This is a genomic window from Microbacterium sp. AK031 (genome assembly GCF_024807145.1).
Classification (GTDB): Bacteria; Actinomycetota; Actinomycetes; order Actinomycetales; family Microbacteriaceae; genus Microbacterium.
Genome location: NZ_JANUCA010000006.1, coordinates 112898 through 167980 on the forward strand (window position 1 = coordinate 112898; position 55083 = coordinate 167980).

The following is a 55083-nucleotide window of genomic DNA, read 5'->3' on the forward strand; positions in this document are numbered from 1 at the left end:
ATGCCGCGTACGCAGGCAGCGCGACGGCGGCGACCAGTGCGCCGACGGCGCCGAAGATGGTGATCGACCGCATCGGCTTGATCATCTTGCGCGCGACGTCACGAGGTGCAGCGGCACGACTTCGCTTCAGAGACTTTTCAGATGTGTTCGCGGTCGGTTCGATATCTGCGGCCAAAAGGGAATCCTCCAGTGCCTCGGCGCTCGGGTGCGCTGGTTCGTCTTCACTCTGCTACTCGTGCCACCAGTTCGGTGACTTTCTGTGCGGATTGTCCGCGGAGAGGACGAACCGGTGAGGCGATCTTCGCGGGGTATGCCGTCAGCGGGCTTCTTCACTGACGACCTGACCGAGGTTACCGGAAGATAACGATTCTGTCACCCTGAGACACTGGCAATCCCCCGAAAGGCCCGAATCAGGCCGCGCGGCGGGACTGGGCGTCAGGCCGGCTCACCCACCAGGAAGATGTGCGAAGCGAGTTCGACAGGAAGCTCCAGGCCTTCGTCGATGCCGTCCATCTGGATCAGCACATACCCCTCGTTGAAGCGGTAGTTGCCTCGCGCTCCTGGCACGACACCTGCGTCGCGCAGCTGCTCGAGCAGTTCAGGGTCGACCTGCGCTGGCTCGGCCAGGCGGCGAACCGTCCCCTCGACCGGCTCGTTGGCCGCATTGAGCTTCTTCACGAGACCGATCACGCCCTCATCGAACGTACGGGCGGGAATGTCACCCAGCTGGTCGAGCCCGGGAATCGGGTTACCGTAGGGCGACTCCGTGGGGTGCCCGAGCAGCTCGACGAGCCGGCGCTCCACCTGCTCGCTCATCACGTGCTCCCAGCGGCAGGCCTCTTCATGCACGAACGCCCAGTCGAGCCCGATCACATCCGAGAGCAGCCGCTCCGCCAGACGGTGCTTGCGCATCACGTCGACGGCCTTGCGGCGCCCGGCATCCGTGAGCTCGAGCGTGCGATCCTCAGAGACGACGACGAGGCCGTCGCGCTCCATCCGCCCGACGGTCTGCGAGACCGTGGGGCCGGAGTGCCCGAGCCGCTCGGAGATGCGCGCGCGCAGCGGAACGATGTTCTCCTCCTCGAGTTCGAGGATGGTGCGGAGATACATCTCCGTTGTGTCGATCAAGTCCGTCATTAGGCCCTCCGGGTCTTCTTAGGCAAGCCTACATTCTCGCGCGGACCTCGGAGCGGGTCACACGGAGAAATCACCACACGCATGCGGCCCTAGAATCGACGCATGGCGATCGAGATTCCCCGTGACCTCCTGCCCGTCGACGGCCGTTTCGGCTGCGGACCCTCGAAGGTGCGCGCAGCGCAGCTCGAGTCGCTGGTCACCTCCGGTGCGAGCATCCTCGGAACCTCGCACCGTCAGGCGCCGGTGAAGAATCTCGTCGGCAGCGTCCGCGAGCAGTTCGCGAACCTGTTCCGCATCCCCGACGGGTACGAGATCGTGCTCGGCAACGGCGGCTCGACCGCCTTCTGGGATGCCGCGGCCTTCGGCCTCATCGAACATCGCAGCCAGAACCTCACGTTCGGCGAGTTCGGCGGGAAGTTCGCCAAGGCCGCCGCGGCGCCGTGGCTGGAAGCGCCTGACGTTCGAGCGGCGGAGCCTGGATCGCTCGTGGCCCCCGAAGCTGTCGAGGGCGTCGACGTCTACGCGTGGCCGCACAACGAGACCTCGACGGGTGTCGCGGCTCCCGTCCAACGTGTCAATGCGGACGGCGCTCTCACCGTGATCGATGCGACCAGCGCCGCCGGCGGCATCGACATCGATGTGAGCCAGGCCGATGTGTACTACTTCGCACCGCAGAAGAACCTTGGCTCGGACGGCGGACTCTGGTTCGCCGCGGTGTCGCCTGCTGCCATCGAGCGGATCGAGAAGATCGCAGCATCCGATCGCTACATCCCCGAGTTCCTGAGCCTGAAGAACGCCGTCGACAACTCCCGTCTGAACCAGACGCTGAACACGCCCGCCATCGCGACCCTGCACCTGCTCGACAGCCAGCTGAAGTGGATCAACGAGAGCGGCGGCCTCGCTTGGGCAGGCGCGCGCACCGCGGAGTCATCGCAGGCGCTCTACGACTGGGCGGACGCGTCGGCTGTCGCGACGCCGTTCGTCGTCGACCCTGCGCATCGCTCCCCCGTCGTCGTCACGATCGACTTCGACGAGAGCATCGACGCGGCAGGCATCGCGAAGACGCTGCGCGCCAACGGGATCGTCGACACCGAGCCCTACCGCAAGCTGGGACGCAACCAGCTTCGTGTGGCGACCTTCGTGTCGATCGAGCCCGAAGACGTGCGTCAGCTCATCCGCTCGATCGACTACGTGCTGGCGAACACCGGGGCATAGCATCCTCCCGGTGCCGCCTGCGGGCGGCACCGGGAGGATCACTCCTCTTCGCCGGCGCCCTCGTCGGACTCTTCGTCGTCGGAGTCGTCATCGTCGGACTCTTCGTCGTCATCACCCGCGGAGTCGTCGAGTTCATCGATGTCGACGCCGTCGAGGTCACCGGCGTGCAGCGTTCGCGGTTCGTCGTCGTCTTCGTCCAGGTCGTCGTCGACGTCCTCATCGAAATCGTCGTCATTTTCAGCATCGTCGCCATCGTCATCAGAGGCCGCGCCGGCATCTGGCGAGTCTCCAGCGTCTGCCGCGTCGGCCGCGGCCTGCTCGGCGCGTTCGATCTGGTGTGCGCGGTACTCGGCCAGACGCTCAGCCCACGGCACCCATTCCGGCGCGAGAAGCGCACTGTCCGTCGGCATCAGATCTGCTTCGAGAACGGTCGGCTCGGCGTCATCGACCCGAGCGACCGTGACCGTCCAGTACCACCCGGGGTATCCCGGGAGTCGGTTCTCGAAGCGCAACGACACCGACCCGTCGTCCTCGACGAAGTAGCCCGCCGCGGGACCGACCGTCGAGGCAGGGGTGATCTCGTGCAGCGCCGCGAGCGCGAGATCATGCGCGCCGATCAGGCGTGCGTCGGCATCAGGCATCGAGGTCCTCTGCGACCTTGCGCAGCATGGCAGCGATCTTGCGCCCGTGGCTGGAAGACGGGTAACGACCGCGGCGGAGATCTCCGCCGATGCTGTCAAGGAGCTTAACCAGATCTTCGACGATGATCGCCATGTCGTCTGCGGGCTTCCGCTTCGCCTTCGCGAGGCTGACGGGAGCTTCGAGCACCCGCACTGACAGCGCCTGCAGACCGCGCTTGCCGTCTGCGACGCCGAATTCGACGCGGGCGCCCTGTTTGACCGTCGCGCCCGAGGGCAGAGCGGAGGCATGGAGGAAGACATCCTGGCCGTCATCGCTGGCGATGAAGCCGAAGCCCTTCTCGTCGTCGTAGAACCTGACCTTGCCGGTGGGCATGGAGAACCTCGCTGTGTGATGGTGCTGGAAAGGAGGCGCGCATACGCCTCCACCCCAAGCCTACCGGTGTTCAAGGGACTAGGCTGAGACCGATGAGCACGCAGAATTCCGGACCGGACGTTCCCGTCCGCCGACTGGATCGCATCCTCGCCTTCACGGCGCTGACGCTCGCCGCACTCTCCGTCATCTGCTTCTTCGCGATCATCATCGGCAGCGCGGTCGGAATGACGCAGGATTCCTTCTCGGACGGGATCTGGCCGCTCGTCGTCGCGATCCCCCCGTACGGCCTGCCGGTCGCTTTCGCGATGATCATCGCACTGCTCGTGATGAGCTTCGTGAGAAAGGGACGGGCCGCAGGGCGCGCCTGACCATGAGCACGCATGCCCGCCCGCTCGCTGTGTGGTTGGCTGCTGCGACCGATTCGCAGCTGTCCGCCCTTTTCGAAGCGCGCGGAGTGCGACCCGACTCGTCGTGGTCCGATTTCTTCGACGCCGCGGAACATCTCCTCGACCCGGCATCCATCGAACGGATGCTGCCGCGTCTGACCCTGCAGGAGGCGACGGCGCTGCGTCTTGCAGTCGACCGCACGGCCACGAGCGCCGCCGATGGCGACGAGGACCTCGTCATCGACGAGGGCGACCGCGCCGACACGACCGCGGCGCTCGTCGCGGTCGCGCTGCTCCGCCCTGACGGCACTGCGTATCCCCCGATCGTCGACGCCGTGATGGCGCGAGATCTGCCTCCGACACCCCACCCCGACCCCACGACCTCCTCATCTGAGATCGCCGAGGCCCACGCGGCCGAGCGCGCCTTCACTAGTGTCGCGGCGCTCGCGGATCTGTTGATGCTGGCTCGGGAGGCCCCGCTCGCTCTCCTGACCAGCGGAACCCTTGCCGCCGGTGAGAAGCGACGGCTGGGTGACGCGGGTCTCCCGGTCGACATCATGGATGCCCTCGTGATGCTGGCTGAGGACGCCGCCCTCGTCACCACGACTCATCGGCAGCTCCGTCTCACCTCGACCGGAGAGAACTGGCTGCGGCTCGCGGCGCTGGAGAGGTGGACGCGACTCAGCGAGGCCTTCCGCGTGGCTCTTCCCGATGGCCTGCGCACCTCCGCCGGTGGATGGCTGCCTGTGCCGCTGTGGGAGCACCAGCATCCGTGGGATCCGTCCTGGCATGAGCGGTGCGCCGCGCTTCGCAGCCGAGCACGCCTTCTCGGTCTCATCGCAGACGACGACAGCGAGCCGACCTGGGCTGTGCCGATCCGCGAGGGGCGCCGTGTCGAGGTCGCAGCCCTGCAGCGACTGCTTCCGGACGAAGTCGATCGGATCTTCCTGCAGAACGATCTCTCGGCGATCGCGCCCGGCCCGCTCGCGCCGGCACTGGATGTGCGTCTGCGCGGCATAGCGAGCCGTGAGTCCGCAGCGCAGGCCTCGTCGTACCGGTTCACCGCCGAATCGATCTCACACGCCATCGCTTCCGGAGAGACGGCATCCTCGATCCTCGATTTCCTCGGGCAGCTCTCACTGACCGGCATTCCGCAACCGCTCGAGTACCTCGTCATGCAGACCGCTCAGCGGCACGGCCTCGTGCGCGTCTTCGCCGATCCCGAGACGGAACGTACGCGCGTCACGAGCCAGGACTCCACGCTGCTCGATGCGATGGGCGTCGATCAGGCGCTGCGTCCGCTCGGATTGTCGCGGGATGCTTCCGGGCTGACGTCACGGGTCGCGCGCGACACCGTCTACTGGGCGCTGACCGACGCACGATACCCCGCCACGATCGTCGGCGCCGACGGGCAGCCGCAGATCATCGACCGGAACCCTGCGCCGTCGACCGGGGACACGACCCCGCAGTCGTACGACGCGCTCATCGCACGACTGCGCGCCCACCAGGGACCGGACGCGGATGCCGCGTGGCTCGACCGCGAACTGGAAGCGGCCGTGCGCACCAAGGCCGTGCTGCTCGTCGCCGTGGGCATGCCTGACGGATCGACACGCGAGCTGCTGCTCGAAGCGACCGGCCTGGGCGGCGGCCGGCTGCGCGGTCGCGATCGCGCAGCCGATGTCGAGCGCACGCTGCCGGTCAGGAGCATCCTCTCCGCACGTGTGTTCGACCCGTCCCCGACCCCACCGACGACGTCGAGCCCGTGACACCGCAGAACGGTAGACTGGACAGCTATGTCTGATGGCCCACTGATCGTCCAGAGCGACCGCACCGTCCTGCTCGAAGTCGCACATGCGGATGCGGAGAGCGCCCGGCACGAACTGGCGATCTTCGCCGAGCTGGAGCGCGCGCCGGAGCACATCCACACCTACCGGATCACTCGGCTGGGACTGTGGAACGCCCGCGCAGCTGGACACACCGCCGATGACATGCTCGAGACCCTCGATCGCTGGTCGCGCTTCCCCGTTCCTCCGTCTGTGTCCGTGGATCTGCGCGAGACGGTGAACCGCTACGGCCGTCTGGTGATCGAACGCGACGACGAAGGTGTGCTGATCCTGAGTTCGAGCGACCCGGCGGTGCTCACCCAGGTGGCGAACAACAAGCGCATCCAGCCGCTGCTGATCGGGCGCCCGGCACCGGACCGCTACGCCGTCGATGCCTGGGCGCGCGGTCAGATCAAGCAGGAGCTGCTGAAGATCGGCTGGCCGGCAGAGGATCGCGCCGGGTACACGCCCGGGACGCCGTACGACATCGATCTTGCCGAGGACGGCTGGCATGTGCGTCCGTACCAGCAGGATGCCGTCAACGCGTTCTCCAAGGACGGCTCCGGGGTTGTGGTGCTGCCCTGTGGCGCTGGCAAGACGATCGTCGGCGCCGGCGCAATGGCCGCGACGAAGACGACGACCTTGATCCTGGTCACCAACACGGTCTCTGCCAGGCAGTGGCGCGACGAGCTGCTCAAGCGCACCAGCCTGACGGCGGAGGAGATCGGCGAGTACTCCGGCCAGGTCAAGGAGGTCAAGCCGGTCACGATCGCGACCTACCAGATCCTGACCGCCAAGCGGAAGGGCGAGTATGCGCATCTGGCGCTGCTGGATGCTCTGGACTGGGGCCTCATCGTCTATGACGAGGTGCATCTGCTGCCGGCGCCGGTCTTCAAGCTGACCGCAGACCTGCAGGCGCGCCGCCGCATCGGTCTCACTGCGACGCTCGTGCGCGAAGACGGCCGCGAAGGCGACGTGTTCAGCCTGATCGGCCCCAAGCGGTTCGACGCGCCCTGGAAGCAGATCGAAGCGCAGGGCTTCATCTCCCCTGCCGCCTGCTACGAGGTGCGGGTCGATCTGCCTGCATATGACCGCCTCGAGTACGCAGCAGCGACGGATGACGATCGGTATCGGCTCGCGGCATCCGCGCCGGCGAAGATCGACGCCGTCCGTGAACTGATCGCGAAGCATCCGGGCGAGCGCATTCTCGTGATCGGCCAGTATCTCGATCAGCTCGAGACGCTGTCGGAGTCTCTGAACGCACCATCGATCACGGGCGCCACGCCGATCGACGAACGCGAGGAGCTGTACCGCCAGTTCCGCGAGGGAGAGATCGAACTGCTCGTGGTGTCGAAGGTCGCGAACTTCTCGATCGATCTGCCGGAGGCATCCGTCGCCATTCAGGTGTCCGGCTCGTTCGGCTCCCGCCAGGAAGAGGCCCAGCGCCTCGGCCGACTGCTGCGCCCGAAGGAGTCCGGCCACACGGCCAGCTTCTACACGCTCATCGCCCGTGACACGGTCGACCAGGACTACGCGCAGAACCGTCAGCGCTTCCTCGCAGAGCAGGGTTACAGCTACACGATCCTTGATGCGGATGCGCTCACTGCGGCCTGAGCCTCAGTGTCTCTGAGCGCCGCTCCGGCAAATGATCAGCCACTGCATCGACATAGTCACCATAATGGGGACATGACTGACGCGCGCATACTGGTCGTCGACGACGAGCCGAACATCCGCGACCTGCTCTCCACAGGTCTCAGCTTCGCCGGATTTCAGGTGAAGACGGTCGCCAACGGCGCCGCCACGATCTCCGCCGTGCTCGAGGAGGAACCCGACCTCATCATCCTCGATGTGATGCTGCCCGACATGAACGGGTTCAGCGTGACCAAGCGCCTGCGCGGCGCAGGCTTCACCGCTCCTATCCTCTTCCTCACGGCGAAGGACGACACGCAGGACAAGATCGAGGGGCTCAACGCCGGTGGCGACGACTACGTCACCAAGCCGTTCGCGCTCGATGAGATCGTCGCGCGCGCCCAGGCGATCCTCCGCCGCACCATGCAGGCAGACGAGGAGTCGATCATCCGCGCCGGCGAGCTGTCGATGGATCAGGACACTCACGACGTGTACGTCGGCAAGGAGCCGATCGAGCTCAGCCCCACCGAGTTCAAGCTGCTGCGCTACCTCATGCTCAATCCGAACCGTGTGCTGTCGAAGGCGCAGATCCTCGATCACGTGTGGGAGTACGACTTCAACGGCGATGCGGGCATCGTCGAGAGCTACATCTCGTACCTGCGTCGCAAGATCGACCCGCACACGGAAGAGTCCGTCATCCAGACCAAGCGCGGCTTCGGCTACATGCTGAAGGTGGGGAAGTAACCCTCGAAAGGGAGCCGCATGGGGCAAAAGCCTGACGCGGTCACCGGCTGGTGGCGGCAGATCAGCCTCCGCGCAAAGGTCACCGGCGTCACGGTCGCAGTGCTCGCACTGGGCCTTGTCGTCGCCGGGATCGGCACGGTTCCGTTGCTGCGCAATTCCCTGATCACGAACATCGACGCGCAGCTTCCGTCTCTCGTCACGAGCGATCTGGCCAGTCGCTGGTTCGACGTGGAGCTGATCGACGGCGCCCTCGCTCTGTCGCCGTCGGAGAACGCCCCTCGTTCATCGGACTACTTCTTCACGATCTACGCGGCTGACGGCGCGAGGCTCGCAGAGGCCGGCGGCACCGCCGATTCCGAACGGCCGGTGTTCCCCGAGACGCTGACGATCGCTCAGGCGCATGCCCAGGAGGAGGTGACCGCGATCCCGCTGCAAGGCGAGGACGGCGGCGCCTTCCACGGCTCGGTCGTGGTCAGCGACGGCCCCGGTGGCACGCTCTACGTGCAGTACGTCGCGCTTCCGCTGGAGGAGGCCGACAGCATCATCGCCACGTACTTCGGCGTGTACACGACCGTCGCCCTGGTGACGATCCTGATCGCCGCCCTGCTGATCCGGGGCCTGGTCACCCTGACGTTCCGCCGTCTCGGCCAGGTCGAGTCGACGGCCATGCTGATCGCGTCCGGCGATTTCAGCCAGCGCCTGACCGACCTCGAACCCAGCACCGAAGTCGGACGCCTCAACTTCGCGATCAACACCATGCTCGAGCGCATCGACCAGTCCATCGCTCAGCGCGATCGCACGGTTCAGCACATGCGGCGCTTCATCGGGGATGCGAGCCACGAGCTGCGCACCCCGCTCGTGAGCGTCCGCGGCTACGCGGAGCTCTACCGGATGGGTGCCATCCGAGGTGAGGAGGACACCGCGAGGGCCATGGAGCGCATCGAGAAGGAGGCGATCCGGATGGGCGTGCTCGTCGAGGATCTGCTCGCTCTCGCTCGCCTCGATGAGGAACGCGAACCGGAGATCGCGCCGCTCGATCTGCGGCCGGTCGCCAGAGACGCCGCACTCGACGTGCGTGCTGCCGCTCCCGGACGCACGATCACCGTCGTCGACAGAACAGCGGATGCCGTCTCCACCGCGCAGCGCCGCCCGCAGCCTCAGCAGCCGACGACGACGAGCACTCCGACGACCGGCCGCAATCGCACGGGAGCCCTCGCCCGCCTGCGTCGTCGGCCGCGCAACACCGAGTCCGACGATCATCCCGAGATCGACTTCACGGAGGCTCAGGACACGCCCGTGCGCACGCCGCCCATAGTTCTCGGCGAAGAGAACAAGGTGCGTCAGGTCGTCGCGAATCTGCTCGGCAACGCCCGTCGCTTCTCGGTCGAAGACAGCCCGATAGAGCTCGTCGTAGACTCCGATCGCTCTGCCGGCACCGGCAGCATCGCGATCGTCGACCATGGTGAGGGCATCCCGCCGCAGATCCGCGAGCAGATCTTCGAACGCTTCTGGCGTGCGGACACCTCTCGCGCGCGGGAGACCGGCGGATCAGGGCTGGGCCTGGCGATCGTCGCATCGATCGTGTCCGCTCTGCACGGCACGGTGCGCGTGGATGAGACCCCTGGCGGCGGAGCGACCTTCACCGTGACGCTCCCGCTGGCCCCCGCACACGCGACTCCGGAGCACCTGCTGGAAGACACCCAGCCGATCGAGCGCGTCGACCTCGACGAGCTCTGACTCCCCCTGCACACTGACTCCCCCTGCACACTCGGGAGATCCGGAAGATCCTCCACGGCTGCGGCTTACTCAGCATCCAGCGGCAGCGCCGCTCTCGTATGGTCAGAACTCCGATGAGAGGAGTTCCCATGTCCGTCTACACCGTCGACACCGAAGCGGTCTTCGCCGCCACCGGTGCCACCAGAGCCACCATGGAGAGGCTGCGCAGCGAATCACTCGCACTGAAGGCGCAGCTCACCCAGTTGCAGTCATCGTGGACCGGCACCGCGTCAGTCGCGTTCCAGGGTTGCAGCGACCAGTGGAGTGCCGCACAGCTGCACGTCGAACAGGTGCTGGAATCGATCAGCGCGGCCCTCGGCTCAGCGGCCACGCAGTACTCGGATGCCGATCAGTACTCTGCCAGCCTGTTCCGCTGACCCCGAGCCTGTTCCATGCCCCCATGGAACGCAGAAACGCCCCGGCCGAGGCCGGGGCGTTTCTGTCTGTGCGTGTGGACTCAGAAGTCCATGCCACCCGTGGGGTCGCCAGCCGGAGCTGCGGCCTTCTCGGGCTTGTCGGCGACGACGACCTCGGTGGTGAGGAAGAGGCCGGCGATCGAGGCTGCGTTCTGCAGCGCCGAACGCGTGACCTTGGCCGGGTCGATGATGCCTGCTGCGAACATCTCCACGTACTCACCGGTCGCGGCGTTGAGGCCGTGACCGCTGGTCAGCTCGGAGACCTTGTGAGCGACGACACCGGGCTCGAGACCGGCGTTGAGCGCGATCTGCTTGAGCGGAGCCGAGATGGCGACGCGGACGATGTTCGCACCGGTCGCCTCGTCACCCGTGAGCTCAAGAGCGTCGAGTGCCTTGGTGCCGGCCTGGATGAGCGCGACGCCACCACCGGGGACGATGCCCTCTTCGACAGCTGCCTTCGCGTTGCGGACGGCGTCCTCGATGCGGTGCTTGCGCTCCTTGAGCTCGACCTCGGTCGCTGCACCCGCCTTGATGACGGCAACGCCGCCGGCGAGCTTGGCGAGACGCTCCTGGAGCTTCTCGCGGTCGTAGTCGCTGTCGGTGTTCTCGATCTCGCGGCGGATCTGGGTCACGCGACCCTCGATCTGGTCGGTCTCGCCAGCACCCTCGACGATGGTCGTCTCGTCCTTGGTGATGATGACCTTGCGCGCACGACCGAGGAGGTCGAGCGTGGTGTTCTCGAGCTTGAGGCCGACCTCTTCGGTGATGACCTGACCACCGGTGAGGATCGCGATGTCCTGCAGCTGAGCCTTACGACGGTCGCCGAAGCCGGGAGCCTTCACGGCAGCCGACTTGAAGATGCCGCGGATCTTGTTCAGCACGAGAGTCGCAAGAGCCTCGCCCTCGACGTCCTCGGCGATGATGACTAGTTCCTTGCCGTCCTGGATCACCTTGTCGACGACGGGGAGAAGATCCTTGATGTTCGAGATCTTCGAGTTCGCGATGAGGATGTAGGGCTCCTCGAACACGGCCTCCTGGCGATCTGCATCCGTCACGAAGTACGGGTTCAGGTAGCCCTTGTCGAAGCGCATGCCCTCGGTGAGCTCGAGCTCGGTGCCGAAAGTCTGCGACTCCTCGACGGTGACGACGCCTTCCTTGCCGACCTTGTCGATCGCCTCGGCGATGAGCTCGCCGATCTCGGTGTCGGCGGCGGAGATGGACGCGGTGGCCGCGATCTGCTCCTTGGAGTCGATCTCCTTGGCGCTGGCGAGCAGCTCCGCGGTGATGGCCGCGACGGCCTTCTCGATGCCGCGCTTGAGCGAGATCGGGTCAGCGCCGGCTGCGACGTTGCGCAGGCCTTCGCGGACGAGTGCCTGAGCGAGGACGGTCGCGGTGGTGGTTCCGTCACCTGCGACGTCGTCGGTCTTCTTGGCGACCTCCTTGACGAGCTCCGCGCCGATCTTCTCGTACGGGTCGTCCAGCTCGATCTCCTTGGCGATCGACACTCCGTCGTTCGTGATCGTGGGTGCGCCCCACTTCTTCTCGAGCACGACGTTGCGACCGCGCGGGCCGAGGGTCACCTTGACAGCGTCGGCGAGGATGTTCAGGCCACGCTCGAGGCCGCGGCGGGCCTCCTCATCGAAAGCGATGATCTTTGCCATGAGTTTTGTCGTCCCTCCTGGACGTAGACGTTCTGATTAGCACTCAGGGTATGCGAGTGCTAACGCCCATTCTGGCACTCGACCCCATCGAGTGCAAGCCGCGGGAGCGGTCTATTCGACCGGAGCCTCTTCGGAGTCGGGTGCCTGCGTGGAACGATCGGTCCCGATCACGATCACGAGCTGCTTCTGGTCGGGATTACTCGGGTCGGCGTAGAAATCGCTCTGCGCGATCTCGGCCCCGCCGATGACGTCCGCGAGACCGAGCGCGGGCAGCTCATCCGCCTCGGAGACGTAGTAGACGGTCGTGTCCGCGAAATCCTGATCGCCTGCCGTGCCGTAGCTGACCGAGTCAGCGGCCCAGCCGCTGTTGATGAGAGTTTCGCGCAGCTGCACATCGAGGTTGTCCTCACCGCTCGCATTGAGCACGAGCACGGAGTACGTCGTGTCGACGACGCCGGTGACCTCCGGCGTCGGAGCGATCGTCGGCTCTGCTGCCGGGAACAGATTGATGCGCCCCATCAGCACCAGGGCGACGAATATTCCGGCCACGATCAGGACGAGCGCGGCGACGAACGACCACAGCAGCACGACCCAGCCGTTCATCCCCGGATCTTCAGCGCGATGCGCTCCCACACGTCCGGAGGCATGGGCAACATCATCGAATCGATCTCTGACGGACTTGGACACCCGACGATGCTATCTGCCCGTCGCCGAGAATCCGCGCACAGCAGGTGCGCGTCGATGCCTCAGCCGGCGAATCCACGCATTCTGGACACGCGCTGGTCGCTCCTGCTCTCACGGAGGCGGCGCAGGCGTCGCACCAGCAGCGGGTCGTGCTCGAGTGCCTGCTCGGTGTCGATGAGTCGGCCGAGCAGCTGGTAGTAGCGAGCAGGACTCATCCCGAGCGTACTGCGGATCGCCTCTTCCTTCGCGCCGCCGTGCCGCGGCAGGCGCGCTTCGAGCGCCAGGATCGCACGGTCGCGATCAGTGAGGTCTCCGAGCATGCGTCCAGGCTAAGCGCGAAGGTCGTCCGCAGCCGTGCGCCACTCCCACCATCGCCCCAATGGATCGGCGGCAGCGCGCACAGCTCCGTCGAGCGCCACGACGAAGCCGGGCCAGGTCTCGGCGTCCACCGGTGGATGCCACGCGTCGTGCAGCGACGGGGCGTCGATCGTGATCCATCTGGCGGGCAGCGCCTGCACCCGGGAGATGAGCGTCTGTCGCGCTGCCCACGGGATGTGTGCGAGAACTCCCGGCGTCGTGATCACGAGAGTCGCACCCTGGGGTGCGGATGCCGCCACCGAATCGAGCCGCTGGTCGGCATCGCCGCGCACGAGCACGGGAGGATGGGCGGCGGCGATGTCGAGAGCCGCCGTGATGCGTTCGGCGCGCCCTGCCTCGCCCGGCCACACGAGACCCTCCAGCCATGCGCGGTCGCGCGGATCCCGTGCATCGAGCGGATCGATGTCTATGCCTGCGCGCCACACGATCTGCGGCATCCTGACCTCCGGCATCTCGCCGCGGACCTCACTCACCAGCACGACTTCGGACGGCCCGTCATCCGGGTCGAGCGCCGTCCGTACTCCGCCGCCCGCGTCGACGAAACGATAGGAGTAGCGGTCGGGGTACAGGCAGAGACCGCCGGATGCTCCGATCTCCAGCAAGGCGATGGGTCCGTCGATCTCGGAGAGCACCGGTATCAGCGGAGCGAGCCGCAGAGGTTCATTGGTCTGGATTCGGCGCACAGTGCACTCGGCGACCACGTCGTCCGCGTGTGCGAGCAGGAAGTCGCGCCACCGCCCGAAGCCTGCGAGAGGCGCCCCCAGCATCCGTGTCACCGCGAACACGAGCGGCGGCTGCCTGTGCGTCGCGGGGATGCGTGCGAGAACCTCCTGCGCAGCCGGATCATCCTCGACGCCGAGGGCCCACTCCTCGTAGAGCGCCGATCGTCCCGGCGCCTCTTGCCTGGCGAAACGCCCGTAGCGTTCGCGCACAGCATCGCTCATATCCTCATTCTCGCGCGAGGTGGCGCCGGACTGCGACGCCACGACCCTCAGGGAGGGGCAGAATGGAAGAGACTCAGGAGGCTCCATGGACTACAGCGTGAAGAAGACCGAAGACGAGTGGCGCGCAGAACTCGGCGAAGAGCAGTATGCGGTGCTGCGTCAAGCCGCCACGGAGCGCGCGTGGACGGGTGAGCTTCTCGACGAGGAGCGCGCCGGTCTCTACACGTGCGGCGCGTGCGGCGTCGAGCTCTTCAAGAGCGGCACGAAGTTCGACTCCGGATGCGGATGGCCCAGCTTCTACGAGTCGATCCGCCCCGACGCGGTGCAGCTGATCGAGGACAACACCCTGGGCATGCAGCGCACGGAGGTGCGCTGCGCGAACTGCGGTTCGCACCTGGGCCATGTGTTCCCTGACGGGTTCGGGACTCCCACGGGCGACCGCTACTGCATGAATTCCCTCGCCCTGAACTTCACCCCTGGCGATACCGAGGCGTGAGCGCGCTCGATGCCGTGAGAGCGCGGCATTCCTGGTCGAGGGTCACCGACGTCGCTCCCACTCGTGAAGAACTGCTGACGCTGGTCGCCGCCGCCGGCCGCGTCGCCGATCACTCGTCGTTGCGCCCGTGGCGTCTGATCGAGTTGCGCGGCGAGGATCGCATGGCGCTCGGAAAGGCGATGGCCAAGGCTCAGGGCGACAAGGAGCCCTCGCCCAAGCCGTTGCGCGCTCCCCTGCTGATCGCCGTCGTGGCGAGCTTCCGCAAGAGCGACAAAGTGCCGCGCTGGGAACAGGAGGCCGTGGCTTCGGGCGTCGCACACACCTTGAGTCTGCTTCTCGACGAGGCCGGCTGGGGCGTCATCTGGCGTACCGGGCACTACACGCGTTCGAAGGCGGTCGCGAAGGCGCATGGACTGCAGAAGAACGAGGAGCTGCTGGGCTGGCTGTATGTCGGCGGCAAGCCTGTGGGTAAGAAGCCAGGACGTCGCAAGAGTGTCGATGCCAGCGCGATGCTGACGCGGATGCCGACGAAGGCGCAGAAGAAGACGAAGTAGTCAGCGGCGCCGCCGGCGCCAGGGCAGCGCCACCACGACCGATGCCACGGCTACCGCGATCATCACGGCGAGCTGCCAGTGCGCCGGTCCGGCCACCGGCGGCCACAGCAGATCGATGGCGACCGAGGTCGTCAACTGCCCGAGTACGGAGCCGAGTCCGAGCAGCAGCACACCGGTGTGCGCGACGATCGCCGCGCCGAGCAGGATGTATGCGAAGCCCAGCAGTCCTCCGAGATACAGCCACGGTTCGGTCGGCAGCGCATCCGGCATCCCGCGCAGCGCGACGCTGATCGACGCCGCGACGATGAGCAGCGCGGTTCCCGCGACGAAGCTCATCAGCGTCGCCGTCATGGGAGAGGCCACTCTCTGGGCGAGGCGGCCATTCGTCGCCGACTGCCACGCGATGCCGACGCCCGCCGCGAACGGCAGCAGCAGGAGCCACAGGGGCGCGCTCGCGATCACGTCCCCGCTGAGCGAGACTCCGACGGCGGCGAGCGCGAGTGCGCCGCCGAGCACCCGTCCGGGCGTCACCGCGACGACTCCCGATGGGCCGAAGCCGATCCTGTCGAGCACCAGCCCGTGCACGGTCTGCCCGGCGACGACGCCGACCGTGAACAGCGAGACGCCGAGCACGCCAGCTGTGACGCCCTGCGTGGACACAGTGAGTGCTCCGCAGGCGCCACCCAGCAGCATCCAGTTCGGGATGGTGCGAGAGCGGATGCCGCGCCAGAGGCGTCCGGCGCCGACGCGCGCCGACGGCAGCACGAGCGTGACGACGATGAGGACGATGAGTCCTGCTCCGAAGGAGACGAGGCCGGCGACGACGCCGTCGTCGATACGCACACCGAGCACCCCGTTTATGCGCGCCTGGATCGCCGTCATGGCGCCGATCGCGATGGCGCCGCCCAATGCCACCGGCGCGGGAAGGCTTCGGGTCGCGGTCACTCGAGCACACTACCCGAGCTGTCACCCGTGTTCGAAGTCGTCGGTCGGCGCTACTCTTGCGATATGTGCGCGAGCTACGGACTGGATCCCCGTTTCACCGATGCCGAGCTGCTCGCCGACGCGGACGCCGATGTCATCGAGGGGCTCCGGAACTGGGCCGAGCAGAACGCAGGCGAGACGTTGCGCCCCACGGGCAAGAATCTGCGCAATCTGAACCCGCTGGTCGTGTCGAACGGCGATGCCGTGTCACTTGAACCGGCGTGGTGGGGTTACCTGGTGAATGGTGAGCCGGCGAAGTTCCCCTCGATAAACACTCGCTCTGAGCGTCTGCAGGAGCGCCAAGGCGGCTTGAAGACCCGCGCGATCGTGCCTTCGACCGGGTGGTTCGAGATGCAGAAGCCCTCACGGGTCTGGCATGAGTTCGCCCTCGACAACCAGGCTCTGTTCGGCATGGCTGCTGTCACACAGCGCGGCCGCACGCCGGAGGGAGAGTGGATCACGTGCTACTCGATCGTGATGGCTCCCGCGTCGGAGCATCTGAAGGAGTTCCACGACCGGATGCCCGTGCTGATCCCGCCGGGGCTTAGCCAGCAGTGGTTGACCGTGCCGCCCGACCGAGAGCTGATCGACGAGGCGCTCCTCGCCTCGGGTCAGCTGGCCGAGCGGATCACCGTCTCGGCACGCCCCTAGGCACCGGGCATGCCGCACCTCGTCCTGATCGGGCTCGCCGCGATCCTGCTCTGGTCCCTGATCTCGCACCGTTTCCAGCGGTGGGGCGTCGCGGGGCCGATCGGTCTGTTGCTGCTCGGGGCCGTGACCGTCGTCTGGGACGTCGACGCGTTCAGCAGCGCGATCGACTCGCCGATCTCGGAGAAGATCGTCGAGATCATCCTCGCGGTCCTGCTCTTCGCCGATGCCACCGAGGTCAAGGGCGGCATCTTCGGTCGCGAAGGCAAGGTGATCGCGCGACTCGTGCTCATCGCACTGCCGCTGTCGATCGCACTGACCGTGACAGCGGGCGTATTCCTGATACCCGACGCCGGTCTGCTCGTGCTTCTCGCGATCGCATGCGTGATCCTGCCGACCGATTTCGCCGCGACCGCCTCACTCATTCGCAATCGGCACATTCCCGCGCGATTGCGTCAGATCCTGAATGTGGAGAGCGGATACAACGACGGACTGATCTCTCCGGTGTTCGGCATGTCACTGGCGTTGGCCGTCATCTGGTCTACGATAGAGCGCACACCGACAACCGATCTCACCGAGAATTCGCTCGATGGCCCGGTGACCGAGTTCCTGATGGCTTTCGTCAACGCTGTTCCGGCGACGGTCATCGCGATCGTGATCGGCATCATCCTGGGCGCCGGCATCGGGTATCTGGTCCGCATCGCGCGGGCGCGGGCGATCGCGGACGCCCTCGGGGCCCGCTACGTAATGCTGATCCTCCCGCTTATCGCCTATGGCGTGGCCAGCATCCCTGTCTTCAACGCGAACGGCTTCGTGGCGGCGTTCGTGGCCGGTATCGGGTACCGGCTGACACGCACGAGGGGTCATCGATCTGACGGCATCGATCACAGCGAACTGCTTCTCGTGGAGGAGGTGGGCGCACTGGCCGCGAACTTCGTATGGTTCGTGCTCGGCGGAGCGATGCTCATAGTCGTCACCTCGGGGGCCGACTGGTGGATGCTGTTGTTCGCCCTGCTCGGGCTGACTCTGCTGCGAATCATCCCGGTGTATCTGTCGCTCATGCGCAGCTCCGTCGGCAGAGGCGATCGTCTTCTCATCGGCGCGCTCGGTCCGCGTGGCACGGCGTCGATCGTGTTCGGGCTGCTCGCGTACAACGCGCTCCCGGAGGATGACGGCGTCATCGTGCTGACGGTCATGGTCGCCACTGTGGTCGGCAGCATCCTGCTGCACGGGTTGGCCGCGCCGTTGCTCCTCAGACGGCGACACCTCGAGGATGAGACAGCCTGACGCACGCGCCCGTCAAACGGAGCCGGGGATCAGTGCCTTTCGCAGCTGATCGCGTACGGCGTCGTCGACACCCGCCTTCTGAAGATAGGTCAGAGCTCCGCCATGCTCACGGTCGAGCCAGTCGAATGCGCCACTCAGCGCCACGACCGGAGATCCGGCCAGCACTTCCACCAGGTTGTCCGTGATCGGCACGCGGAAGCGCCGCACCTTGCGCAGCATCCGCTCTGTCCACTCCCCCGACAGGTTCGCCGCCGTCGCCGAGTAGTCGGCCAGGATGATCTCGCGATCGATGTCCAGCGCCGAGAGGATGAGTGCCACGACGAGGCCGGTGCGGTCCTTGCCGGCGGTGCAGTGCACGAGGACGGGGCCGTCCGCCCACGCGACCGTGCGGATGACGCGACCGAGGTCATCCTGATGACGGGTGAGTATCGTCTCGTACACCTCCTGCAGGGTGAGGGTGCGTGGATCGAACGAGCGCGGGGCACCATCGATCGGCACGGACAGCCGCCTCGCTCCTGTTCCGCGAAGTCGGTCGCGGCCGCCGATACGCCGGTCGAACGCCGAACGCAGGTCGATGACCTGTCTGATTCTGAGCTGATCCAGTTGCCTGCGCCCTTCACGGGTGAGCCTGTGAAGGGCATCGGAGCGATACAGCATGCCGGATGCCAGCACGCCAGGCGCGACCTCGCGGAAGTTGTGCGTGCCCGCCACATCGAGGCGGGTGACAGGCTCATCCATGCGGTCATGCTATCTGCGCAGGGGCGGGCGTCGGCTATCGTGAAACTTCATTCACGGAGGAGTTTCGATGGGACCTGAAGGGAGCGGCTCCCGGCCTCGCGCCCTGCGCGACGGAACGGCAGAGCCGCGCTTCGCCGCACGCTACGCGACGATCGACGAAGTCGCCGAGCTACTCGGCGTGACCCCGGTTTCACTTCGCCAGACGATGCGCCGTCGCGACTCCGGTGACGCGTCGTCCGCCAGCGACGCGTTCATCGATCCGATCGGAAACGTCTCCGGCTACCTCTGGGATCGCGACGACCTCACCTCCGAGGCGATCGCCGCATGGCACGATCGCCCGCGACGCGGGAGGAAGCCGAACAGCGCCCTGTAGCGCCTCGAGCGGTGCCGGCCTCTACCAGGCGTACGCCTCCGGCGCCTGTCCCCCAGGACCGGGGAAGATCTCGTCCAGGCCACGCAGATCGTCTGCGCTGAGCGTGATCTCCAGCGCTGCGACCGCAGACTCGAGTTGTGCGACCGTACGCGGGCCGATAATCGGGCCGGTGACGCCGGGCTGGTGCAACAACCAGGCGAGGCCCAGCGAAGAAGGTGCCCAACCGCGCTCTTTCGCGAAGAGCTCGTACGCATCGACCTGCTCCCGGTGCTCGGCGCGCATCGCAGCCGCCCGCCCCGTATTCGAGCGCGCATCGGGATCCGACGAGCCGCCGCTCAGCAGCCCACCCGACAGCGGCGACCAGGGCAGGATGCCGAGCCCGTAGTTCTGGGCAGCGGGGATGACTTCGAGTTCGATCGAGCGCTGGGCCAGGTTGTAGAGGGACTGCTCGCTCACGAGACCGAGGAAATGACGCTGCTGTGCGATCTCGTTCGCCTGTGCGATGTTCCACGCCGCGAAGTTCGAGCTGCCGGTGTAGACGACCTCGCCCCGAGCCACCAGCACCTCCATCGCCTGCCACATCTCCTGCCACGAGATGTGACGGTCGATGTGATGGAACTGGTACAGGTCGATCCGGTCTGTCTGCAGCCGACGCAGCGAGGAGGCTGCTTCGCGTCGAACCTGCCACGCGGACGCACCACGCGCATTGACGACATCACCGTCTGCAGTGGGGCTGACCATCGGCGAATGCACCTTCGTCGCCAGCACGATGTCATCGCGCACGCCAGGGCGCGCCGCGAACCACCGCCCGATGATCTCCTCGGTCGCGCCGCGACCGGCTGATCCGCCATAGGCGTTCGCCGTGTCGAAGAAATTGACACCCAGCTCGAGCGCGCGATCCATGATCGCGAACGAATCCTCTTCCGACGTGCGGTCCCCGAAGTTCATGGTGCCCAGCACGATCCGTGAAACCGACGTACCGGTGCGACCGAGATATGTGTAGTCCATGGCACCCATCCTCACACGCCGGCAAGGGCATGGGCGGGGACGTCGCGATGTTGTGGAGCCGACTACGGGATTCGAACCCGTGACATCCTGTTTACAAGACAGGTGCTCTACCAGCTGAGCTAAGTCGGCGAACGTGCCCAGTTTAGCGAGACCGGAGCACGTCTCCGAACCGGCCTACGCAGCCGGGGTCTCGGACGCCGTCGGTGTGGGCGTCGGGGACGCGGAATCCTCTGTATCGCTGGCCACGGTGAGCAGGAAGTTCGAAAACTCGACGGGGTCCTTGAGGGAGCCCACGTAGGCCTCCCCGTTGACGACGACCATCGGCGCGCTGGTCAGCACGAGGTCGTCGGAGCCGACAAGCGGGCCCTCAAGCGCACGTGACGTCGCCTCCTTCGCCCACGAGGCGAAGTCACCGTTCTCGATGCAGTCGCGAACGACCTTGACGTCGTCGACGCCGACCGCGATCGCCAGATCCGCGAGCTCGACGTCCGAACGGCCGTCGGTGTCCATCTCGGGCTGGTCGACGAGCAGCTCATGGTTGAAGGGATAGAACTGCGTCGGGGAGTGTGTCGCGACGCAGGCCGCCGCTGCTGCCGAACGCAGTGAGTACTTCGTGCCGTTGGAGCTGGCGGTGAGCATCGACACCGGGTGATAGGTGACGGTGACGACGCCCTCGTTTATCCACCCGGCGAGCTGACGAGCGTTCGCCCTCTCGAAGTCACCGGCACCCGGCGAGAGGTAGTCGACGTAGATGTGCACGTCGGCGGCAGTCTGCGATGCCGTGGGCTCCGGCGTCGGTTCGGCGGTCTCTTCTACGCCACTCTCGGTCTCTTCCGGAGCGGTCGTCTCGGGCACGTCCTCGGCGCCTACGCCTGGAGCAGTGTTCACGACGACGCCATCGGCATCCATGCCGGTCGGGCTCAGAGTCGGCTTCGACACCGACGATGTCACGGCCATGGCCACGGCGGTGCCGATCGCCCCGACGGCGACGACAGCGACAGCCCCGACGATGATGCGCCGCATGATGCGCGCCCTCGATTGCTTGGCGTGCACCTTCTGTGCCTTCTCCCGAACCGCCTCACGAGAATTGCGAGGGGTGGGGACGTTCGGCGTTTCGTCGCTCGACATCGTTCCTCTTGAAAGTCTTGGTGGGGACGGGCTCCCCGGCGTCCTCTTCACAAGCAGGACCGCATTCGATGTTAACCAGTCAGGCTGGGAAATACCCAGGTGCCGCCGCTCCGTGCCATACTTGACTCGGCCCAAGGGTGGGCCACGGTGGCTCATACCCACCGCATCCATCACAACGGATCGTCCGGCACGTACCTGCCGGTGAAGGAGAAAACAATGGCATCTGTCACTTTCGACGCGGCCACGCGTCTGTACCCGGGCGGCACCCGTCCGGCAGTCGACAAGCTCGACCTCGAGGTCGCAGACGGCGAATTCCTCGTCCTCGTCGGCCCTTCCGGTTGCGGTAAGTCCACCTCGCTTCGCATGCTCGCCGGCCTCGAAGAGGTCAACGACGGCCGCATCCTCATCGGCGATCGCGACGTCACCGATGTGCCGCCGAAGGACCGCGACATCGCCATGGTCTTCCAGAACTACGCGCTGTACCCCCACATGACGGTCGCCGAGAACATGGGCTTCGCCCTGAAGATCGCCGGCATCAACAAGGAGGAGCGCGCCGCCCGCGTGCTCGAGGCAGCCAAGCTCCTCGACCTTGAGGAGTACCTGACCCGCAAGCCGAAGGCGCTCTCCGGTGGTCAGCGTCAGCGCGTCGCGATGGGTCGCGCGATCGTCCGCCAGCCGCAGGTGTTCCTCATGGACGAGCCGCTGTCGAACCTCGATGCGAAGCTCCGCGTGCAGACGCGAACGCAGATCGCCTCTCTGCAGCGTCGCCTCGGCGTCACCACGGTCTACGTCACGCACGACCAGACTGAGGCGCTCACCATGGGCGACCGCATCGCGGTCCTCAAGGACGGTCTCCTGCAGCAGGTCGGCACGCCGCGCGACCTGTACGAGAAGCCGGAGAACGTGTTCGTCGCCGGATTCATCGGCTCGCCCGCCATGAACCTGTTCTCGGCTGACCTCGCCGAAGGCGGAGTCCGGTTCGGTTCCGAGGTCGTCCCGCTCGACCGCGACACCGTCGGACGCGCGCATGGCAGCCAGGTCACGGTCGGCGTCCGCCCCGAGGACATCGTCGTCGGCCCTGCCGACGGCCAGGGTCTCTCGGTCACGGTCGACCTCGTCGAGGAGCTCGGCGCTGACGGCTACCTCTACGGTCACACCGAGGTCAACGGCAAGCGCGCCGACCTGGTCGCTCGCGTCGACGGCCGCAGCCACCCGAACGCCGGCGAGACGGTCACGCTCGCGGCATCCGCCGGACACGTTCACGCGTTCGACATCGAGTCCGGTCTGCGCCTGAACGACAAGCCGGTCACCTCGGCCGCGTAAGTTCCATCGCACACGGCGCGGGCCGACCTTCGGGTCGCCCGCGCCGTGTCGTTTCCCCAGGAGCCACATGCAGGACGCACTGCGCATCACCGCCAGCAAGGTCAACCCTGAGCTGCTGGCTCTGCCCTGGTCGACGCCGCTCGCGAAGTGGCCGTCCGAGCGCATCGTCTCACTGCCCAAGGGCCTCTCCCGCCACCTGGTGCGTTTCGCCGATCTGTCCGGCCGTGTCGTCGCCGTCAAGGAGACCACCGCCGAGATGGCGCAACGCGAATACGACATGCTGGGCAACCTGGCCAGGCTCGATGTGCCATGCGTCGATCGCGTCGCCGTGATCGCCGGACGCTCGGATGCCGCGGGCGCCCCCCTCCCAGCTGTGCTGGTGACATCGCACCTGCGATTCTCAATGCCCTACCGCGCCCTCTTCACGCGCGTCCTGCGCCCGGACACCGCCACCCGGCTCGTCGACGCCCTGGCGCTGCTGCTCGTGCGAGTGCACAACGTCGGGTTCTACTGGGGCGATGTCTCGCTGTCGAACACGCTCTTCCGACGCGACGCCGGCGCCTTCGCCGCCTATCTGGTGGACGCCGAGACAGGCGAGCTCCACGAAGAAGGGCTCACAGAAGGACAGCGGCTCTACGACCTGGATCTCGCCAGAACGAACATCGCCGGCGAGATCATGGACCTCGCCGCCGGTGGCCGGCTCGAGCACGGAGTGGATGCCGTCGCCATTGCCGACGGCATCGTCTCCTCGTACCATTCGCTGTGGGCAGCGCTGACCGCCGAGGAGTCCTTCTCAGCGAATGAGACCTGGCGCATCACGGAACGGGTCGAACGACTGAACGCCCTCGGGTTCGACATCGATGAGATGTCGATGACGACCACCGGAGACGGAACCGTCGTCGAGATCCAGCCGAAGGTGGTCGACGCAGGACACCATCAGCGCCGGCTCATCCGCCTCACCGGACTCGATGTCGAGGAGAACCAGGCGCGGCGGCTGCTGAACGACCTCGACGAGTTCCGCGCACGCTCCAAGAAGGAGTGGGCAGATGAGGAGATGTTCGCGCACGAGTGGCTCACCAGGGTGTTCGAACCCGTCGTGCGCGCGATCCCCTACGAGCTGCGTGCCAAGCTCGAGCCGGCGGAGGTGTTCCACCAGGTCCTGGAGCACCGCTGGTACCTCTCTCAGGCGAACGGCCGCTCGGTGCCTCTGGCAGAGGTGCTGACCTCGTACATCAACGATGTGCTGCGGCATCGCCGCGACGAAGCCACGATCATGGGCCCGCCGACCGAGACCATGTCACTGCCCGTCATGACCGGTGCTGTGGCAGTCACCGAAGACACCGGTGAGGTCGACTGGCGAGACCTCGTCTGAGGTTCCCGTCTACTCCCCGGCGAGCTGGGCGCGCACCGTCGCCACCTGGTACAGCGCGACGGATGCCGCGATGCCGGCGTTCAGCGACTCGGTGGCCGCCGAGATCGGGATCGAGACGATCTGATCGCAGTTCTCGGTGACCAGGCGCGAGAGCCCCTTGCCCTCTGAGCCCACGACGATGACCACAGGACGATCAGCCAACTGGAGCGCCGGCAGCGACACATCGCCGCCACCGTCGAGGCCGATCACGAACACGCCCTGCTTCTTGAACTCCTTCAGCTGCGTGGTCAGGTTCGTCGCCATCGCCACAGGAATACGGGCCGCGGCTCCGGCGCTCGTCTTCCAGGCTGCCGAGTTCACACCAGCCGAACGACGCTGCGGCAGGATGATGCCATGCCCACCGAAAGCCGCTGTCGAGCGGATGATCGCACCGAGGTTACGCGGGTCGGTGATGCCGTCAAGTGCGACGAACAGCGGCAGTTCACCGCGATCGATCACCTGCTCGAGCAGATCCTGCGGGTGCGCGTACTCGTAGGGAGGAACTTTGAGCGCGACGCCCTGGTGCACGCCGTCGAAGCCCGCCATCCGGTCGAGTTCCTGACGCGTGACCTCCATCACGGGGATGCCACGATGCGTGGCGATGGAGAGCATCTCCTTGACGCGGTCGTCCATCTCGACGCGCTGCGCGACGTAGAACGCAGTCGCCGGGATCTTGGCCCGCAGGGCCTCCAGAACCGAATTGCGTCCGGTGACGTTCTCCGTCTCATCGCCGGCCTTCGCCTTGGACGAGCGGTTCTGGTTGCTCGCGCTGTTCGGACGCCCCCCGGGCCTACCCTTGCCGCCGGATGCCGCGAAGCGTTCGGCCGCGGCCTTGCGCTTGCCTGCCGGGTGCCAGGCCCGATCCTCCGCCTTGGGGGTCGGCCCGCGGCCTTCGAGCGATTTGCGCCCGAGTCCGCCGGTGCCCTTGAGCGGGCCCTTCTTCTTGCCGTTGCTTGCGCCGGGGCGCTGTGGCTTAGCCATCAATACTCCAATGAGTTCCGTCTGCTGTGTCTTCAAGAGCGATGCCCGCGGCCGCGATCGCGTCGCGGATGCGGTCTGCCGTCGCCCAGTCCTTGTCGGCCCGTGCGTGGGCGCGTTGCGTGATCATGGTCTGCACGAGCGCGTCGAGAGCGGATGCTGCGGCGCCGCCGCTCGTGTTCCACTGGGGATCGAGCGGATCGATGCCCAGCACGCTCGTCATCGCGGCGACCTCGTGCACTGCACGCTCGGCCTCCAGGGTGTCACCGCTGTCCAGTGCTGCGTTCCCGCGTCGCACAGATTCGTGAACCACAGCCAGGGCTTGCGGGACACCGAGATCGTCGTCCATCGCGCGTTCGAACTCCGAGGGCAGGACGCCGGCTGCCGCGGCGACTTCCTCAAGAGCCGCGTCGTGCTGCGATCGAAGATGATCTTCTGTCCGCGCGTCATCGTTTCCCCGCGCCTCGTCGTTGGCGACAACGGCTCGTTCGGCCCTCGCGAGGAAGGTCGAGATGCGGCCCAGCGCCGCTTCGGCCTCGGCGTAAGAAGACTCGGTGAGGTCGAGGCTCGATCGGTAATGCGCAGCGGCGAGCGCATAGCGCACGACCAAGGGGTCGTGCTCGGCGAGCACATCGGCGGCGAGCGTGAAGTTGCCGAGCGACTTCGACATCTTCTGCCCGTCGACGGTCACCAGGCCGTTGTGCACCCAGTACCGCGCGAAGCCAACACCTGCCGCCGTCGACTGCGCGAGCTCGTTCTCGTGGTGCGGGAAACGCAGGTCGCGTCCGCCGCCATGGATGTCGAACTCTGCGCCGAGGTAGCGCTTGGCCATGGCCGAACACTCGATATGCCAGCCGGGTCGGCCGGCACCCCACGGCGCTGCCCATACCGCGTCGCCCGGCTCATCGGGTTTGGCGCCCTTCCAGAGGGCGAAGTCCTGAAGATTGCGCTTGCCGCGAGGATCGGCGTCTTCGGCGGCCTCCATCGCATCGATCGACTGGCGCGTGAGCGAACCGTACTCAGCCCAGGAACGCACGTCGAAGTAGACGTCGCCCGAACCGTCCGGCGCCGGATACGCATGACCGCGCTCGATCAAGGTCTGGATCAGCTCTTGCATCTGAGGAATGGATGCCGTCGCGCGAGGTTCATATGTCGGAGCAAGGATGCCGACGCCGGCGTACGCAGACATGAACTGCTGCTCCATCCGGTAGGCCAGCGCCCACCAGGGCTCGGCATCCGTGGCATTGACGAGGACTTTGTCATCTATGTCGGTGACGTTGCGGACGAAGGTCACACGTCCGAACCGATGGCTGAGCCAGCGGCGCAGGATGTCGAAGCTCAGCGCCGCGCGGACATGTCCGATATGAGGGCCGGACTGCACCGTGGGCCCGCACACGTACATCGTGACGTTCTCGGGGTCGAGCGGCACGAAGTCGCGCAGCTGCTGTGCGCGGGTGTCATAGAGGCGGAGAGTCACTGCACCAGACTACCCGGGGTATATGAGCGCGACCGCTGTGACGGCGATGCCCTCGCCACGGCCGGTGAATCCGAGACCATCTGTCGTCGTCGCGGTCACGGCGACCGATGCCCCGCCGAGGGCTGCGGACAGCGAACGCTCCGCCTCCGCGCGGCGGGCACTGAATCGCGGCCGATTGCTTTGGAACTGCACCGAGACGTTGCCGATCGTGAAGCCGGCCTCTGCCAGGAGATGCGCAGTGCGGGCCAGGAACACGTCGGCGTGCGCTCCGGCGTATTCGGGATGCGAGGTGCCGAAGTGCTCGCCGATATCGCCGAGCCCGGCGGCACCGAGCAGCGCGTCGACCATGGCGTGTGCGACCGCGTCGCCGTCGGAATGACCAGACAACGGCTGCTCGCCCGGCCATTCGAGACCGGCGAGCCAGAGGTTGCCGTCGCCGCCGAAAGCGTGCACGTCTGTACCGATGCCCACACGGGGTACGACTTGTGCAGCCGCGGCCGGCACGGTCGTTGCGAGAAGCTGTCGAGCGCGCGCGAGGTCCCCTGGCGTCGTGATCTTGAAGGCGAGTTCCGATCCGCGGATGTGACGGACCGGATGTCCTGCGGCTGCGAACAGTGCGGCGTCGTCGGTGTACTCCACGCCTGATTCCGCCGCCGCGGCATACGCCGCCTCGAGGAGGGCGCGGGGGAAGCCCTGCGGGGTCTGCGCAGCCGCCAGCTCGGAACGATCGACGGCAGCGACGACGTCATCCGCATCCACCCGCTTGAGCGTGTCGATGACCGGCAGGGCGGGTATCACCCCTGCATCTGCGGTCACCGTTGCCGCGACTGCGTCGATCTGCGTCGCCGGCGTCAGAGCGCGCGCCGCATCGTGGACGAGCACTGTGGAGATGTCGCCCCACAGCGCCGCAAGCCCGGCAACGACGGATCGCTGTCTGGTCTCGCCGCCTGTCACGACGCGACCGAGTTCGTGACGGTCCAGTGCGGCGGCGCGCAACTCGGTCTCAGCGTCGCCCTCGTGCCCCTCGGGCGCGACGACGATCACCTGCGCAGGCGCGGACGCGAACACGCCGTCCAGCGCGTGCCGAAGAATCGAGTGCTCGTCGATGCCGACGAACGCTTTGGGCTCCGCAGCGCCCAATCGGGTTCCGGAACCGCCGGCGACGACGATGATCGCCGTCGTCGGCACAGGAATGAGAGTCACACGCTCACACTAGCGAGGCCCGAAAGCCCGGGCCATCAGGAAGCGAGAACCTCATCGAGCAGCGCCCCGGCCTTGTCCTCGTCGCACTTCTCGGCGAGCGCGAGCTCGGAGATGAGGATCTGACGGGCCTTCGCGAGCATGCGCTTCTCGCCAGCGGACAGACCGCGATCCTGATCGCGACGCCACAGGTCGCGCACGACCTCACTGACCTTGATCACATCGCCGGAGGCGAGCTTCTCGAGGTTCGCCTTGTAACGACGGGACCAGTTCGTGGGCTCTTCCGTAAACGGGGCGCGGAGCACCTCGAACACGTGATCCAGCCCCTCCTGGCCGATGACGTCGCGAACGCCGACGAGGTCGACATTCTCTGCAGGAACCTCGATGATGAGATCGCCCTGGGTGACGTTGAGCTTGAGGTACTTCTTCGTCTCGCCCTTGATGACGCGATCCTTGACCTCGATGATCGTCGCGGCCCCATGGTGCGGATAGACGACCGTCTCGCCAACTTCAAAAAGCATAAAATCGTGTCCTTTCGGCAACCTCCAGAATACCACAGGCAACATGCACTAAGGTTTGCTCCGCATGGTCCCCTGGAGCCCCCTTCCGTACCCGTAGAATGGGTTCGGATATCCCAAATCTCCCAGGAGGACCCGTGAAATCGCGCCTTGTAGCGTCTGCCGCCATCAGCGCCCTCGTTCTGCTCGGCGCAACGGGATGCACGTTCATCACCCCGCAGTCGACTGAGATCCAGTACTCGGCATCCGACGGGGTGAACATCGCCGACACCGACGGCCCCCTCGAGATCCGCAACGCGATGATCATCGCGACGGACGACGGCTCGACGGGGAACCTCGTCGCCGCGATCCTGAACCCGACCGACAAGGCTGCGACGCTCACGGTCGAGATCGAGGGCCTCGACCCCCTCACAGTCAGAGTGGGCGCCGATGACTCGATCAGCCTCGGCGCGAACGCCGAGCCGCTGCGCATCGACGATCTCGACACGATGCCTGGAGCGACGATCAAGGTCTACTTCCAGTCCGGCGACGCCACCGGCTCCGCCGCTGACGTGCCTGTGCTGGATGGCGCGCTCTCGTACTACGCCGATCTGGTTCCTCAGGACGACGACGCCTGAGCGTCTCCGCACGCGTTGCTGACGAGGAGAGGCCGGCACCGCCGAGGGGTGACCGGCCTCTCCTCGTCAGCGAGCATCATCCCTCGAAGCGATACCCCAGACCGCGCACGGTGACGAGCATGACCGGCTCGCCGGGGTTCTCCTCGATGCGGGAGCGGATGCGCTTGATGTGCACGTCGAGCGTCTTCGTGTCTCCGAAGTAGTCGCTGCCCCACACCCGGTCGATGAGCTGGCCCCGGGTGAGCACACGGCCCGAGTTGCGCATCAGCACCTCGAGGAGCTCGAACTCCTTGAGCGGCATGTTGATCTCTTCGCCGGAGACCGTCACGGTGTGCCGGTCGATGTCGAGCGTGACACGTCCGCCGTCGAGCACGCGCTCATCGAGATCGCTGTCGGCCTGCACCACACGTCGCAGCACGGCACGCATGCGTGCAAGCAGCTCACGAGACGAGTACGGCTTGGTGATGTAGTCATCGGCGCCGAGTTCGAGCCCCACCACGATGTCCACCTCGGAGTCCTTCGCCGTGAGCATGATGATCGGCACCGCGGAGGTCGAGCGGATCTGCCGGCATACCTCGGTGCCCGGCATCCCCGGCAGCATGAGATCGAGCAGGACGATGTCGGCGCCGCGCTCTCTGAACGCGGTCAGAGCGCCAGGCCCGTCCTCCGCGATCTCCACCTCATAGCCTTCGCGGCGCAGCAGGTAGGCAAGCGGGTCAGCAAGGTCTGGCTCGTCCTCGACGAGAAGGATTCGGGTCATACGGTCTCTCCGTTTCGGGCGCGCAGGGCTGCGGCTTTGGCCGCCTTCCTGGCGCGCTTCTTCTTGTTCTTGCGATCAGTCGCCTCCGGCACCGGAGCATCGATGCGAGGCAGAACCATGGTGAAGGTCGATCCGCGGCTCGGTCTGGACCACACTCGGACCTCGCCGCCGTGCCGTTGCGTCGCGTGCTTCACGATCGAGAGCCCGAGGCCGGTGCCGCCGGTGCGGCGCGAACGTGCCTCGTCCGCCCGGTAGAAGCGCTCGAAGATGCGCTCGCGGTCAGACTCCGAGATGCCGATGCCCTGGTCGGACACCGCGACCTCGAGCGTCTCCCCCTCGATCTTCACGCCGACGCCGACGCGCGAGCCCCGTGGTGAGTACACGATCGCGTTGGCGATGAGATTGCCGACCGCCTCGATGAGTATCTGTGCGTCGCCGCGGACGAACGCGCCTCTGTCGCCGCCGCGGACGAGCTCAACGCCGGCGGAATCCGCCTGCACCGCGTGCGCTTCTATCGACGCCGTGATGACCTCGTCCATCGCCACCGGGTCGAAGTCCGTGATCCCGTCGGCCGCCTGCAGCCGTGACAGGCTCATGATGCGGCCGGTGAGCTGTCCGAGCCTGGCAGCCTCTGCGGAGATGCGTGAGGCGAAGATCCGCACCTGCGCAGGATCGTCCGCCGCGGATTCGATGGCCTCTGCGAGCAGGCTGACGGCGCCCACCGGCGTCTTCAGCTCGTGGCTGGTGTTGGCGACGAAATCGCGTCGCACCTGATCCAGACGCTCCTGCTCGGTGACATCGCGGACGATGAGGAGCGTGAGCCGCGCGCCGAGCGCGCTCGCCCGCGCCGACACCAGTCGCGGATCGAGGCTGACTCCAGGACGCGTGATGCGCATCGTCTCGGTCGTGGATGCTCCGCTCGAGCGGAGCGTGCGCACGAGGTCGCGCAGTTCCGGGATGTCCAGCGTCGCACCGACTTCGATTCCGAAGCGCGCCGCGGCATGGGAGATCGCGAGGACAAGACCGGACGGGTCGACGATGCACGCGGCATCATCCATGCTGTCGAGCACATCGACCGCACCCCGCGGAACCACCGATGACGCTTCCTCCGCCACTTTGGCGCGAGCACGGTACGCCCAGAACAAGAGCAAGGCCAGGCCGATGCCGATCACCAGACCGATGGCGAGGGCAAGCAGCGCGATCTGCGGCGAGTTCATGTCACCAGCGTAGAGTGCGTTCACCTCGCGTCCGGCGAGTTTCCGCGCCATCTCGGACGCCGGCGAACTAGTATTCACGTGCCGGGCACCATTCGTTAACCTTCGACGAACACAATCGCCTAGGGCGTGCGCACACTGCAGCGCCCGCCATCAGCCGGCCAGACCGCCCGAGCTCCGAACGAAAGGTTGCGCCGCTCATGCGTGAACTCTTCCATCAGTCCCTCGAGGACGTGCAGTCCCGTCTCGTGGAGATCGCCGACCTCGTCACCGTCTCCATCGACAAGGCCACTCGCGCCTTCGCCACCGGCGACGTCGCTCTCGCAGAGGAGGTCATCGCCGACGATGCGAAGATCGACGCTCTTGCAGTGAAGCTCGACGCTCAGGCCATCGAGATCCTCGCCCGCCAGCAGCCCGTCGCCCGTGACCTGCGCATCGTCGTGTTCGCGCTCCGGGTGAGCGCATCCCTGGAGCGCATGGGCGACATGTCAGAGCACATCGCACAGCTCTCGCGCCTGCGCTTCCCCGAGCGCGCCATCCCCAAGGGCCTGAAGAGCACCTTCACCCGGATGGGTGAACTCGACGTCGAGATCGCACGCACGCTCAGTGAGCTGCTGCGGACGCAGGATCTGCGATTCGCGGATGAGATCCGCAATTCGGATGACGATGTGGACGAACTGCACGCCAAGGTCTTCGAGAAGGTGCTCAGCGACAACTGGAAGGGCGAAGCGGGCGCCACCGTCGACGCCACTCTCGCCAGCCGTTACCACGAGCGCTTCGCCGACCACGCTGTCGCCATCGCCAAGAAGGTCGTCTACCTCTCGACCGGCGACTGGGCTGTCGACGAGGAGGACATCGCCCTCGCCGCAGCCGAGGCCCAGTTAGCCGAAGGCCAGGAGCCCGACGGCAAGGGCACCGCCTGAATCTCGCTACGAGGCACTTTCGCGCCGAGACCCCCTGCAGAATCCCTGCAGGGGGTCTCGGCGTAGCAGCGGTGTCAGTTACTTCTTGCCCTGTGAGGCGACCGCTGCAGCGCCCGCGGCGGCCGCCTCGGGGTCGAGGTAACGGCCTGGACCGGTGGGCATGTTGTTCTCATCCAGCTCGTACACCAGCGGAATGCCGGTGGGAATGTTCAACTCCGCGATCGCGTCGTCGCTGATGCCGTCGAGATGCTTGACGAGTCCGCGCAGCGAGTTGCCGTGCGCGGTGACCAGAACGGTCTTGCCCGCCTCGAGGTCGGGAACGATCGCGCTCTCCCAGTAGGGCAGCAGCCGATCGATGACGATCTTGAGCGACTCGGTGCGAGGGACCTCTCCGTCGATGCCGGCGTAGCGAGGATCGTTCACCTGGCTGAACTCGCTGTCGTCGTCCAGCAGGGGCGGCGGTACATCGAACGACCGACGCCACAACTGGAACTGCTCCGGCCCGAACTCCTCCAGAGTCTGCGCCTTGTCCTTGCCCTGCAGCGCTCCGTAGTGGCGCTCGTTGAGGCGCCACGAGCGGGTCACCGGGATCCAGAGCCGGTCTGCGGCATCCAGTGCGATGTCTGCCGTCTGGATCGCGCGGCTGAGCAGCGACGTGTGCAGCACGTCGGGAAGCAGGCCGGACTCGGCGATCAGTTCGCCACCGCGACGGGCCTCGTTCTTGCCCTGTTCGGTGAGGCGGACGTCCACCCAGCCGGTGAAGAGGTTCATTTCGTTCCACTCGCTCTGGCCGTGGCGGAGCAGGATGAGGGTGCGCGTCGCAGTCATGCTTCCAGTCTATGAGGTCTGGGAGAATGGATGCATGGCGCCATCACTCCTCGGCCACCCCACCAGGGGTACCACGGGGACGAACCGTCTGCGCCGCAACGACCGCTGGATCGCGGCGAGCGCCGCACTGCGAACGGCCGACGATCCGCTGGTCATCGACCTCGGGTACGGTGCGAGTGGCGTCACCGCCTTCGAACTGGCGGCGAGACTCATCAGAGTCCGCCCCGATGTCGAGGTGGTCGGCTTCGAGCTCGACCCCGAGCGCGTGGCCACTGCGCGCGCTCAGCTCGAAGATGTGCGTGCGGGACGCAGCACGTTCTCCCCCGGCCTGCCGGTCTCCTTCGCACGCGGCGGGTTCGAGGTTCCGCTGGACGGACACCGCCGGCCCGCGGTGATCAGGGCTATGAACGTGCTGCGCCAATACGACGAGCCTGACGTACCAGCCGCCTGGGCGTCCATGGCTGCGCGCCTGGCGCCCGGTGGCTTGCTCTTCGAGGGCACCTGCGATGAGATCGGCCGGATCGCCAGCTGGGTCGACGTGCCCGCGGCCGGGCGTCCGCTGCATTTCACGATCTCATTCCGGTTGGCCGGACTCGAACGCCCGAGCATCGTCGCGGAACGGCTGCCCAAAGCGCTGATCCATCGCAATGTGCCCGGCGAGCGCGTCCACGAGCTGCTCGTCGATCTCGACGGGGAGTGGGAGCGAGCTGCTCCCCTGTCGACTTTCGGTGCCAAGCAGCGTTTCCTCGCCGCGGTCGCAGGCCTCAGAGCCCGCGGATGGCCGGTGCTCGGCGACCGCAGGCGCTGGCGTCTCGGAGAACTCACCCTGCCGTGGGACGCCGTGGCCCCGAGTCAGGCGCTGCGCGGGTCCTGACCGGCTGGTCGCCGGGAGAGCCGTGTCAGCCGGGGGATATCGGCGGTCGCGCCGGCATCGGCCGGGACGATCACCTGCTGCGCCGCCGCGACGTCGACACCACGCGATCTGACGATCAGATCTCCGATCGGCGCCCGACGGGAGAGTATCGCGAGCGCGATCGGGCCGTCCTCATGATGCTGAGCCACCGAGGTGACGTGGCCCACCTCATCGTCGGCCGCGAACACGGCATCGCCGGGCTCAGGAAGCACGTCATCGCTGCCGTCCAGGTGCAATGCCGCGAGGCGTCGCGGAGGATGACCGAGATTGTGCACCTTCGCGACAGTCTCCTGACCCCGGTAGCATCCTTTGCTCAGATGCACGGCGCTGCGGATCCAGTCCGATTCGTGCGGAAGCGACCGCTCATCGACTTCGCGCGCCCAGCGGGGTCGCCAGGCCGCGATGCGCAGCGCCTCGGTCGCGAGGACTCCGGCGACATCCATGCCGGCGTCCTCCATGCGGTCGGCGAGGGATGCCGCGGCATCCGCGTCGACGATGGCCACGCGCCAGTCGTACTCGACCGACGGATGCCGTTCGACGTCCGAATACTGGTATCCTCCGAGCTGCACGGCCGACCACGGGTCGGTCCATACGAGCTGAATGCCGTTCGGGGACAGCGCCAGGTCACGCACGACGGCCTCGGCGTCACCACCGGAGAAGAAGCCGATCAGGTCGAGCTCAGGTCGGGCGGTGACCGTGACACGGGAGCGGAACACCATCCGCTGCAGCCAGGTCGCGAGGGATTCGGCATCCGCAGCATCCGCGATCAGCCAGACCGACGAGCCGTCCTCGAACACACCGGCGGCATGCTCGACGCGACCCTGCGGATCCAGAATCAGCAGTTCGGTGCTGTCTCCGGCGACGAGCCGAGCGACCGACTGCGACGTTATCGAGTCCAGCCAGCTCAGGCGGTCGTCTCCAGCGATCTCGATGACCGCACGATCACCGAGCGGAGCCGCAGCGGTGCCTGCGATGAGACGCCTCTGCTCGCGGATCGGATCTCCGAAATGCAGAACCACATCGCCTTCGGTGACTGCACCGGGCAGGGCGGAGAACGCGCTCATCATCAGACCTTCGCCAGACGGGCCGAAGCGTGCGAGCCGAGCTCAGCGCCGAGAGCCGCGATGTCCCACGCCCACAGCAGGTGGCCGTCCACGAGGCCGTACATGCGGCTCGCCGCCCGATAGTCCTTGCTTCCCGCACCGCGCACGATCGCATCCGTCGCGATGTCGATGCGAGGGCCGTTGATCTCACCCAGATACAGCTCGAGCATGCCGTCCGAGTGCGCGATCGAGACCTCGAGCGGGAAGCCGCCGGACGCGGCACGCAGCAGTTCGACGTCGTCGACGGTGCGGGCAGCCGCACTCTCGGAAGGCGGCAGCAGCCCCGGCCCTGCGTCCGCGGCGGTGGCGGGACGGGCGAGTCGCCAGAATCCGGTCTCGGCGACCAGCACGATGGACGGCTCGCCCTCGGCGCTCGGCATCCAGCCGGTTGCGGCGTAGTTCAGGTGACCGGTGCCGTCGTGGCTGAAGCTGACTCGATGAGTGAACTCGCCCTCGAAGCGGTGACCTTCGGTGGTGTACTCGATGACACCGGTGCCCTCCCAGACGCCGATGAGCCAGCTCAGTGGCGCGAGATCGGCCGGAAGGTCGGTGGGAAGCTCACGCATGGATGCTCGGTTCAGCGCTGACCGCGGAACAGATTCCACAGCACGGTGCCGGACACGAAGGCGATCGCAAGACTCGCAAGGCCCAGCAGACCGATGAAGAAGAGTTCGAGTGCGATGAGGTCCATGATCCCCACTCTACCCCTGGGATCAGTGCTCTCGGCGAGCGGATCAGGCAGGAACCAGGGCCGCCAGCGCGAACCCGGCGGAGACGACTCCGAGCAGCAGGAGTGCACCGGTCACGCTCACCGCGGTCCGGAAGATGAAGCCCTTCGTCTGCCCGTACCAGAGCTGCAGGGCGAACGAGAGCAGCACCGCACCGCCGAAGCCGACGATCAGCCACTGCACCCGCCACTGCATCGGCACGAAGATACCGATGCAGATCGCCGCGATCAGGGCGGCGCCCCACACGATCACGACGCCCCCCAGCGGACTGCGCGGCGCGAGAGCAGGTTCGGACATGTCCCCATTGTTACGCATTCGACATTGTTACGCATTCGACGGCAGTTCCGCCGTTGCGTGTGATCACCATCTGAATCGCTGAGTATCATGGGGCGCACGGCGTCGTACCCGATCGCCGTTCAGGGCGACGGTTCCCGCAGCCCGGAAGGAAAGCGCGTGGCACTGCTCCTGGTTCTGACCTCTGCTCCCACTTCGGAGCGGGTACTGCCCGCCCTCGAACTGCTGAGCCACCGTGTGCGCCAGATCCCCGCGGAACCTGCTCAGCTCGTCAGCGCCCCCGAGAGCGACATCGTCATCGTCGACGGGAGGCACGACCTCTCCGCCGCCAAGTCGCTGTGCAAACTGCTTCGCACGACCGGACAGGACGCACCGCTTCTGCTCGTCGTCACAGAAGGCGGGATGAGCGCGGTCTCGGGCGACTGGGGCATCGACGATGTGCTGTTGACGAACGCGGGGCCGGCCGAGACCGATGCCCGCATCCGACTGGCGATCGCCCGCGGCGAGGCCACCGCTGAGCCTGCCAGAGTGCAGGCATCAGGAGTCACGATCGACGAGCAGTCGTATTCCGCCAAGCTGCACGGGAGGGCGCTGGATCTCACCTACAAGGAGTTCCAGTTGCTGCACTTCCTCGCGACGCATCCTTCGCGCGTGTTCACCCGGGAGCAGCTGCTCAGCGAGGTGTGGGGCTATGACTACTTCGGCGGCACGCGAACAGTGGACGTGCACGTGCGGCGCCTGCGCGCCAAGCTCGGCGACCAGGAGCAGATCATCGGCACGGTGCGCAATGTCGGCTACCGCTTCAACGTGTATGACGAGGATCAGCTCGCCGCCTCACGGTGACGCCGAGGCATTGCCGTGTCACCGCGACCGCGCAGTGACACGGATCGGTCTTGTTCACGCACGTGTCATCTGGCGGTGCCAAGATGTAGTCCATGATCGATTCCGCGCTCGCCGACGCTGGGCTCGGTGATGCCGAAGACGATGACTTCGACGCCATCGAATCTCCGGACTCCCTGCTGCCCGACCATCGCTACCACGACCGCGAGGTCAGCTGGCTGGCCTTCAACCAGCGCGTACTCGAGCTCGCCGAAGATGCCTCGCTTCCCGAGTTGGAGCGCGCGAACTTCCTGGCGATCTTCGCGAGCAACCTCGACGAGTTCTTCATGGTCCGCGTCGCAGGGCTCAAGCGGCGCATCGTCACCGGCCTCGCGGTGCCGACGAACGTCGGCCGCTCCCCCTCCGACGTACTCGCCGACATCTCCCGCGAAGCCCATGCCCTCCAGTTGCGCCACGCCGCCGCATGGACCGAGCTGGTGCGCCCCGCTCTGGCGGAATCCGGCATCGAGATCACCGAGTGGGGCCTCCTCACCGAGGCAGAGCGTTCCGCGCTCACGGAGTACTTCCAGCTGCATGTCTTCCCAGTGCTCATGCCGCTCGCCGTCGATCCCGCGCACCCGTTCCCCTACATCTCCGGCCTTTCGCTGAACCTCGCGATCCGCATCCGCAATGCACGCACGGGACGACAGGAGTTCGCGCGCCTCAAGGTCCCGCCCATGCTCCCTCGCCTCGTCGAGGTGCCCGGCGGAAGTGAGATCGCCCGGTATCTCCCCCTCGAAGACCTGATCTCGAACCACCTCGGCGACCTCTTCCCCGGGATGGAGGTGCTCGATCATCACGCGTTCCGCCTCACCCGCAACGAGGATGTGGAGATCGAGGAGGACGAAAGCGAGAATCTCATTCAGGCACTCGAGGCCGAGCTGCTCCGCCGCCGGTTCGGCCCGCCTATCCGTCTTGAGATCGCCGACGACATGGATGAGGTGACCCTCGATCTTCTGATCAAGGAGCTCGACATCACCGACCAGGAGGTCTACCGCCTGCCGAGTCCGCTCGATCTGCGTGGCCTCTTCTCGCTCTCGCGCGTCAACCGCCCCGACCTGCGCTACCCGCCGCATCTGCCGACGACGGCCGTGCCCTTCCAGCCGACAGGTTCGAACAGTCGCGCCGACATCTTCGCCGCCATCCGCAAGGGCGACGTGCTGGTGCACCACCCGTACGAGTCGTTCGCGACCAGCGTGCAAGCCTTCCTCGAACAGGCCGCTCGTGACCCTGATGTGCTCGCGATCAAGCAGACGCTGTACCGCACGTCAGGTGACAGCCCGGTCGTGCAGGCGCTGATCGACGCGGCTGAGGCCGGCAAGCAGGTGCTGGCCCTTGTCGAGGTGAAGGCCCGCTTCGACGAGGCGAACAACATTGTCTGGGCCCGCAAGCTCGAGAAGGCCGGCGTGCACGTCGTGTACGGTCTGGTCGGCCTGAAGACGCATTGCAAGCTCGCGCTCGTCATCCGCGAGGAAGACGGGATGCTGAGGCACTACTCGCATGTCGGCACCGGCAACTACAACCCGAAGACGAGCCGCGTCTACGAGGACTTCGGCCTCTTCACGGCCGACGCACAGGTCGGTAAAGACCTCACCCGCCTCTTCAACGAGCTCAGCGGATATGCGATCGAGAAGAAGTTCAAGCGCCTCCTCGTCGCACCGCTGCACCTGCGAAAGGGGCTGCTGCGGCAGATCGACAACGAGCGCAAGAACGCGGAAGCCGGCAAGTCAGCCCATATCCGCATAAAGGTCAACTCGATGGTCGATGAGGAGATCATCGATGCGCTCTACCGGGCGAGCCAGGCAGGGGTGAAGGTCGACATCTGGGTGCGCGGCATCTGCAGCATCAAGGTCGACCTGCCAGGGATCAGCGACAACATCACCGTGCGCAGCATTCTGGGACGATACCTGGAGCATTCCCGGATATTCGCGTTCGAGAACGACGGCGATCCGCAGGTGCACATCGGCAGCGCCGACATGATGCACCGCAACCTCGACCGTCGCGTCGAGGCGCTGGTGCGCGTCACCGACCCCGCACATGTGAAAGAGCTGCTGGCGTTCTTCGACCTCGCGATGGACGACACCACGATCTCCTGGCACCTGGGAGAGGAAGGCGTCTGGACTCGCCACTCCGCAGATGCCGAGGGAAATCCGCTCATCGACCTGCAGGATAAGACCATGAGCCAGATCCGACGACGTCGGCGTACGCGCACGGTGCGATGACAGCGATGGCGTATGTGCGTGAGGTTGTCACGTCGGACAAGGCGGTATACGCCGCCGGCGCCGTGGTGTGGCGCCTCGTCGAAGGCAAGCTCTGCATCCTGCTGATCCATCGCACGAAGTATCGCGATGTGACCCTGCCGAAGGGCAAGGTCGACCCGGGCGAGATGCTCGCGCAGACCGCGGTGCGCGAAGTGCATGAGGAGACCGGCATCCGGGTCGATCTGGGAGTCCCTGTCGGCGTGAGCCGATATTTCATGCGCCCCAAACGACAGAAGGTGGTGCATTACTGGGCCGCGGAGGCCACCGAAGAGGCCATCCGAGACTCGACGTTCGTGCCCAACAACGAGATCGCCGCCATCGAGTGGGTGAGCACGAAGAAGGCGCGGGGGCGCCTCAGTTATCCGGTCGACCTGGAGATCCTCGACGAATTCGAGCGTCTCGTCGACGACGGCGTGCTGCACACCTTCCCGATCATCGCACTCCGGCACGCGAAGGCCGTCTCGCGCTCGGACTGGGACGGCTCGGACGCATCGCGCATCCTCACCGATCGCGGTCGAAAGCAGGCCAAGGCGATCGTCGCCCCACTGCGCGCGTTCGGAGTACGCAAGATCGTCACCAGCGATGCCGTGCGCTGCGCGCAGACAGTGGCCCCACTCGCGAAGGCCCTGGACCGCAAGCCGGTCGAGACGGAACTGATCAGCCAGGATGCCTGGGAGGAAGGGCGATCCGACGTGCGAGCGGTGATCGGAAAGCGCGTGCGCGCCCGCAAGCCGGCTGTCATCTGCAGCCACGGCCCCGTGCTGCCCGACATCCTCAGCGAGATCGCCCTTGCGACCGGCACGATGCAGGGCTCGTATCTCGGCAGTGCCTCCGCACTCGAAGTCGCCGCTTTCTCCGTCGCTCATCTGTCAGCGACGAACCCGGGGTCCGGAATCATCTCGATCGAGACGCACGTTCCCAAGGTGTAGTCGTCGCAGAAGCCCGCCCCAAGGGGTTGCCAGTCGTTCACCTTCTGTTTACCAACGCGGGTCAGTCTCGTTAACCGCCGCGCATAGCGTCACTGTGTGCCCTGCACCGGGCCTCAACCATTCAACGATCGAAGGATCCACAGTGAAGATCTCCCGAATCGCTCGCATCGGCGCCGTCGGCGCCGCAGCAGTTCTCGTCCTCGCCGGCTGTGCCGCGAACGAAGGCGGAACGCCCGAGGGCTCTGAAGAGCCGTCCACGTCGACTCTCTCCGGCTCCGTCGAGGCCACCGGCGCCTCCTCGCAGGAAGCAGCCCAGCAGGCCTGGGTCGCCGCCTTCCAGACCGCGAACCCCGACACGACGGTGAACTACACCGCGACGGGCTCCGGCACCGGCCGCGAGAACTTCCTCGCCGGATCGTCGAACTTCATCGGCTCCGACCGCGCATTCAACGCCGAGGAGATCGCCGCCGGCGGCTTCGGCTCCTGCACCTCCGACGAGATCGTCGAGATCCCTGTCTACATCTCGCCGGTCGCCGTCGCGTTCAACCTCGAGGGCATCGACACGCTGAACCTCGATGGTGCGACGATCGCCGGCATCTTCGCCGGCACCATCACCAACTGGAACGATGCGGCGATCGCCGGCCAGAACCCGGATGCTGAGCTTCCCGACCAGGCGATCGTGCCGGTGCACCGCGCCGACGCATCGGGCACGCAGGAGACGTTCACCAGCTACCTCGAGGCTGTCGCGCCCGACGTGTGGACGAACGAGGCCAGCGACGAGTGGCCGCTGTCGACGGGCGAGGCTGCTGATGGCACCTCGGGTGTCGTCAGTGCGATCACCAACGGCGTCGGCTACATCGGATTCGCGGACGCTTCGCAGGCTGCTGACCTCGGACAGGTCGCCGTCGAGGTCGAAGGCGAGTACGTGCCGTACTCGGCTGAGGCCGCCTCCGCGCTGGTCGCCGCTTCGCCGCTCGAAGAGGGCCGTTCGGCTCACGACCTCGCATTCGCGGTCGACCCGGCTGCAGCTCCCGCCGGCTCGTACCCGATCGCCCTCGTGTCGTACCTCATCGGCTGCGTCGACTACGAAGACGCCGAGGTCGCCGCCCTGGTCAAGTCGTACTTCGAGTACGTCGCTTCGCCCGAGGGCCAGGACGTCGCCGCTGAGGCTGCGGGTAGCGCCCCCATCTCGGATGACCTCCGCGAGAAGGTAACCGCCGCGATCGACGCGATCGTCGTTGAGTAGAACGGTCCCTCAGTCCTGAGCTGAGAGCCGTGCAGACGCCCCCGCGGCACTGGTCGAATGGATCGAACCAGCGCCGCGGGGGCAGACGCATGAACACACCCAGCAACATCCCTCCGAACACCCGTGGAGCCGCGCAGATGACCACCACCACGACGGACACCGAGAGCACCGGTTCACCCGTGTCGCCGAAGGCCGTGCTCCGCCCCGGAGATCGCATCTTCTCCGGCACCGCCCTCAGCGCCGGCATCATCATCCTCGTCACGTTGGCCGCGGTCGCTGTCTTCCTGGTCGTGCAGTCCATCCCGGCCTTCGCACCAGACACGTCCGACAACCACATCCTCGAAGGTCAGTCGTTCATCACATGGGTGTGGCCGTTCGTCTTCGGCACTCTCTGGTCGAGCCTGATCGCTCTCGTCATCGCGGCCCCGATCGCGATCGGCATCGCGCTGTTCATCTCGCACTACGCACCGCGCAGGCTCGCCGGGCTGCTGGGCTACATCATCGATCTGCTCGCGGCCGTGCCCTCGGTCGTCTTCGGCCTCTGGGGCGCGCTCACGTTCGCCCCGATGCTCGTGCCGTTCTACAAGTGGCTCAACACCAACCTCGGTTGGATCCCGATCTTCGGCGGCACGCCGTCCGGAACCGGTAAGACCATCCTCACCGCATCCCTCGTGCTCGCTGTCATGATCCTGCCGATCATGACAGCGATCTGCCGCGAGATCTTCCTGCAGACGCCCAAGCTGCACGAGGAGGCCGCGCTCGCCCTCGGTGCGACGCGCTGGGAGATGGTGCAGATGGCCGTGCTCCCCTTCGCGCGCAGCGGCATCGTGTCCGGCGCGATGCTCGGCCTCGGCCGCGCGCTCGGCGAGACGATGGCGGTCACGCTCGTGCTCTCGCCGCTCGGCATCGTCACGTTCAACCTGCTGAACCCGGAGAACCCCACGACGATCCCGGCGATCATCGCGCTGAGGTTCCCCGAGGCCCACGATCAGGGCGTCAACACCCTCATCGCGGCCGGTCTGATCCTCTTCATCGTGACCTTCGCGGTCAACTTCGTCGCACGCTGGATCGTGTCGCGTCGTGCCGAGTTCTCGGGAGCCAACTGACATGACCGCCACCGCTACCGCCATCGCCCCCACCACGCACACGACTAGTGCGGGCCACCTGCCCAAGTGGGCTCCATGGGCCCTTCTCGCGGTCTGCTTCGCGATCGCGGGCACGATCTTCGCCTTCGCCAACGCCGGTGGCGACCCGGCCGACTTCAACATCGCCCTGACACTGGTCGTCGGGATGATCTTCTACATGGCGCTCATCTTCGTGATCTCTACCGTTGCCGAGAGCCGACGCCACGCGAACGACCGCCTGATGACAGCCCTCGTGTCCGCGGCGTTCGTCGTCGCGCTGCTCCCCCTCGTCTCACTCCTCTACACGGTGGTCATCAACGGCCTTGCACGGTTCGACGGCGAGTTCTTCAGCTTCTCGATGCGCAACATCGTCGGCGAGGGCGGCGGAGCCGTCCACGCGATCTGGGGCACCCTGCTCATCACGCTCGGAGCGACGATCATCTCGGTGCCGATCGGCCTGATGACGTCGATCTACCTCGTCGAGTACGGCGAGGGCAAGAAGCTGGCCCGCGGAATCACGTTCCTGGTCGATGTGATGACCGGCATCCCGTCGATCGTCGCAGGTCTGTTCATCTACTCGGTGTTCGCGCTCATCATGGGACCGGGCACGCGTATCGGCATCATGGGTTCTCTGGCGCTGTCCGTGCTCATGATCCCCGTCGTCGTACGCGGTTCAGAGGAGCTCCTGCGCATCGTGCCGAACGAGCTGCGTGAAGCCGCGTACGCGCTCGGTGTGCCGAAGTGGCTGACGATCATCAAGGTCGTCATGCCGACGGCCATCGCCGGCATCGTCACCAGCATCATGCTCGCCATCGCACGCGTCATCGGCGAGACGGCGCCGCTGCTGCTCACGGTCGGGATCGTGCAGGGCATGAACCTGAACATGTTCAGCGGCCAGATGTCGACGCTGCCGGTGTTCTCGTATATGCAGGCCAAGTATCCAGGGCTTCCCGCGGACGCGTACATCGACCGTGCATGGGCGTCCGCGCTCACGCTCATCCTGATCGTGATGGTCCTCAACCTTGCCGGTCGCGTGATCGCCAAGGTGTTCGCCCCCAAGATGACCGGCCGCTGAGCCGTCTCCCTTTCCCGACTGAAGAAGAAGGATCTCTCAGATGTCCAAGAGCATCGAAGTAAACGACCTCAACGTCTACTACGGCGACTTCCTCGCCGTAGAGGGCGTCACCATCGACATCAAGCCCAACACCGTGACGGCGTTCATCGGCCCGTCCGGATGCGGCAAGTCGACCTTCCTGCGAACCCTCAACCGCATGCACGAGGTCATCCCCCGCGCTCGTGTTGAAGGCGAAGTGCTGATCGACGGCAAGAACCTCTACGGCGCGAACGTCGACCCGGTGCTCGTGCGCCGTCAGGTGGGCATGGTGTTCCAGCGCCCGAACCCGTTCCCCACGATGTCGATCAAGGAGAACGTGCTCGCGGGCGTCAAGCTCAACAACACGCGCATGTCGAAGAGCGACCAGGATGCTCTCGTGGAGCAGTCGCTGCGCGGCGCGAACCTGTGGAACGAGGTCAAGGACCGCCTCGAGAAGCCGGGCTCCGGCCTCTCGGGCGGACAGCAGCAGCGTCTGTGCATCGCTCGCGCCATTGCGGTCTCCCCCGATGTGATCCTGATGGACGAGCCCTGCTCGGCCCTTGACCCGATCTCGACCTTCGCCATCGAAGAGCTCATCGCCGAGATCAAGACCCAGTACACGGTCGTCATCGTCACGCACAACATGCAGCAGGCGAGCCGTGTCTCGGACAAGACCGCGTTCTTCAACATCGCCGGCACCGGCAAGCCCGGCAAGCTCATCGAGTACGACGAGACGGCGACCATCTTCACGACGCCGTCCGTGCAGGCGACTGAGGACTACGTCTCGGGCCGCTTCGGCTGAGCCCGCCCCGTCTCCCTACGGAAAACCCAGACCATCTGGCGTGTCTCCGGAGTGTTGCACCGCGACGCACCGCACGACACGAAGTTGGTCTGGGTTTTCCCGTTGGTGACTCGTCCTACACAGGATGTCGATCGGCCGGCTAGTACACGGAGCGTGGTTTCGGGCGTACGAGCTGTGGTGGCGACCGGCCAGGATCTCGGTCATGTCGTTCACGACCGCATCCGCCGCGCTGCGCGCTCTCGGACGCATGGCGCGCACCGCAGATGGGTCTTGGAGGTCCCTGAGCAGACGCACATCTGGCTCGGCGACGCAGGAACGCCTCGGTCCGACTGCACCGGATGCCGAGTGCACTGGGACCACGGCAGGGTCGAGGTCGGCATCCTGCCGCCGGCGCACAACGTGCTTCTGCAGATCGCGGTCTGCGCCGACGAAGACACATTCCTCGCAGCGTTCGAGTCCGCACTTCGACTTCACAAGATCTCGCCCGCCGGCATCACCTGGCTGTGGAGTCGCCTTCCACGGCGACGACGCTGGCTCATCGACTTCGCGCGCTCCGACGCCGACAGCGGCCTCGAATCGCTCTTCCGACTGAGGATGCATCGCGTCGGCGTCACGATGCGCTGCCAGATCGGCATCAACACCGTGGGCGAAGTCGATTTCGTCATCGGCGACCGCCTGATCGTCGAAGCGGACGGGCGCGAGAATCACGAACGTGAGAGGGGACGGGCCAAAGACCTCGCCCGCGATGCCGCGGCGGCGGCTCTCGGCTTCGAGACTCCCCGTTTTCCGATGGGAAGAGAAGCACGGGGGGCACGCACCGAGTGCGGTGAGCCGATCAGTCGCGGGGTGACAGGAGGTACCGGTTCAGTTCCGACGTCAGGGGGTGGTCGACGGGGATCTCGGCACCGTCGATTGCCGTTATCGGAACGGCCAGACGGACGCTCGAGACCAGCCAGGCGGCATCGGCACGTGATAGATCGGATGCGGGGATGCGGTCGTACCCGACATCGAAGCCCCGAGCAGTCAGATGTTCGTACACGCTGAGCTGAGTCGTGCCGTGCAGGATGCCACCAGTGGGCGCCGGAGTGATGAAGCGGTCGCCTGATCGGAGGATGAGCGACGCTGTCGGTGCCTCGAGCACGAATCCATCGCTGGAGAGGAAGATCGCATCATCCGCTCCCCTGCGGTGCGCCTCGCGCAACGCGGCCATGTTCACGGCGTACGACAGCGTCTTCGCCCCGAGCAGCAGCCAGGGAGCCCGTTCTGCGGCATCGAGACCGTATCCGCGGTCGAGGGTCACGACCTTGACGCCCGCCTCACGGACGGTCGAGAAATCGGATGCCGGTGCCGCCGTCACCCAGGCGGTCGGAGTGGGCCCGTGCTCGACGCCACGACTCAATATCAGCTTGATCACAGCCTCCCCCGCCGGGCACTCCGACGCCGCGACCGCGACTGCCTGACGCCACTGTTCGAGATGCGGCACAGGAAGATCACACAGCCCTGCAGAGTTCGCCAGTCGCTCCAGATGCGGGATCACCTCCTGAGCGTGGCCGTCGATCACCCCGATCGATTCGAACACGCCGTCGCCGCGCTGGGTGCTGAGCTCCCCCACGCTGAGCGCCGGGGCCGCGGCATCCACGACGGTGAACGTGTCGGCGTAGTCGGCGCGCTCCTCGGAGGCGCCTATGGGATCGATGATCAGAGCGAATCGCCGGGTCATGCAACGACTCTACGACCACGACGCAGGAGGGAATACCTTCAGGGTCTGGACGTTACAATGGACAGGCCGGGCCGCATAACCCCGGGCTCCAAATATTGCCGCTACGAGCGGCCTTCCGCCGAGAGGCGTTCTTGCGGCCCGGTCTTTCCACGTCTCAAGGCCTTTCGCCGGCCGGCCAGCACGGATGTCCTCAGCTGAGTCCGCCGCTGCGCCAGAGACCGGCTGCCGCACTCAGATCGCCCGCGTAGGTGTGAAGCCGACGGGCACGAGTGGTGAGTCCCGTGGCGCGCTCCGGTTCGGTCTTCTCATAGTCGTCTGCGGTGTGTGTTGCGCCGGATACCTGCACACGGCAGAACGCGGCCGCGCGCTCGAGTGCGACCGCGAAGTCGCCGCGGAACACGCCACGGAGGATCGTGTCGATCAGCGCCACGATCTCCTCGGGGTTCGCCGGTACCGGCGCGCCGGCGACGACCGCATCCGCCGAGGTCAGTTCGACGCGACCTCGTTCATAGAGGAGCGCTGATGTCTGCGGATCGCTGTGGATCGCCAGCTGCAGCAGATACAGGCGCCAGAGCGCCCCGGGGAGCGAGACGGCCGGGGCTGTCGCCCACAACTCGGCTATGTCGTCAATACCGTGCTCGGCTGTGAATGCGATCAGGCGCTCTGCGCTCTCCCCCGTTGCGTCTTCGCGTGCGCGGGTCAGCAGAGCGGATGCTGTGGCATGAGCGACGCTCGTCACCTCGGCGGAATCAGAGGAACCGACAAGGTTGTCGAAGGACGCCGACGGGCGGCGGACGGGACGGTGGAACTGCTCGGGCATCCGTCCAGGCTACTCGCGCTCAGGCGGTCGGGATCGCGATGATCGGATCGCTCGTCGGCTGCCCGGTGGGTGATCCGCCGGCCGGCTCCACGGTCACGGCGATCACGTCACCTTCGTGCATGGCGCCTTCGAGCAGGGCGGTGGCGTCCCCGGCATCGGCCTCGAACAGGCCGGCAGGCACCGGCTCATCGCCGCGCACGAACCAGAGCTCATAGGTCTGATCGTCACCGAGCGGCTCGAGCCCGTCCGCGACGAGGACCGCACTCCCCACCGATGCTGACCAGTGCGCCGTGGCGACGGCGCCGGATTCCAACTCCGCTGACGCCGTCCGCGCGTCTGCGGCCGACTGGATCTCATTCAGAGCGACTACGGATGCCGGTGTCGTCAGCTGGGACGTGAGAGCAACGACGCCGAAGCCCAGACCGACGAGGAGCACGAGGCCAGCCGCGAGGCCGAAGAGCGCGCGCCCCCATCGACGGGGCGGACGCAGGAAGGGCGCGTCGACTTCGACCTCTGCGTTCTCGACCGGACGGGCTGCGACAGCATCATCGCTCTGAGGCGTCGTGGCGATCTGCGCGAGCAGCGCGGCGCGAATGTTCGCGGGCGGTGCCGCGGTCGACGAAGCGTCGGCGAGCAGGTGCGCGGTCTCGACGTCGTCGTCCGCGATCGCCTGCCATTCCGGGTGGGCGGCGAGGGCGTCCGCAAAGAGCTGCTCATCGGCATCCGAGAGCGCGTGCAGGGCGTGCCCTGCCGCCAACTCCGCGAATTCGTTCTCGTTCATGCGTTCACCCCCATCTCGCTTCGCAGACGTGAGAGTCCATCTCTCATCCTCGTCTTGATCGTTCCCAACGGTGCCCCGATCAGCACTGCGATCTCGCTCTGGCTGTACCCCCCGTAGTACGACAGGACCAAAGCCTCCCGTTGCGGTTCGGGGAGCGTCGCGAGGGCCGTGACGACCTTGCCTCCCTCGATGCTCAGTTCGACCTGTTCGGCGACGCTGTCGTGCGAGACGCCGAGATCGCGCATCCCGACTCGCACATCGCGGTCAGCGCTGGACTGCGACGCGCGCACTCGATCGACCGCCCTGCGGTGAGCGACGGTGAGAATCCACGTCCTGCCCTGCCCCTTGTTCGGAGCGAATCGTCCGGCGGATTGCCACACCTCCAGAAAGACCTCCTGGAGCACTTCCTCACTCTGCGACCGATTGACCAGCACTCGCAGGATCAGTCCGAAGACCCGGGAGGAGAGCAGATCGTACAGATCGGCGAAGGCTCTCTGATCTCCGTCGGCGACGCGGACGAGGAGGTCGGCGGCGAGGTCTCCCGCCGAGCCGTCCTCCGGCATATCCACACCGTCGATGACCATCCCTATAAGCATGCCGTATCGCGCGCGTCCCGTCCCGTTCCCTCGCCCAGCGGCGCACGATCCACTCCGCCTCCGAATGAATTTCCGATCCGCTCCCATCCGATCCGGGAAGGGCTCCGAAGAATCCTCGACACCGCGGGAACGCCGCGGTTCCGATTCCCGGAGGTAGACATGTTCAGCACCAAGAAGAAGATCACAGCAGCTCTTTCACTCGGCTTCGTCAGCGTTCTCGTGCTGTCGGGTTGTTCGATGAGCTCCGACACGGCCGAAGAGCCCGCGGAGCCCACCGCGCCTGAGACGTCCGAGGAGGCGCCGGAGACGATGGATCCGGCAGCGAACCTCGTCGGACCCGGCTGCGAGGCGTACGCCGAGGCAGTGCCGGACGGCGGCGGCTCGATCGACGGAATGTCGCAGGATCCTGTGGCAGTTGCGGCATCCAACAACCCGCTGCTGACGACGCTCGCCGCCGCCGTGAGCGGACAGCTCAACCCGGATGTCGACCTGGTCGACACGCTCAACGGCGACGAGTTCACCGTCTTCGCGCCAGTCGATGACGCATTCGCCATGATCGATCCCGCCACCATCGAGGCTCTGAAGACCGACTCGGCCACCTTGTCGTCGATCCTCACCTATCACGTGGTTCCTGGCCAGATCGCACCCGAAGACATCGGCGGCATGCACACCACAGTGCAGGGCGCCGATCTCGAGGTCACCGGCAGCGGCGACGAGTGGATGGTCAACGACGCCAACGTGATCTGCGGAGGAGTTCAGACCGCGAACGCGACCGTGTACCTGATCGACTCGGTCCTCATGCCCCCGGCTGCGTGAGGCTGATCCTCCTGGTCTTCGGGAGCCGGATCAGGGGCGACGCGGTCGCCGGCGAAGCAGTGTCGCCGGCGACCGCGTTCTGTCCCCACAGCTTCTGCCGGGCAGATCCTCCGCCGAATTCGCCCACGACCCGAGGCCCGCTAGACTAGGCACGCGGGCCTCTAGCTCAGTTGGCAGAGCATCGGACTTCAACATAATAGGAGCGCCTCGAGGGAAACCTCGAGGATGACACCACTCAAAGTCGGGGAACCCTTACTGGGAGACCAGTTGGCAATCCCGAGCCAAGCCGGACGCAAGTCCGGAAGGTGTAGAGACTGGACGGGTGGCGCCTACAGCGAAAGCCAAGGTGAAGGGACAGTCCAGACCACGAACGTCCTACGGGCGGCGGCGAAAGTCGAAGTGGTATGTTAATCCGCGGGTCATGGGTTCGAGCCCCATGGGGCCCACCGCAATCTGACGTCTGACCTCGGCGTTATGGTGACGGCATGAAGATGTGCGGCACCTGTCAGAAGGTCAAGCCGTTGGCCGAGTTCAATCGAAAGTCCTCCCGCGCAGACGGTCGTCAGGAAGTCTGCCGGGAATGCAATCGGGCATCATCGCGGAAGTACTATCAGCTGCATCGGGCGCATCACATATCCGTGATCCGCGAACGGACGATCGCGCAGAAGTCCGCGAGCATCGCGTTCATCACGAAGTATCTGAGCAACCATCCATGTGTGGACTGCGGAGCTTCAGACATCCGCGTTCTCGACTTCGATCACCGGCCGGAATCCGACAAGCGCGATGGCGTGATGCAACTCGTGCGAAATGGCTTCGGCCTGTCGGTCATCGAGGACGAGATCAGCAAATGCGACGTGCGCTGCCGCAACTGTCACGCCGTCGTGACATACGAGCGCATGGGGAAGAACTGGCGGTCCGCTGCGGCCGCAGATCGTGCCCTGGCGTCATCCGCATACGGCGACGCAGTTGCTCACGACCTTTAGCACTGCTCGACTCCATCGACCACCCCCTTCACGGCATCCATCCTCAGCGAGAGAGTCGAAGCATCCCATTCGGGACCTACCTCACCGCGAAAGGACTCAATGATGGCCAACCTCACAGACAGTCGCGTCGCTTTCCTGGCAACGAACGGATTCGAGGACAGTGAACTCACCAGCCCTTGGGATGCTGTGACCGGTGCGGGCGCGAGCGCCATGATGATCGCCCCCGACGGCTCGGAGATCACCGGGAAGAACGGACACGTCCAGACCGTCGAACTCACCGCTGCAGACGCATCAGCCGAGGATTTCGATGCCCTGGTCCTGCCAGGCGGCGTCGTGAACGCCGATCACCTGCGGCTGGACAAGGCCTCGATCACGTTCGCCCGCTCGTTCTTCGAACAGCACAAGCCGGTCGGCGTGATCTGCCACGGCGCCTGGATCCTCATCGAGGCCGGCGTCGTCGCGGGACGCACCCTCACCAGCTATCCCAGCCTCGCGACTGATCTTCGCAACGCTGGCGCCGCCTGGGTGGATGAGGAGGTCGTGGTCGATCAGGGCCTGGTCTCGAGCCGCACTCCGGATGACCTCCCCGCCTTCAACGCCAAGGTCATCGAGGAGATCGGCGAGGGGCCGCACTCGGGGCAGACCGCCTGAGCACGGTCAGGAAGCCGTACGTGAACGGTGCCGCCTGACCGCGGCCCGATTCGCGCACCGCACCGAGCAGTAGCGCTGCCGCCCGTTGCGGGTCACATCGACGACGACGTTCGTGCAGGGCTCAGCTCCGCACCGACGCAGCCTGCTCATGCCGCGCGTCACGAGGTGCAGCGAGGTGCCGACGCTGATCACGGCGCGCAGCACGAACGGCAACGCGTCGTTGCTGTCGCGATAGTGCAGATGCCACCCTTCGCCGTTGTGATCGACCAGGCGCGGGTACGCGGCGACCGACTCCATCTGCAGATTGAGCATCGCAGCGCGGTCCTCGTCGCGATCGCTGTCGACGATGCGCAGCCAGTCGTCGACCACCGCTCGACACGCTGCGTGGTCATCCGTCCCGTGGGCGAAATTCATCGTCATTCCGGCATCGCGCGTGCGGTGGACGATGCCGGGGCGATCGGCGGGCCAGTTGTTCGCGAGAGATGCAGCGAGTAGCACGGCATACTCGCCGTAAGGGTTGAGATGCATAACGCCATTACAGCACGCTGGAGGCATGACCTCCACGGCAACCGCATCCAGCCCCCTGCATGACGCTCCGACACACGAACATGGGTGGATCATCGAGTCTCGACATGTGACGAGCGACGGCCTGCTGCTCTACGTGCGCTGCTCGGAATGCGGCGTCCGGCGCGTCGACGTCCAGCAATCACTCCACGAGTCCCCACAAGCGCTCAGCCGCGAGGCGGCGCCGGTCTCGGTACGCCGACAAGCCGCTCAGCCCCGCTGACGACGGCCCGCACCGCACCGCTGGACACGCTGGCCAGCTCGGCTGACAGCATCGGCACCTCCGACGGTGGCAACCACACCTCGAACTCCGCCTTCGCGTCGTAGACCGGGTCGGCGAGCGTCGCGCCATGGCGGCGGACCCATTCGCGGAGAAGATTGTCGAAACGTCCGGCATCCGCGTGATCGACCGCGACGGTCGCCGCGACGAGGAGGCGCCGATCGACGATCATCGCGAGGTCGAGCGCCTCTGACACCGCGGACGAGTACGCCCGCACCAGCCCACCGGCGCCGAGCTTGATTCCACCGAAGTACCGCGTCACCACGGCCACGACGTCGGTCAGCCCTCGACGGCGCAGCACCTCGAGAATCGGCATCCCCGCAGTGCCGGAAGGCTCTCCGTCATCCGACGAGCGCGCCCGATCTCCGAAGTCACCAGTGACCTGCGCCGAGCAATGGTGCCGCGCATCCCACGCACGTTGCTTCACCTGCGCGATCACAGCATCCGCTTCTGCCGGCGACGCCACCGGTGACACGTGCGCGATGAAGCGAGACTTCTTGATCACCAGCTCATGGTTGACGCGGACGGCGATCGTGGACGGATACCGAGGCGTCACGACGCCGCCGTGAGCTCGGCGAGCTTCCGGACGGTGCGCAGATTGCGCGCGGTGCCTGCGACGCCGAGCGCCTTGTCCAGCGCTGCCTTCGTGAGCTTCGTGGCCTGCACCCCACGCTCGCTGTATCTGATCCAGAGGTCACTTCCTATGAGCGCGAGTTCCTCCCCATCCACGAGCCGCTCTTCGAGCGCAGTGACCGCATCGGGTGACGGATCGCCCTCGAGGAACATCGCATGCACCATCTTCTCGACGCCATCGTCGAACGGCTGTGCGTCGAGCGCGGCGACGAGCTCGGAATGGGATCGTGCGATCACGGGCGTGTCGACGCCGAACTCCGCGGAGATCACTTCGCGAACGCGTGCGCAGGATGCCACAGCATCCGCAGGTTCATCGCAGACGATGTTGCCGCTGGCGATGTACGTGGAGATGCCGAGGAGATCGGTCTCGGATGCCAGCACCTCGCGCAGTCGCGCCATCGGCACGAGGTTGCGACCGCTGACGTTCACGGCCCGCAGCAGCAGGACGCTGCGACTCACGCGTCGGGCCCGTCAGCGGCCTGGGCGCTTTCGATCAGCGCCGCACCCGCATGCGCCATCTCGGCCAGTGCGGCGCTGCTGGACTCCTCCCCGACGCCCGCGACGAGGTCGGTCAGCACGCGGACATGCACACCATGCGCGATCGCATCGAGCACAGTCGCACGCACGCAGTGATCCGTCGCGAGCCCGACCACGTCCGCCGAGAGCACACTGCGCGCACTGAGTACTGCAGCCATGTTGGCGCCGTCATCTGCGACCCCCTCGAACATCGAGTACGCGGGCTTACCCTGACCTTTGCGCACATGGTGAGTGACAGCATCCGTCGCGAGCAGCTCGTCGTATTCGGCACCGGCCGTTCCTGCGACACAATGCGCGGGCCAGGTGTCCACGAAATCGGGCTCATCTGCGAAGTGTCCGCCGTTGTCGTTGTCGGGGTCGTGCCAGTCGCGAGACGCCACGATCACGTCGTAGTCGGCCGCGTGGGTTGCGAGATACGACGTGACTGCGGATGCCACCGCGTCCCCGCCCGCCACTGCGAGCGCGCCACCCTCGGTGAAATCGTTCTGCACGTCGACGATGAGTAGTGCCCTGGTCATGATTCGAGGGTACGCCGCGCTCGCATGTGACGGGGCGAGAGTTCGCGTGACGGGCTGGTGCAGATCATGCCCGAGCCATGCGCGGTGGCGGCATGTGGGGGATCGGAATCGGTCGCCGCGACCGGTCCTTCCGGTACAGACGCCGCAGGTCCTCAAGTACGTCGAATGGGCTCTGATACGACAACGACATCGGCAGGTCCCGCAACCAGTTCACTTCGACTTCCGTGTCCGACAGCGCGTAGACACTCGCGACAGGCCGACGCGGGTCATCCGCCCTGTACCGGTGGTCCAGAATCAGCCACTCCGTGTCCGTGACTCTGCGCAACTCGAACCGGCGCTCGCTCGCCGCACTCATCTCATCCTCCAACCAGTCAGATCACATTGACTGACGGGTTGCGCGGGGACAGTGAATCGAGGTGGACGAGACCCGAGGGGGCCTCGCCCGCCCTGTTCGACAGGCACCATCGCCCGTCAGTCGTCACAGGGAATTATACCCTCGCAGACGCGAAAACCCCCGGGGATCTCATCGATCTCCGGGGGTTATGGAGCCGCCTGTCAGAATCGAACTGACGACCTTTTCATTACGAGTGAAATGCTCTACCGACTGAGCTAAGGCGGCGTGCGCTGCGAGAGCGGCACGATCAACGATATTACCCTGTCGAAGCCGCCACCGCGAACCGACGCCTCCGCCCGGTCACATCAGCTGCATTCGAGGTCGGCTTCAGGAACGACATCGTCGAGGAAGTAGGCGTCGACCGCCTCATCGACGCAGATGTTCCCCTTGTTGTAGCCGGTGTGCCCCTCGCCGACGCGGGTGATGAGCACGCCCTCTTCGAGCTGCTCGGCAAGCGCCACCGACCACTCGTACGGCGTCGCCGGATCGTTCGTCGTGCCGATCACGAGGATGGGTCCTGCCCCTTCGGCGTGGATCTCGCCGCGCGTGCCGCTGGGCGGATACGGCCACACCTCGCACGTGTCAGGACCACTCCAGTACGGAGCGATCGTAGGCGCACCGGCCTCGATCTTCGCCATCATGGCATCCTCCGCGGCCTGGTCCTCTTCCACCGGATAGTCCATGCAGTTGTATGCAGTGAACGCCTCAGTGGAATTGTCGAGATAGGTGCCGTTCTCCCGGCCGTTGTAGAAGTCCGCGAGGTAGAACGCGCTGTACGGGTCGCCCTGCAACGCTTCGTCGAGCGCCTGAGTGAGGAAGTCCCAACTGTCGGCGGAGTAGAGCGCAGCGATGATGGCGGTCATCAGCGAATCGGCACCGAGCATCCGCCCGTCGTCGTTCTTGAGCGGCGTGCGGTCCGCACTCGCAAGCAGCGCTCCGAGGTCTGCCATCGCCTCATCGACCGTGCCGTTGAACGGACATGAACCGGAATCGAGGCAGTGTTGCATGTAGGCGCGCAGCGCCGCTTCGAATCCGATGGCCTGAGTCGCACCGACCTCAAGACCCGGAACAGCGGGGTCGATCGCACCGTCGAGGACGAGTCGGCCGGCTTTCTCCGGATACAGCTCGGCGTAGGTCGCTCCGAGGAACGTTCCGTAGGAGTACCCCAGGTAGTTCAGCTGCGTGTCGCCGAGCACGGCGCGGATCAGATCCATGTCACGCGCCGAGTTCACCGTGGTGACGAACTCCAGGATTCCCCCGCTGTTCGCCTCACACGCATCTGCGAACGCCTGGTCGGCCTTGGTGAGCTCTGCCTCCCACGCATCGGTGCCGCGTGCGGCGGTCGGGATGTCGTAGAGGTATTTGTCCATGTTGGCGGCATCGAAGCATCGCACAGCAGTGGAGTCACCGACGCCGCGCGGGTCGAATCCGATCACGTCGTAGCTCTCGATCAGATCTGCGCTGACGGCATAGTCGAGGCTGTCGAGGATGAAATCACGGCCGCTGCCGCCAGGGCCCCCTGGATTGGTCAGCAGCGAGCCCATCGGCGTGCCCGTCGCCTGGTGGCGGACGATCGAGAGCTCCATGGTGCTTCCGTCCGAGGGGTTCTCCCAGTCCAGCGGAGCGGTGACATACGCGCAGTCGAACCCCGCGGCCGCTCCCCCGTCGCACTCGGTCCACTCCAGCGTCTGCTCGTAGAACGGCAGCAGATCGGCCGAGACTCCCTCGGTGTCCGGCGCGTTCGTCGTGGACGGCCGCGGCTCGACACCTTCCGGGATGAGCGAGTACAGGCATCCGCTGAGCATCATGGATGCCGCGGCAAGACCTGCGATGATCGCGACGATGCGTCGCGGGCGAGAAGTCTGTCGAGTCTTCACGGTTTCCTCCCGCTCGCGACAGTCACGAGCAAACTCTCCAGTGCGAGCGTCGGAGCGACGTTGCGCTCCAGTGCTTCCCTGGTCTCGGCAAGGTGATCAAGAACAACCAGCGTACGTGTCACCGGCCACGCCTGAGCCATGGCGCTCAGATCGTCACGCAATTCCCGGTTGATGAGATCGTCGCCGCGGCCGTACTGCAGCATGACGACGTCGCGGAACATCGACTGCAGGTCGGTGAGCACTCGATCGATGCCGTCGCGCAGACTGCG

59 protein-coding genes, 2 tRNA genes and 1 pseudogene (2 of these 62 only partly in view) are annotated in these 55083 nt (G+C 66.2%); 28 read left to right on the top strand and 34 right to left on the bottom strand.

Going from position 1 to position 55083, the window contains the following annotated elements; genetic code table 11:
* Together HDC95_RS12305 and HDC95_RS12310 are read right to left on the bottom strand one after the other, a co-directional pair.
* A protein-coding gene (locus HDC95_RS12305) for a M23 family metallopeptidase (protein WP_259063820.1) crosses the window boundary here: on the bottom strand, positions 1–73 show its 5' portion. It extends 677 nt beyond the left edge of the window; 73 of the gene's 750 nt are visible here — the first part of the coding sequence; it begins with the start codon at positions 71–73; its stop codon lies off the left edge, out of view.
* A 362-nt stretch (positions 74–435) separates the two neighbouring features.
* On the bottom strand, positions 436–1137 hold the full coding sequence (locus tag HDC95_RS12310; RefSeq protein WP_259063821.1) for a metal-dependent transcriptional regulator: 702 nt from the start codon (positions 1135–1137) through the stop codon (positions 436–438).
* A gap of 102 nt (positions 1138–1239) precedes the next feature.
* On the opposite strand from HDC95_RS12310, the gene serC reads away from it, so the two are divergent.
* On the top strand, positions 1240–2352 hold the full coding sequence (gene serC, locus HDC95_RS12315; RefSeq protein WP_259063823.1) for a phosphoserine transaminase: 1113 nt from the start codon (positions 1240–1242) through the stop codon (positions 2350–2352).
* A 38-nt stretch (positions 2353–2390) separates the two neighbouring features.
* Here the strand turns inward: serC and HDC95_RS12320 are convergent, their stop codons facing one another.
* Positions 2391–2993 (bottom strand): DUF3027 domain-containing protein, encoded by a 603-nt coding sequence (locus HDC95_RS12320; protein WP_259063824.1) that lies wholly within the window; start codon positions 2991–2993, stop codon positions 2391–2393.
* Positions 2986–3366: a cold-shock protein gene (locus HDC95_RS12325; RefSeq protein ID WP_259063825.1), complete on the bottom strand. Its 381-nt coding sequence runs from the start codon at positions 3364–3366 to the stop codon at positions 2986–2988. The genes HDC95_RS12320 and HDC95_RS12325 overlap by 8 nt, the downstream gene beginning before the upstream one ends.
* Positions 3367–3458: 92 nt before the next feature.
* Here HDC95_RS12325 and HDC95_RS12330 point away from each other — a divergent pair, with 92 nt between their 5' ends.
* The 6 genes from HDC95_RS12330 to HDC95_RS12355 all read left to right on the top strand — a co-directional run bounded on the left by HDC95_RS12330 (position 3459) and on the right by HDC95_RS12355 (position 10101).
* Entirely contained in the window at positions 3459–3734 is a 276-nt protein-coding gene (locus HDC95_RS12330; RefSeq protein ID WP_259063827.1) for a multidrug ABC transporter ATPase, read from the top strand.
* A gap of 2 nt (positions 3735–3736) precedes the next feature.
* The gene (locus HDC95_RS12335) at positions 3737–5518 is read left to right on the top strand and encodes a helicase-associated domain-containing protein (protein ID WP_259063828.1); all 1782 of its coding nucleotides are present in this window, start codon (positions 3737–3739) and stop codon (positions 5516–5518) included.
* A gap of 27 nt (positions 5519–5545) precedes the next feature.
* A complete protein-coding gene (locus HDC95_RS12340; RefSeq protein WP_259063829.1) occupies positions 5546–7189 on the top strand; it encodes a DNA repair helicase XPB in 1644 nt (547 codons plus the stop codon).
* A 72-nt stretch (positions 7190–7261) separates the two neighbouring features.
* Positions 7262–7948 carry a response regulator transcription factor gene (locus tag HDC95_RS12345; RefSeq protein WP_259063830.1) on the top strand — a complete coding sequence of 229 codons (687 nt, stop codon included), beginning with the start codon at positions 7262–7264 and terminating at the stop codon, positions 7946–7948.
* An 18-nt stretch (positions 7949–7966) separates the two neighbouring features.
* Positions 7967–9685, top strand: coding sequence for a HAMP domain-containing sensor histidine kinase (locus tag HDC95_RS12350; protein ID WP_259063831.1), 1719 nt, complete (start codon positions 7967–7969; stop codon positions 9683–9685).
* A gap of 128 nt (positions 9686–9813) precedes the next feature.
* On the top strand, positions 9814–10101 hold the full coding sequence (locus tag HDC95_RS12355; RefSeq protein WP_259063832.1) for a WXG100 family type VII secretion target: 288 nt from the start codon (positions 9814–9816) through the stop codon (positions 10099–10101).
* A gap of 80 nt (positions 10102–10181) precedes the next feature.
* On the opposite strand, the gene groL is transcribed toward HDC95_RS12355, so the two are convergent.
* The 4 genes from groL to HDC95_RS12375 all read right to left on the bottom strand — a co-directional run bounded on the left by groL (position 10182) and on the right by HDC95_RS12375 (position 13807).
* Complete coding sequence (gene groL, locus HDC95_RS12360) at positions 10182–11801, bottom strand: chaperonin GroEL (RefSeq protein WP_259063833.1); 1620 nt, start codon at positions 11799–11801, stop codon at positions 10182–10184.
* Positions 11802–11912: 111 nt separating this feature from the next.
* Positions 11913–12404: a LytR C-terminal domain-containing protein gene (locus tag HDC95_RS12365; RefSeq protein ID WP_259063834.1), complete on the bottom strand. Its 492-nt coding sequence runs from the start codon at positions 12402–12404 to the stop codon at positions 11913–11915.
* Positions 12405–12547: 143 nt separating this feature from the next.
* Positions 12548–12805 carry a DUF3263 domain-containing protein gene (locus HDC95_RS12370; protein WP_259063835.1) on the bottom strand — a complete coding sequence of 86 codons (258 nt, stop codon included), beginning with the start codon at positions 12803–12805 and terminating at the stop codon, positions 12548–12550.
* Between the two features lie 9 nt (positions 12806–12814).
* Positions 12815–13807 carry a DUF2332 domain-containing protein gene (locus HDC95_RS12375; RefSeq protein ID WP_259063836.1) on the bottom strand — a complete coding sequence of 331 codons (993 nt, stop codon included), beginning with the start codon at positions 13805–13807 and terminating at the stop codon, positions 12815–12817.
* 85 nt (positions 13808–13892) lie between these two features.
* Between HDC95_RS12375 and msrB the strand changes: the two genes are divergently transcribed.
* Both msrB and HDC95_RS12385 read left to right on the top strand, forming a co-directional pair.
* Positions 13893–14303 (top strand): peptide-methionine (R)-S-oxide reductase MsrB, encoded by a 411-nt coding sequence (msrB, locus tag HDC95_RS12380; protein WP_259063838.1) that lies wholly within the window; start codon positions 13893–13895, stop codon positions 14301–14303.
* On the top strand, positions 14300–14857 hold the full coding sequence (locus HDC95_RS12385) for a nitroreductase family protein (protein ID WP_259063839.1): 558 nt from the start codon (positions 14300–14302) through the stop codon (positions 14855–14857). The genes msrB and HDC95_RS12385 overlap by 4 nt, the downstream gene beginning before the upstream one ends.
* Here the strand turns inward: HDC95_RS12385 and HDC95_RS12390 are convergent, their stop codons facing one another.
* Complete coding sequence (locus HDC95_RS12390; protein ID WP_396652705.1) at positions 14858–15772, bottom strand: DMT family transporter; 915 nt, start codon at positions 15770–15772, stop codon at positions 14858–14860.
* A 93-nt stretch (positions 15773–15865) separates the two neighbouring features.
* Here HDC95_RS12390 and HDC95_RS12395 point away from each other — a divergent pair, with 93 nt between their 5' ends.
* The gene (locus HDC95_RS12395; protein ID WP_259063841.1) at positions 15866–16492 is read left to right on the top strand and encodes an SOS response-associated peptidase; all 627 of its coding nucleotides are present in this window, start codon (positions 15866–15868) and stop codon (positions 16490–16492) included.
* 9 nt (positions 16493–16501) lie between these two features.
* A complete protein-coding gene (locus tag HDC95_RS12400) occupies positions 16502–17776 on the top strand; it encodes a cation:proton antiporter (RefSeq protein ID WP_259063842.1) in 1275 nt (424 codons plus the stop codon).
* A 12-nt stretch (positions 17777–17788) separates the two neighbouring features.
* On the opposite strand, the gene HDC95_RS12405 is transcribed toward HDC95_RS12400, so the two are convergent.
* The gene (locus HDC95_RS12405; RefSeq protein ID WP_259063843.1) at positions 17789–18514 is read right to left on the bottom strand and encodes a tyrosine-protein phosphatase; all 726 of its coding nucleotides are present in this window, start codon (positions 18512–18514) and stop codon (positions 17789–17791) included.
* Between the two features lie 67 nt (positions 18515–18581).
* On the opposite strand from HDC95_RS12405, the gene HDC95_RS12410 reads away from it, so the two are divergent.
* Complete coding sequence (locus tag HDC95_RS12410) at positions 18582–18887, top strand: hypothetical protein (protein ID WP_259063844.1); 306 nt, start codon at positions 18582–18584, stop codon at positions 18885–18887.
* 21 nt (positions 18888–18908) lie between these two features.
* Here HDC95_RS12410 and HDC95_RS12415 read toward each other — a convergent pair whose 3' ends face one another.
* The 3 genes from HDC95_RS12415 to HDC95_RS12425 form a co-directional block, all read right to left on the bottom strand.
* Positions 18909–19895, bottom strand: coding sequence for an aldo/keto reductase (locus HDC95_RS12415; RefSeq protein ID WP_259063845.1), 987 nt, complete (start codon positions 19893–19895; stop codon positions 18909–18911).
* Positions 19896–19948: 53 nt separating this feature from the next.
* Positions 19949–20024: transfer RNA gene (locus HDC95_RS12420), tRNA-Thr, on the bottom strand.
* Positions 20025–20069: 45 nt separating this feature from the next.
* A complete protein-coding gene (locus HDC95_RS12425; RefSeq protein ID WP_259063846.1) occupies positions 20070–21023 on the bottom strand; it encodes a thioredoxin domain-containing protein in 954 nt (317 codons plus the stop codon).
* Positions 21024–21239: 216 nt separating this feature from the next.
* On the opposite strand from HDC95_RS12425, the gene HDC95_RS12430 reads away from it, so the two are divergent.
* Positions 21240–22346, top strand: a complete 1107-nt coding sequence (locus tag HDC95_RS12430) for an ABC transporter ATP-binding protein (protein ID WP_259063847.1) — start codon at positions 21240–21242, stop codon at positions 22344–22346.
* Between the two features lie 67 nt (positions 22347–22413).
* The gene (locus tag HDC95_RS12435) at positions 22414–23718 is read left to right on the top strand and encodes a DUF4032 domain-containing protein (RefSeq protein WP_259063848.1); all 1305 of its coding nucleotides are present in this window, start codon (positions 22414–22416) and stop codon (positions 23716–23718) included.
* Positions 23719–23727: 9 nt separating this feature from the next.
* On the opposite strand, the gene rlmB is transcribed toward HDC95_RS12435, so the two are convergent.
* Genes rlmB through HDC95_RS12455 form a run of 4 tightly spaced genes read right to left on the bottom strand, consistent with a single transcriptional unit; the run spans position 23728 to position 27933 of the window.
* The gene (gene rlmB / locus HDC95_RS12440) at positions 23728–24738 is read right to left on the bottom strand and encodes a 23S rRNA (guanosine(2251)-2'-O)-methyltransferase RlmB (RefSeq protein ID WP_259063849.1); all 1011 of its coding nucleotides are present in this window, start codon (positions 24736–24738) and stop codon (positions 23728–23730) included.
* On the bottom strand, positions 24731–26212 hold the full coding sequence (gene cysS / locus HDC95_RS12445; protein ID WP_259063850.1) for a cysteine--tRNA ligase: 1482 nt from the start codon (positions 26210–26212) through the stop codon (positions 24731–24733). Before cysS ends, rlmB begins: the two co-directional genes overlap by 8 nt.
* Positions 26213–26221: 9 nt before the next feature.
* On the bottom strand, positions 26222–27415 hold the full coding sequence (gene ispD / locus HDC95_RS12450) for a 2-C-methyl-D-erythritol 4-phosphate cytidylyltransferase (RefSeq protein WP_259063851.1): 1194 nt from the start codon (positions 27413–27415) through the stop codon (positions 26222–26224).
* A gap of 35 nt (positions 27416–27450) precedes the next feature.
* Positions 27451–27933, bottom strand: coding sequence for a CarD family transcriptional regulator (locus HDC95_RS12455; protein ID WP_033106646.1), 483 nt, complete (start codon positions 27931–27933; stop codon positions 27451–27453).
* 134 nt (positions 27934–28067) lie between these two features.
* Between HDC95_RS12455 and HDC95_RS12460 the strand changes: the two genes are divergently transcribed.
* Positions 28068–28547 carry a DNA modification methylase gene (locus HDC95_RS12460; protein ID WP_259063854.1) on the top strand — a complete coding sequence of 160 codons (480 nt, stop codon included), beginning with the start codon at positions 28068–28070 and terminating at the stop codon, positions 28545–28547.
* 76 nt (positions 28548–28623) lie between these two features.
* Here the strand turns inward: HDC95_RS12460 and HDC95_RS12465 are convergent, their stop codons facing one another.
* Both HDC95_RS12465 and HDC95_RS12470 read right to left on the bottom strand, forming a co-directional pair.
* Positions 28624–29307, bottom strand: a complete 684-nt coding sequence (locus HDC95_RS12465; protein ID WP_188437158.1) for a response regulator transcription factor — start codon at positions 29305–29307, stop codon at positions 28624–28626.
* Entirely contained in the window at positions 29304–30524 is a 1221-nt protein-coding gene (locus tag HDC95_RS12470; RefSeq protein ID WP_259063856.1) for a cell wall metabolism sensor histidine kinase WalK, read from the bottom strand. Before HDC95_RS12470 ends, HDC95_RS12465 begins: the two co-directional genes overlap by 4 nt.
* Positions 30525–30721: 197 nt before the next feature.
* Here HDC95_RS12470 and phoU point away from each other — a divergent pair, with 197 nt between their 5' ends.
* Positions 30722–31444 (top strand): phosphate signaling complex protein PhoU, encoded by a 723-nt coding sequence (gene phoU, locus HDC95_RS12475; RefSeq protein WP_259063858.1) that lies wholly within the window; start codon positions 30722–30724, stop codon positions 31442–31444.
* A gap of 78 nt (positions 31445–31522) precedes the next feature.
* On the opposite strand, the gene HDC95_RS12480 is transcribed toward phoU, so the two are convergent.
* The gene (locus tag HDC95_RS12480) at positions 31523–32272 is read right to left on the bottom strand and encodes a phosphoglyceromutase (RefSeq protein WP_259063860.1); all 750 of its coding nucleotides are present in this window, start codon (positions 32270–32272) and stop codon (positions 31523–31525) included.
* A gap of 34 nt (positions 32273–32306) precedes the next feature.
* Here HDC95_RS12480 and HDC95_RS12485 point away from each other — a divergent pair, with 34 nt between their 5' ends.
* On the top strand, positions 32307–33146 hold the full coding sequence (locus HDC95_RS12485) for a class I SAM-dependent methyltransferase (RefSeq protein ID WP_259063861.1): 840 nt from the start codon (positions 32307–32309) through the stop codon (positions 33144–33146).
* On the opposite strand, the gene HDC95_RS12490 is transcribed toward HDC95_RS12485, so the two are convergent.
* From HDC95_RS12490 to HDC95_RS12500, 3 genes are all read right to left on the bottom strand, one after another.
* Positions 33125–34249 carry a folate-binding protein YgfZ gene (locus HDC95_RS12490; protein ID WP_259063862.1) on the bottom strand — a complete coding sequence of 375 codons (1125 nt, stop codon included), beginning with the start codon at positions 34247–34249 and terminating at the stop codon, positions 33125–33127. The two genes, HDC95_RS12485 and HDC95_RS12490, sit on opposite strands and share 22 nt — an antisense overlap.
* A 2-nt stretch (positions 34250–34251) precedes the next feature.
* Positions 34252–34854 carry an FABP family protein gene (locus HDC95_RS12495; RefSeq protein WP_259063863.1) on the bottom strand — a complete coding sequence of 201 codons (603 nt, stop codon included), beginning with the start codon at positions 34852–34854 and terminating at the stop codon, positions 34252–34254.
* A 168-nt stretch (positions 34855–35022) separates the two neighbouring features.
* Positions 35023–35313, bottom strand: a complete 291-nt coding sequence (locus HDC95_RS12500) for a hypothetical protein (protein ID WP_259063864.1) — start codon at positions 35311–35313, stop codon at positions 35023–35025.
* A gap of 156 nt (positions 35314–35469) precedes the next feature.
* Between HDC95_RS12500 and HDC95_RS12505 the strand changes: the two genes are divergently transcribed.
* The 8 genes and pseudogenes from HDC95_RS12505 to HDC95_RS16920 form a co-directional block, all read left to right on the top strand.
* Positions 35470–36153 carry a response regulator transcription factor gene (locus HDC95_RS12505; RefSeq protein WP_259063865.1) on the top strand — a complete coding sequence of 228 codons (684 nt, stop codon included), beginning with the start codon at positions 35470–35472 and terminating at the stop codon, positions 36151–36153.
* A gap of 92 nt (positions 36154–36245) precedes the next feature.
* Entirely contained in the window at positions 36246–38411 is a 2166-nt protein-coding gene (locus tag HDC95_RS12510; RefSeq protein ID WP_259063866.1) for an RNA degradosome polyphosphate kinase, read from the top strand.
* Positions 38408–39379 carry an NUDIX hydrolase gene (locus tag HDC95_RS12515; RefSeq protein WP_259063867.1) on the top strand — a complete coding sequence of 324 codons (972 nt, stop codon included), beginning with the start codon at positions 38408–38410 and terminating at the stop codon, positions 39377–39379. Before HDC95_RS12510 ends, HDC95_RS12515 begins: the two co-directional genes overlap by 4 nt.
* A 142-nt stretch (positions 39380–39521) precedes the next feature.
* The gene (gene pstS / locus HDC95_RS12520; RefSeq protein ID WP_259063868.1) at positions 39522–40625 is read left to right on the top strand and encodes a phosphate ABC transporter substrate-binding protein PstS; all 1104 of its coding nucleotides are present in this window, start codon (positions 39522–39524) and stop codon (positions 40623–40625) included.
* A 137-nt stretch (positions 40626–40762) separates the two neighbouring features.
* Complete coding sequence (gene pstC, locus HDC95_RS12525; protein WP_259063964.1) at positions 40763–41731, top strand: phosphate ABC transporter permease subunit PstC; 969 nt, start codon at positions 40763–40765, stop codon at positions 41729–41731.
* Position 41732: 1 nt separating this feature from the next.
* Positions 41733–42824: a phosphate ABC transporter permease PstA gene (gene pstA, locus HDC95_RS12530; RefSeq protein ID WP_259063869.1), complete on the top strand. Its 1092-nt coding sequence runs from the start codon at positions 41733–41735 to the stop codon at positions 42822–42824.
* A 40-nt stretch (positions 42825–42864) separates the two neighbouring features.
* Positions 42865–43644: a phosphate ABC transporter ATP-binding protein PstB gene (gene pstB / locus HDC95_RS12535; protein WP_259063870.1), complete on the top strand. Its 780-nt coding sequence runs from the start codon at positions 42865–42867 to the stop codon at positions 43642–43644.
* Between the two features lie 615 nt (positions 43645–44259).
* Positions 44260–44418: pseudogene (locus HDC95_RS16920) on the top strand (DUF559 domain-containing protein); the annotation flags it as partial.
* Positions 44419–44479: 61 nt separating this feature from the next.
* Here HDC95_RS16920 and HDC95_RS12540 read toward each other — a convergent pair.
* The 4 genes from HDC95_RS12540 to sigK all read right to left on the bottom strand — a co-directional run bounded on the left by HDC95_RS12540 (position 44480) and on the right by sigK (position 47549).
* Positions 44480–45364: an aminodeoxychorismate lyase gene (locus tag HDC95_RS12540; protein ID WP_259063871.1), complete on the bottom strand. Its 885-nt coding sequence runs from the start codon at positions 45362–45364 to the stop codon at positions 44480–44482.
* 190 nt (positions 45365–45554) lie between these two features.
* The gene (locus tag HDC95_RS12545) at positions 45555–46184 is read right to left on the bottom strand and encodes a DNA-directed RNA polymerase subunit beta (protein WP_259063872.1); all 630 of its coding nucleotides are present in this window, start codon (positions 46182–46184) and stop codon (positions 45555–45557) included.
* Positions 46185–46203: 19 nt separating this feature from the next.
* Positions 46204–46965, bottom strand: a complete 762-nt coding sequence (locus HDC95_RS12550; RefSeq protein WP_259063873.1) for an anti-sigma factor — start codon at positions 46963–46965, stop codon at positions 46204–46206.
* Positions 46962–47549 carry an ECF RNA polymerase sigma factor SigK gene (sigK, locus tag HDC95_RS12555; RefSeq protein WP_259063874.1) on the bottom strand — a complete coding sequence of 196 codons (588 nt, stop codon included), beginning with the start codon at positions 47547–47549 and terminating at the stop codon, positions 46962–46964. Before sigK ends, HDC95_RS12550 begins: the two co-directional genes overlap by 4 nt.
* 171 nt (positions 47550–47720) lie before the next feature.
* Between sigK and HDC95_RS12560 the strand changes: the two genes are divergently transcribed.
* From HDC95_RS12560 to HDC95_RS12570, 3 genes are all read left to right on the top strand, one after another.
* Positions 47721–48377, top strand: a complete 657-nt coding sequence (locus HDC95_RS12560) for a fasciclin domain-containing protein (protein WP_259063875.1) — start codon at positions 47721–47723, stop codon at positions 48375–48377.
* Positions 48378–49015: 638 nt separating this feature from the next.
* Positions 49016–49360 (top strand): hypothetical protein, encoded by a 345-nt coding sequence (locus HDC95_RS12565; RefSeq protein ID WP_259063876.1) that lies wholly within the window; start codon positions 49016–49018, stop codon positions 49358–49360.
* A 102-nt stretch (positions 49361–49462) separates the two neighbouring features.
* Positions 49463–50011 (top strand): type 1 glutamine amidotransferase domain-containing protein, encoded by a 549-nt coding sequence (locus tag HDC95_RS12570; RefSeq protein WP_259063877.1) that lies wholly within the window; start codon positions 49463–49465, stop codon positions 50009–50011.
* 6 nt (positions 50012–50017) lie between these two features.
* Here HDC95_RS12570 and HDC95_RS12575 read toward each other — a convergent pair whose 3' ends face one another.
* The 7 genes from HDC95_RS12575 to HDC95_RS12605 all read right to left on the bottom strand — a co-directional run.
* A complete protein-coding gene (locus HDC95_RS12575) occupies positions 50018–50539 on the bottom strand; it encodes a CGNR zinc finger domain-containing protein (RefSeq protein ID WP_259063879.1) in 522 nt (173 codons plus the stop codon).
* A 203-nt stretch (positions 50540–50742) separates the two neighbouring features.
* Complete coding sequence (locus tag HDC95_RS12580; RefSeq protein ID WP_259063880.1) at positions 50743–51411, bottom strand: YigZ family protein; 669 nt, start codon at positions 51409–51411, stop codon at positions 50743–50745.
* Complete coding sequence (locus tag HDC95_RS12585; RefSeq protein WP_259063882.1) at positions 51408–51947, bottom strand: DUF1697 domain-containing protein; 540 nt, start codon at positions 51945–51947, stop codon at positions 51408–51410. Before HDC95_RS12585 ends, HDC95_RS12580 begins: the two co-directional genes overlap by 4 nt.
* Positions 51944–52543: an isochorismatase family protein gene (locus HDC95_RS12590; protein ID WP_259063885.1), complete on the bottom strand. Its 600-nt coding sequence runs from the start codon at positions 52541–52543 to the stop codon at positions 51944–51946. Before HDC95_RS12590 ends, HDC95_RS12585 begins: the two co-directional genes overlap by 4 nt.
* A gap of 543 nt (positions 52544–53086) precedes the next feature.
* Positions 53087–53162 (bottom strand) — tRNA-Thr (locus HDC95_RS12595).
* An 80-nt stretch (positions 53163–53242) separates the two neighbouring features.
* The gene (locus HDC95_RS12600; RefSeq protein WP_259063887.1) at positions 53243–54814 is read right to left on the bottom strand and encodes an alpha/beta hydrolase; all 1572 of its coding nucleotides are present in this window, start codon (positions 54812–54814) and stop codon (positions 53243–53245) included.
* Positions 54811–55083, bottom strand: partial view of a DNA polymerase III subunit delta' gene (locus tag HDC95_RS12605; RefSeq protein ID WP_259063889.1) — the 3' end only. Its footprint extends 888 nt past the window's final position; 273 of the gene's 1161 nt are visible here — the last part of the coding sequence; its start codon lies beyond the right edge, outside the window — the gene reads right to left on this strand; the stop codon is at positions 54811–54813. Before HDC95_RS12605 ends, HDC95_RS12600 begins: the two co-directional genes overlap by 4 nt.

What these genes read in the sequence shown, in the direction of transcription:
- serC (WP_259063823.1), top strand. Translation starts at nt 1,240, where the DNA reads ATGGCGATCGAGATTCCCCGTGACCTCCTGCCCGTCGACGGCCGTTTC.
- HDC95_RS12400 (WP_259063842.1), top strand. Translation starts at nt 16,502, where the DNA reads ATGCCGCACCTCGTCCTGATCGGGCTCGCCGCGATCCTGCTCTGGTCC.
- pstA (WP_259063869.1), top strand. Translation starts at nt 41,733, where the DNA reads ATGACCGCCACCGCTACCGCCATCGCCCCCACCACGCACACGACTAGT.
- HDC95_RS12495 (WP_259063863.1), bottom strand. Translation starts at nt 34,854, where the DNA reads ATGCGTGAGCTTCCCACCGACCTTCCGGCCGATCTCGCGCCACTGAGC.
- HDC95_RS12345 (WP_259063830.1), top strand. Translation starts at nt 7,262, where the DNA reads ATGACTGACGCGCGCATACTGGTCGTCGACGACGAGCCGAACATCCGC.
- HDC95_RS12310 (WP_259063821.1), bottom strand. Translation starts at nt 1,137, where the DNA reads ATGACGGACTTGATCGACACAACGGAGATGTATCTCCGCACCATCCTC.
- HDC95_RS12465 (WP_188437158.1), bottom strand. Translation starts at nt 29,307, where the DNA reads ATGACCCGAATCCTTCTCGTCGAGGACGAGCCAGACCTTGCTGACCCG.
- HDC95_RS12470 (WP_259063856.1), bottom strand. Translation starts at nt 30,524, where the DNA reads ATGAACTCGCCGCAGATCGCGCTGCTTGCCCTCGCCATCGGTCTGGTG.
- HDC95_RS12455 (WP_033106646.1), bottom strand. Translation starts at nt 27,933, where the DNA reads ATGCTTTTTGAAGTTGGCGAGACGGTCGTCTATCCGCACCATGGGGCC.
- HDC95_RS12560 (WP_259063875.1), top strand. Translation starts at nt 47,721, where the DNA reads ATGTTCAGCACCAAGAAGAAGATCACAGCAGCTCTTTCACTCGGCTTC.
- HDC95_RS12330 (WP_259063827.1), top strand. Translation starts at nt 3,459, where the DNA reads ATGAGCACGCAGAATTCCGGACCGGACGTTCCCGTCCGCCGACTGGAT.
- groL (WP_259063833.1), bottom strand. Translation starts at nt 11,801, where the DNA reads ATGGCAAAGATCATCGCTTTCGATGAGGAGGCCCGCCGCGGCCTCGAG.
- phoU (WP_259063858.1), top strand. Translation starts at nt 30,722, where the DNA reads ATGCGTGAACTCTTCCATCAGTCCCTCGAGGACGTGCAGTCCCGTCTC.
- HDC95_RS12540 (WP_259063871.1), bottom strand. Translation starts at nt 45,364, where the DNA reads ATGACCCGGCGATTCGCTCTGATCATCGATCCCATAGGCGCCTCCGAG.
- HDC95_RS12545 (WP_259063872.1), bottom strand. Translation starts at nt 46,184, where the DNA reads ATGCCCGAGCAGTTCCACCGTCCCGTCCGCCGCCCGTCGGCGTCCTTC.
- HDC95_RS12510 (WP_259063866.1), top strand. Translation starts at nt 36,246, where the DNA reads ATGATCGATTCCGCGCTCGCCGACGCTGGGCTCGGTGATGCCGAAGAC.
- HDC95_RS12570 (WP_259063877.1), top strand. Translation starts at nt 49,463, where the DNA reads ATGGCCAACCTCACAGACAGTCGCGTCGCTTTCCTGGCAACGAACGGA.
- HDC95_RS12325 (WP_259063825.1), bottom strand. Translation starts at nt 3,366, where the DNA reads ATGCCCACCGGCAAGGTCAGGTTCTACGACGACGAGAAGGGCTTCGGC.
- HDC95_RS12415 (WP_259063845.1), bottom strand. Translation starts at nt 19,895, where the DNA reads ATGGACTACACATATCTCGGTCGCACCGGTACGTCGGTTTCACGGATC.
- HDC95_RS12395 (WP_259063841.1), top strand. Translation starts at nt 15,866, where the DNA reads ATGTGCGCGAGCTACGGACTGGATCCCCGTTTCACCGATGCCGAGCTG.
- HDC95_RS12500 (WP_259063864.1), bottom strand. Translation starts at nt 35,313, where the DNA reads ATGTCCGAACCTGCTCTCGCGCCGCGCAGTCCGCTGGGGGGCGTCGTG.
- HDC95_RS12590 (WP_259063885.1), bottom strand. Translation starts at nt 52,543, where the DNA reads ATGACCAGGGCACTACTCATCGTCGACGTGCAGAACGATTTCACCGAG.
- HDC95_RS12480 (WP_259063860.1), bottom strand. Translation starts at nt 32,272, where the DNA reads ATGACTGCGACGCGCACCCTCATCCTGCTCCGCCACGGCCAGAGCGAG.
- HDC95_RS12410 (WP_259063844.1), top strand. Translation starts at nt 18,582, where the DNA reads ATGGGACCTGAAGGGAGCGGCTCCCGGCCTCGCGCCCTGCGCGACGGA.
- HDC95_RS12350 (WP_259063831.1), top strand. Translation starts at nt 7,967, where the DNA reads ATGGGGCAAAAGCCTGACGCGGTCACCGGCTGGTGGCGGCAGATCAGC.
- HDC95_RS12335 (WP_259063828.1), top strand. Translation starts at nt 3,737, where the DNA reads ATGAGCACGCATGCCCGCCCGCTCGCTGTGTGGTTGGCTGCTGCGACC.
- HDC95_RS12375 (WP_259063836.1), bottom strand. Translation starts at nt 13,807, where the DNA reads ATGAGCGATGCTGTGCGCGAACGCTACGGGCGTTTCGCCAGGCAAGAG.
- sigK (WP_259063874.1), bottom strand. Translation starts at nt 47,549, where the DNA reads ATGGTCATCGACGGTGTGGATATGCCGGAGGACGGCTCGGCGGGAGAC.
- HDC95_RS12575 (WP_259063879.1), bottom strand. Translation starts at nt 50,539, where the DNA reads ATGCATCTCAACCCTTACGGCGAGTATGCCGTGCTACTCGCTGCATCT.
- rlmB (WP_259063849.1), bottom strand. Translation starts at nt 24,738, where the DNA reads ATGGCTAAGCCACAGCGCCCCGGCGCAAGCAACGGCAAGAAGAAGGGC.
- HDC95_RS12405 (WP_259063843.1), bottom strand. Translation starts at nt 18,514, where the DNA reads ATGGATGAGCCTGTCACCCGCCTCGATGTGGCGGGCACGCACAACTTC.
- HDC95_RS12365 (WP_259063834.1), bottom strand. Translation starts at nt 12,404, where the DNA reads ATGAACGGCTGGGTCGTGCTGCTGTGGTCGTTCGTCGCCGCGCTCGTC.
- HDC95_RS12515 (WP_259063867.1), top strand. Translation starts at nt 38,408, where the DNA reads ATGACAGCGATGGCGTATGTGCGTGAGGTTGTCACGTCGGACAAGGCG.
- HDC95_RS12490 (WP_259063862.1), bottom strand. Translation starts at nt 34,249, where the DNA reads ATGAGCGCGTTCTCCGCCCTGCCCGGTGCAGTCACCGAAGGCGATGTG.
- HDC95_RS12320 (WP_259063824.1), bottom strand. Translation starts at nt 2,993, where the DNA reads ATGCCTGATGCCGACGCACGCCTGATCGGCGCGCATGATCTCGCGCTC.
- HDC95_RS12435 (WP_259063848.1), top strand. Translation starts at nt 22,414, where the DNA reads ATGCAGGACGCACTGCGCATCACCGCCAGCAAGGTCAACCCTGAGCTG.
- pstC (WP_259063964.1), top strand. Translation starts at nt 40,763, where the DNA reads ATGACCACCACCACGACGGACACCGAGAGCACCGGTTCACCCGTGTCG.
- HDC95_RS12425 (WP_259063846.1), bottom strand. Translation starts at nt 21,023, where the DNA reads ATGTCGAGCGACGAAACGCCGAACGTCCCCACCCCTCGCAATTCTCGT.
- msrB (WP_259063838.1), top strand. Translation starts at nt 13,893, where the DNA reads ATGGACTACAGCGTGAAGAAGACCGAAGACGAGTGGCGCGCAGAACTC.
- HDC95_RS12550 (WP_259063873.1), bottom strand. Translation starts at nt 46,965, where the DNA reads ATGAACGAGAACGAATTCGCGGAGTTGGCGGCAGGGCACGCCCTGCAC.
- HDC95_RS12370 (WP_259063835.1), bottom strand. Translation starts at nt 12,805, where the DNA reads ATGCTCGGAGACCTCACTGATCGCGACCGTGCGATCCTGGCGCTCGAA.
- pstB (WP_259063870.1), top strand. Translation starts at nt 42,865, where the DNA reads ATGTCCAAGAGCATCGAAGTAAACGACCTCAACGTCTACTACGGCGAC.
- HDC95_RS12485 (WP_259063861.1), top strand. Translation starts at nt 32,307, where the DNA reads ATGGCGCCATCACTCCTCGGCCACCCCACCAGGGGTACCACGGGGACG.
- HDC95_RS12355 (WP_259063832.1), top strand. Translation starts at nt 9,814, where the DNA reads ATGTCCGTCTACACCGTCGACACCGAAGCGGTCTTCGCCGCCACCGGT.
- HDC95_RS12430 (WP_259063847.1), top strand. Translation starts at nt 21,240, where the DNA reads ATGGCATCTGTCACTTTCGACGCGGCCACGCGTCTGTACCCGGGCGGC.
- HDC95_RS12340 (WP_259063829.1), top strand. Translation starts at nt 5,546, where the DNA reads ATGTCTGATGGCCCACTGATCGTCCAGAGCGACCGCACCGTCCTGCTC.